At 47.5% G+C, this 57,671-nt stretch carries 55 protein-coding genes, 2 pseudogenes, 2 riboswitches and 1 other annotated feature (2 of these 60 cut by a window edge); of the genes and pseudogenes, 40 read left to right on the top strand and 17 right to left on the bottom strand.

The features are described 5' to 3' along the window. Both sdhA and sdhB read left to right on the top strand, forming a co-directional pair. Positions 1-1,399, top strand: the 3' portion of a protein-coding gene (gene sdhA / locus AC3WU2_RS25245; RefSeq protein ID WP_379345190.1) for a succinate dehydrogenase flavoprotein subunit. It extends 359 nt beyond the left edge of the window; only the last 1,399 of its 1,758 coding nucleotides appear in the window; the start codon falls outside the window, past its left edge; the stop codon is at positions 1,397-1,399. Between the two features lie 2 nt (positions 1,400-1,401). Next, a complete protein-coding gene (gene sdhB / locus AC3WU2_RS25240) occupies positions 1,402-2,166 on the top strand; it encodes a succinate dehydrogenase iron-sulfur subunit (protein WP_018758844.1) in 765 nt (254 codons plus the stop codon). Positions 2,167-2,375: 209 nt separating this feature from the next. Here the strand turns inward: sdhB and AC3WU2_RS25235 are convergent, their stop codons facing one another. Further along, a complete protein-coding gene (locus AC3WU2_RS25235; protein ID WP_492457738.1) occupies positions 2,376-3,458 on the bottom strand; it encodes a bifunctional 3-deoxy-7-phosphoheptulonate synthase/chorismate mutase in 1,083 nt (360 codons plus the stop codon). A gap of 319 nt (positions 3,459-3,777) precedes the next feature. Continuing rightward, positions 3,778-4,026: a binding site (T-box leader), on the bottom strand. 270 nt (positions 4,027-4,296) lie between these two features. Here AC3WU2_RS25235 and AC3WU2_RS25230 point away from each other — a divergent pair. The 3 genes from AC3WU2_RS25230 to AC3WU2_RS25220 all read left to right on the top strand — a co-directional run bounded on the left by AC3WU2_RS25230 (position 4,297) and on the right by AC3WU2_RS25220 (position 7,012). After that, positions 4,297-5,157, top strand: coding sequence for a metallophosphoesterase (locus tag AC3WU2_RS25230; RefSeq protein WP_492457737.1), 861 nt, complete (start codon positions 4,297-4,299; stop codon positions 5,155-5,157). Positions 5,158-5,186: 29 nt separating this feature from the next. After that, positions 5,187-5,930, top strand: coding sequence for a metallophosphoesterase family protein (locus AC3WU2_RS25225; RefSeq protein ID WP_492457736.1), 744 nt, complete (start codon positions 5,187-5,189; stop codon positions 5,928-5,930). A gap of 98 nt (positions 5,931-6,028) precedes the next feature. Continuing rightward, positions 6,029-7,012 (top strand): DMT family transporter, encoded by a 984-nt coding sequence (locus AC3WU2_RS25220; protein ID WP_492457735.1) that lies wholly within the window; start codon positions 6,029-6,031, stop codon positions 7,010-7,012. A gap of 176 nt (positions 7,013-7,188) precedes the next feature. On the opposite strand, the gene AC3WU2_RS25215 is transcribed toward AC3WU2_RS25220, so the two are convergent. Both AC3WU2_RS25215 and AC3WU2_RS25210 read right to left on the bottom strand, forming a co-directional pair. Further along, positions 7,189-8,004, bottom strand: a complete 816-nt coding sequence (locus AC3WU2_RS25215) for a histidinol-phosphatase (protein WP_018758839.1) — start codon at positions 8,002-8,004, stop codon at positions 7,189-7,191. Positions 8,005-8,017: 13 nt separating this feature from the next. Next, positions 8,018-8,920, bottom strand: coding sequence for a LysR family transcriptional regulator (locus AC3WU2_RS25210; RefSeq protein WP_018758838.1), 903 nt, complete (start codon positions 8,918-8,920; stop codon positions 8,018-8,020). Between the two features lie 200 nt (positions 8,921-9,120). On the opposite strand from AC3WU2_RS25210, the gene AC3WU2_RS25205 reads away from it, so the two are divergent. Further along, a complete protein-coding gene (locus tag AC3WU2_RS25205; protein ID WP_492457734.1) occupies positions 9,121-10,380 on the top strand; it encodes an MFS transporter in 1,260 nt (419 codons plus the stop codon). Positions 10,381-10,436: 56 nt separating this feature from the next. Here the strand turns inward: AC3WU2_RS25205 and AC3WU2_RS25200 are convergent, their stop codons facing one another. Next, positions 10,437-11,396, bottom strand: coding sequence for a zinc dependent phospholipase C family protein (locus AC3WU2_RS25200; protein WP_492457733.1), 960 nt, complete (start codon positions 11,394-11,396; stop codon positions 10,437-10,439). A 293-nt stretch (positions 11,397-11,689) separates the two neighbouring features. Here AC3WU2_RS25200 and AC3WU2_RS25195 point away from each other — a divergent pair, with 293 nt between their 5' ends. Together AC3WU2_RS25195 and AC3WU2_RS25190 are read left to right on the top strand one after the other, a co-directional pair. Further along, a complete protein-coding gene (locus tag AC3WU2_RS25195) occupies positions 11,690-12,145 on the top strand; it encodes a chemotaxis protein CheX (RefSeq protein ID WP_492457732.1) in 456 nt (151 codons plus the stop codon). Positions 12,146-12,287: 142 nt separating this feature from the next. Then, a complete protein-coding gene (locus AC3WU2_RS25190; protein ID WP_492457731.1) occupies positions 12,288-13,067 on the top strand; it encodes an SDR family NAD(P)-dependent oxidoreductase in 780 nt (259 codons plus the stop codon). A gap of 19 nt (positions 13,068-13,086) precedes the next feature. Here the strand turns inward: AC3WU2_RS25190 and AC3WU2_RS25185 are convergent, their stop codons facing one another. After that, positions 13,087-13,350 carry a YusU family protein gene (locus tag AC3WU2_RS25185; protein ID WP_492457730.1) on the bottom strand — a complete coding sequence of 88 codons (264 nt, stop codon included), beginning with the start codon at positions 13,348-13,350 and terminating at the stop codon, positions 13,087-13,089. 91 nt (positions 13,351-13,441) lie between these two features. Here AC3WU2_RS25185 and AC3WU2_RS25180 point away from each other — a divergent pair, with 91 nt between their 5' ends. The 21 genes and pseudogenes from AC3WU2_RS25180 (at position 13,442) to AC3WU2_RS25080 (ending at position 32,877) form a co-directional block, all read left to right on the top strand. Beyond that, positions 13,442-14,761 carry a DEAD/DEAH box helicase gene (locus tag AC3WU2_RS25180; RefSeq protein WP_492457729.1) on the top strand — a complete coding sequence of 440 codons (1,320 nt, stop codon included), beginning with the start codon at positions 13,442-13,444 and terminating at the stop codon, positions 14,759-14,761. Positions 14,762-14,839: 78 nt separating this feature from the next. After that, a complete protein-coding gene (locus AC3WU2_RS25175; RefSeq protein WP_492457728.1) occupies positions 14,840-15,706 on the top strand; it encodes a PRD domain-containing protein in 867 nt (288 codons plus the stop codon). Between the two features lie 320 nt (positions 15,707-16,026). Continuing rightward, positions 16,027-16,509 (top strand): PTS sugar transporter subunit IIA, encoded by a 483-nt coding sequence (locus tag AC3WU2_RS25170; RefSeq protein ID WP_492457727.1) that lies wholly within the window; start codon positions 16,027-16,029, stop codon positions 16,507-16,509. A gap of 43 nt (positions 16,510-16,552) precedes the next feature. Further along, positions 16,553-18,007 carry an N-acetylglucosamine-specific PTS transporter subunit IIBC gene (gene nagE, locus AC3WU2_RS25165; protein ID WP_492457726.1) on the top strand — a complete coding sequence of 485 codons (1,455 nt, stop codon included), beginning with the start codon at positions 16,553-16,555 and terminating at the stop codon, positions 18,005-18,007. Positions 18,008-18,154: 147 nt separating this feature from the next. Further along, positions 18,155-18,418, top strand: a complete 264-nt coding sequence (locus AC3WU2_RS25160; protein WP_152396886.1) for an HPr family phosphocarrier protein — start codon at positions 18,155-18,157, stop codon at positions 18,416-18,418. Positions 18,419-18,433: 15 nt separating this feature from the next. After that, entirely contained in the window at positions 18,434-20,176 is a 1,743-nt protein-coding gene (gene ptsP / locus AC3WU2_RS25155) for a phosphoenolpyruvate--protein phosphotransferase (protein ID WP_492457763.1), read from the top strand. Positions 20,177-20,343: 167 nt separating this feature from the next. Next, positions 20,344-21,054: a response regulator transcription factor gene (locus AC3WU2_RS25150; RefSeq protein WP_492457725.1), complete on the top strand. Its 711-nt coding sequence runs from the start codon at positions 20,344-20,346 to the stop codon at positions 21,052-21,054. Position 21,055: 1 nt separating this feature from the next. Beyond that, positions 21,056-21,991, top strand: coding sequence for a HAMP domain-containing histidine kinase (locus AC3WU2_RS25145; RefSeq protein ID WP_492457724.1), 936 nt, complete (start codon positions 21,056-21,058; stop codon positions 21,989-21,991). Positions 21,992-22,146: 155 nt separating this feature from the next. Further along, entirely contained in the window at positions 22,147-23,070 is a 924-nt protein-coding gene (locus tag AC3WU2_RS25140) for an ABC transporter ATP-binding protein (protein ID WP_492457723.1), read from the top strand. Beyond that, positions 23,063-23,755 carry an ABC transporter permease gene (locus AC3WU2_RS25135; protein ID WP_492457722.1) on the top strand — a complete coding sequence of 231 codons (693 nt, stop codon included), beginning with the start codon at positions 23,063-23,065 and terminating at the stop codon, positions 23,753-23,755. Before AC3WU2_RS25140 ends, AC3WU2_RS25135 begins: the two co-directional genes overlap by 8 nt. Before the next feature lie 22 nt (positions 23,756-23,777). Next, positions 23,778-24,395 (top strand): YkoP family protein, encoded by a 618-nt coding sequence (locus AC3WU2_RS25130; protein WP_492457721.1) that lies wholly within the window; start codon positions 23,778-23,780, stop codon positions 24,393-24,395. A gap of 32 nt (positions 24,396-24,427) precedes the next feature. Continuing rightward, positions 24,428-25,213 (top strand): polysaccharide deacetylase family protein, encoded by a 786-nt coding sequence (locus AC3WU2_RS25125; protein WP_492457720.1) that lies wholly within the window; start codon positions 24,428-24,430, stop codon positions 25,211-25,213. Positions 25,214-25,343: 130 nt separating this feature from the next. Beyond that, positions 25,344-25,886, top strand: coding sequence for an RNA polymerase sigma factor (locus AC3WU2_RS25120; RefSeq protein WP_492457762.1), 543 nt, complete (start codon positions 25,344-25,346; stop codon positions 25,884-25,886). Further along, complete coding sequence (locus AC3WU2_RS25115) at positions 25,883-26,320, top strand: hypothetical protein (protein WP_492457719.1); 438 nt, start codon at positions 25,883-25,885, stop codon at positions 26,318-26,320. Before AC3WU2_RS25120 ends, AC3WU2_RS25115 begins: the two co-directional genes overlap by 4 nt. A gap of 34 nt (positions 26,321-26,354) precedes the next feature. Beyond that, on the top strand, positions 26,355-27,515 hold the full coding sequence (locus tag AC3WU2_RS25110) for a hypothetical protein (RefSeq protein ID WP_492457718.1): 1,161 nt from the start codon (positions 26,355-26,357) through the stop codon (positions 27,513-27,515). Positions 27,516-27,588: 73 nt separating this feature from the next. Then, positions 27,589-27,703: riboswitch (TPP riboswitch) on the top strand. Positions 27,704-27,894: 191 nt separating this feature from the next. Continuing rightward, positions 27,895-28,269: pseudogene (locus AC3WU2_RS25105) on the top strand (ECF transporter S component); the annotation flags it as partial. Further along, positions 28,270-28,380 (top strand): annotated as a pseudogene (locus AC3WU2_RS25100) (ECF transporter S component); the annotation flags it as partial. It lies immediately after the preceding pseudogene. Between the two features lie 136 nt (positions 28,381-28,516). Then, complete coding sequence (locus tag AC3WU2_RS25095) at positions 28,517-30,022, top strand: ABC transporter ATP-binding protein (RefSeq protein WP_492457717.1); 1,506 nt, start codon at positions 28,517-28,519, stop codon at positions 30,020-30,022. Continuing rightward, a complete protein-coding gene (locus AC3WU2_RS25090; RefSeq protein WP_492457716.1) occupies positions 30,019-30,828 on the top strand; it encodes an energy-coupling factor transporter transmembrane component T family protein in 810 nt (269 codons plus the stop codon). The genes AC3WU2_RS25095 and AC3WU2_RS25090 overlap by 4 nt, the downstream gene beginning before the upstream one ends. A gap of 80 nt (positions 30,829-30,908) precedes the next feature. After that, the gene (locus AC3WU2_RS25085) at positions 30,909-31,652 is read left to right on the top strand and encodes an ABC transporter ATP-binding protein (protein WP_492457715.1); all 744 of its coding nucleotides are present in this window, start codon (positions 30,909-30,911) and stop codon (positions 31,650-31,652) included. 1 nt (position 31,653) lies between these two features. Then, positions 31,654-32,877 carry an ABC transporter permease gene (locus AC3WU2_RS25080; protein ID WP_492457714.1) on the top strand — a complete coding sequence of 408 codons (1,224 nt, stop codon included), beginning with the start codon at positions 31,654-31,656 and terminating at the stop codon, positions 32,875-32,877. Between the two features lie 90 nt (positions 32,878-32,967). Here AC3WU2_RS25080 and AC3WU2_RS25075 read toward each other — a convergent pair whose 3' ends face one another. From AC3WU2_RS25075 to AC3WU2_RS25060, 4 genes are all read right to left on the bottom strand, one after another. After that, a complete protein-coding gene (locus AC3WU2_RS25075) occupies positions 32,968-34,161 on the bottom strand; it encodes a macrolide family glycosyltransferase (RefSeq protein ID WP_492457713.1) in 1,194 nt (397 codons plus the stop codon). 790 nt (positions 34,162-34,951) lie between these two features. Further along, on the bottom strand, positions 34,952-35,359 hold the full coding sequence (locus AC3WU2_RS25070) for a hypothetical protein (protein ID WP_492457712.1): 408 nt from the start codon (positions 35,357-35,359) through the stop codon (positions 34,952-34,954). 127 nt (positions 35,360-35,486) lie between these two features. Next, a complete protein-coding gene (locus AC3WU2_RS25065; RefSeq protein ID WP_492457711.1) occupies positions 35,487-36,416 on the bottom strand; it encodes a poly(ethylene terephthalate) hydrolase family protein in 930 nt (309 codons plus the stop codon). 378 nt (positions 36,417-36,794) lie between these two features. Further along, entirely contained in the window at positions 36,795-37,427 is a 633-nt protein-coding gene (locus tag AC3WU2_RS25060; protein WP_492457710.1) for a DJ-1/PfpI family protein, read from the bottom strand. Between the two features lie 214 nt (positions 37,428-37,641). On the opposite strand from AC3WU2_RS25060, the gene AC3WU2_RS25055 reads away from it, so the two are divergent. The 7 genes from AC3WU2_RS25055 (at position 37,642) to AC3WU2_RS25025 (ending at position 47,771) form a co-directional block, all read left to right on the top strand. Then, positions 37,642-38,580, top strand: coding sequence for a carbohydrate ABC transporter permease (locus AC3WU2_RS25055; protein WP_018759230.1), 939 nt, complete (start codon positions 37,642-37,644; stop codon positions 38,578-38,580). Positions 38,581-38,601: 21 nt separating this feature from the next. Beyond that, positions 38,602-39,438, top strand: coding sequence for a carbohydrate ABC transporter permease (locus AC3WU2_RS25050; RefSeq protein WP_492457709.1), 837 nt, complete (start codon positions 38,602-38,604; stop codon positions 39,436-39,438). Between the two features lie 115 nt (positions 39,439-39,553). Next, positions 39,554-40,930, top strand: coding sequence for an ABC transporter substrate-binding protein (locus AC3WU2_RS25045; protein WP_492457708.1), 1,377 nt, complete (start codon positions 39,554-39,556; stop codon positions 40,928-40,930). A 146-nt stretch (positions 40,931-41,076) separates the two neighbouring features. Then, positions 41,077-42,810: a sensor histidine kinase gene (locus AC3WU2_RS25040; RefSeq protein ID WP_492457707.1), complete on the top strand. Its 1,734-nt coding sequence runs from the start codon at positions 41,077-41,079 to the stop codon at positions 42,808-42,810. A gap of 22 nt (positions 42,811-42,832) precedes the next feature. Next, positions 42,833-44,428 carry a response regulator transcription factor gene (locus AC3WU2_RS25035; protein ID WP_492457706.1) on the top strand — a complete coding sequence of 532 codons (1,596 nt, stop codon included), beginning with the start codon at positions 42,833-42,835 and terminating at the stop codon, positions 44,426-44,428. Positions 44,429-44,458: 30 nt separating this feature from the next. Then, on the top strand, positions 44,459-46,621 hold the full coding sequence (locus tag AC3WU2_RS25030; RefSeq protein ID WP_492457705.1) for an alginate lyase family protein: 2,163 nt from the start codon (positions 44,459-44,461) through the stop codon (positions 46,619-46,621). A gap of 34 nt (positions 46,622-46,655) precedes the next feature. Further along, positions 46,656-47,771 (top strand): glycoside hydrolase family 88 protein, encoded by a 1,116-nt coding sequence (locus AC3WU2_RS25025; RefSeq protein ID WP_492457704.1) that lies wholly within the window; start codon positions 46,656-46,658, stop codon positions 47,769-47,771. Positions 47,772-47,854: 83 nt separating this feature from the next. On the opposite strand, the gene rpiA is transcribed toward AC3WU2_RS25025, so the two are convergent. The 7 genes from rpiA to glpX all read right to left on the bottom strand — a co-directional run bounded on the left by rpiA (position 47,855) and on the right by glpX (position 53,647). Then, a complete protein-coding gene (gene rpiA / locus AC3WU2_RS25020) occupies positions 47,855-48,517 on the bottom strand; it encodes a ribose-5-phosphate isomerase RpiA (RefSeq protein WP_492457761.1) in 663 nt (220 codons plus the stop codon). 32 nt (positions 48,518-48,549) lie between these two features. Beyond that, on the bottom strand, positions 48,550-49,347 hold the full coding sequence (locus AC3WU2_RS25015) for a TatD family hydrolase (RefSeq protein ID WP_492457703.1): 798 nt from the start codon (positions 49,345-49,347) through the stop codon (positions 48,550-48,552). Continuing rightward, the gene (locus AC3WU2_RS25010) at positions 49,337-50,197 is read right to left on the bottom strand and encodes an ABC transporter ATP-binding protein (RefSeq protein WP_492457702.1); all 861 of its coding nucleotides are present in this window, start codon (positions 50,195-50,197) and stop codon (positions 49,337-49,339) included. The genes AC3WU2_RS25015 and AC3WU2_RS25010 overlap by 11 nt, the downstream gene beginning before the upstream one ends. Then, entirely contained in the window at positions 50,197-50,973 is a 777-nt protein-coding gene (locus AC3WU2_RS25005) for an ABC transporter permease (protein ID WP_314591676.1), read from the bottom strand. Before AC3WU2_RS25005 ends, AC3WU2_RS25010 begins: the two co-directional genes overlap by 1 nt. 56 nt (positions 50,974-51,029) lie before the next feature. After that, the gene (locus tag AC3WU2_RS25000; RefSeq protein WP_314591673.1) at positions 51,030-51,323 is read right to left on the bottom strand and encodes a thiamine-binding protein; all 294 of its coding nucleotides are present in this window, start codon (positions 51,321-51,323) and stop codon (positions 51,030-51,032) included. Positions 51,324-51,344: 21 nt separating this feature from the next. Continuing rightward, positions 51,345-52,379 (bottom strand): ABC transporter substrate-binding protein, encoded by a 1,035-nt coding sequence (locus AC3WU2_RS24995; protein WP_492457701.1) that lies wholly within the window; start codon positions 52,377-52,379, stop codon positions 51,345-51,347. Between the two features lie 91 nt (positions 52,380-52,470). Beyond that, a riboswitch (TPP riboswitch) is annotated at positions 52,471-52,580 on the bottom strand. An 83-nt stretch (positions 52,581-52,663) separates the two neighbouring features. Beyond that, positions 52,664-53,647: a class II fructose-bisphosphatase gene (gene glpX / locus AC3WU2_RS24990; protein WP_492457700.1), complete on the bottom strand. Its 984-nt coding sequence runs from the start codon at positions 53,645-53,647 to the stop codon at positions 52,664-52,666. Positions 53,648-53,899: 252 nt separating this feature from the next. Between glpX and AC3WU2_RS24985 the strand changes: the two genes are divergently transcribed. The 3 genes from AC3WU2_RS24985 to AC3WU2_RS24975 all read left to right on the top strand — a co-directional run bounded on the left by AC3WU2_RS24985 (position 53,900) and on the right by AC3WU2_RS24975 (position 55,680). Continuing rightward, positions 53,900-54,079, top strand: a complete 180-nt coding sequence (locus AC3WU2_RS24985) for a GapA-binding peptide SR1P (RefSeq protein WP_018759245.1) — start codon at positions 53,900-53,902, stop codon at positions 54,077-54,079. 87 nt (positions 54,080-54,166) lie between these two features. Further along, the gene (locus AC3WU2_RS24980; protein WP_492457760.1) at positions 54,167-54,793 is read left to right on the top strand and encodes a CBS domain-containing protein; all 627 of its coding nucleotides are present in this window, start codon (positions 54,167-54,169) and stop codon (positions 54,791-54,793) included. An 83-nt stretch (positions 54,794-54,876) separates the two neighbouring features. Next, the gene (locus AC3WU2_RS24975) at positions 54,877-55,680 is read left to right on the top strand and encodes a pyruvate, water dikinase regulatory protein (RefSeq protein WP_492457699.1); all 804 of its coding nucleotides are present in this window, start codon (positions 54,877-54,879) and stop codon (positions 55,678-55,680) included. 318 nt (positions 55,681-55,998) lie between these two features. Here AC3WU2_RS24975 and AC3WU2_RS24970 read toward each other — a convergent pair whose 3' ends face one another. Then, positions 55,999-56,946, bottom strand: a complete 948-nt coding sequence (locus AC3WU2_RS24970; RefSeq protein ID WP_492457698.1) for a LacI family DNA-binding transcriptional regulator — start codon at positions 56,944-56,946, stop codon at positions 55,999-56,001. Between the two features lie 157 nt (positions 56,947-57,103). Here AC3WU2_RS24970 and AC3WU2_RS24965 point away from each other — a divergent pair, with 157 nt between their 5' ends. Next, positions 57,104-57,671 carry the beginning of an MFS transporter gene (locus AC3WU2_RS24965; protein ID WP_492457697.1) on the top strand. 626 nt of this gene lie beyond the right edge of the window, so only the first 568 of its 1,194 coding nucleotides appear in the window; its start codon is at positions 57,104-57,106; its stop codon lies off the right edge, out of view.

Here is a 57,671-nt window from a genome sequence, read left to right as displayed (position 1 = left end):
ATACAGCCGTACAGCATTTGCGGGGGCGACGACAGGACAGCAGCTCTTGTACGCACTCGATGAGCAAGTTCGTCGTCATGAGGCAGCTGGGCTTGTAACAAAACGCGAGCATTGGGAGTTCTTATCGGCGGTCATCGATGATGAAGGCGTATGCCGCGGGATTACTGCGCAAGATCTTCGTACCATGGAAGTTGTTACATTCGCAGCGGATGCGGTTATTCTCGCAACAGGCGGTCCTGGTATTATTTTCGGTAAAACAACGAACTCGGTTATCAACACAGGAACAGCAGCGAGCGCAGTGTATCAACAAGGCGTTCATTACGCGAACGGGGAGTTCATTCAGATTCACCCGACTGCGATTCCTGGGGACGATAAGCTTCGCTTGATGTCGGAGTCTGCACGCGGTGAAGGCGGACGGATCTGGACATATAAAGACGGTAAACCTTGGTATTTCCTTGAAGAGAAATATCCGGCATACGGTAACCTTGTGCCGCGGGATATTGCAACACGTGAAATTTTCAGCGTCTGTGTGGATCAGAAACTGGGGATTAACGGCGAGAACATGGTATACCTTGACTTGTCGCACAAAGATCCGAAAGTACTAGATGTGAAGCTCGGCGGCATTATTGAGATTTATGAGAAATTCATGGGTGATGACCCTCGTAAAATTCCGATGAAAATCTTCCCGGCAGTCCATTATTCGATGGGCGGCATGTGGGTCGACTACAATCAAATGACGAACATTCCTGGATTATTCGCAGCTGGCGAATGTGAATACCAATATCACGGTGCGAACCGTCTGGGCGCGAACTCGCTCTTATCCGCCATCTACGGCGGGATGGTATCCGGACCGAAGGCAGTTGAATATATCCGCGGCTTGAAGAAATCAGCTGAAGATATCTCCTCCTCCGTATTCGATCGCGAGAGCAAGAAGCAGACGGACAAGTACGAGAGCTTGCTTAAGATGGAAGGCAAAGAGAATGCCTATGTATTGCATAAAGAACTTGGTGAGTGGATGACGAATAACATGACCGTGGTTCGTTATAACAAAAAGCTTGAAGAGACAATCGCCAAGATCAAAGAATTAAAGCAGCGTTACCAGAACATCAATATGACCGATACGGCGCGTTGGAACAACCAAGGAGTAGCCTTTACGCGTCAACTCTGGAACATGTTAGAGTTATCCGAAGCGATGACATTAGGTGCATTAATGCGTAATGAGAGCCGTGGTGCGCATTACAAACCGGAATTCCCGGATCGTAACGATGAAGATTTCATGAAGACGACGAAAGCAGCATGGACGCCAGACGGACCAACGATTTCGTATGAAGAGGTAGATGTATCGCTTATTAAACCGCGTAAACGCGATTATTCGACAGATAAGAAGAAAGGAGAATAACGATGGCGGAGACTACAGTATCATCCAAAACCGTTAAATTCATCGTCACGCGTCAGGATAAACCGGATGCGAAGTCTTATACAGAAGAATTCGAAGTGCCTTACCGTCCAGGGATGAACGTGATTAGTGCCTTAATGGAAATTCAGCGGAATCCGAAGAACGCGAATGGTCAATCGACATCGCCGGTATGCTGGGAATCCAACTGTTTGGAGGAAGTATGCGGGGCATGTTCGATGGTCATTAACGGCAAACCGCGTCAAGCTTGCTCGGCGCTCGTCGACAAACTTGAGCAGCCGGTACGTATTGCACCGATGAGCACCTTCCCAGTCGTTCGTGACCTTGTCATTGACCGCAGCCGGATGTTCAACGCATTGAAGAAAGTGAAGGCGTGGATTCCGATTGATGGGACGTATGACCTTGGTCCTGGACCACGGATGGCAGAATCCAAACGTCAATGGGCGTACGAATTGTCGAAGTGTATGACATGCGGTGTCTGCTTAGAAGCTTGTCCGAACGTGAACGAAAAAACCAGCTTTATCGGACCTGCGCCGATCTCACAAGTTCGCTTGTTCAACGCGCACCCAACAGGTGAGATGAACAAGGATGAGCGTCTAGATGCCTTGATGGAAGAGGGCGGAATCGAAGGCTGCGGTAACTCGCAGAACTGCGTGCGTTCTTGTCCGAAGGGCATTCCACTCACAACTTCGATCGCTGAGATGAACAAGGCGACAACGAAGCATATGTTCAAGAAATGGTTAGGCGTATAACACAACTTTAGCAAAAGTGAAATGAGTAAAAGCTGTGTTAGGTGAAGAGCAGCATCATAAAAAGGCATACCTTGAAGCACTGGATCGGTTGAATGAATCAACCGCCTGTAGCTTCGGGGTATGCCTTTTCTTGTTCGTATAGCATTTACCGGGGGCCTCACAAAGTACCTGAATCGCTTCGAGGTCAAAGCATCACTTTGTGGGGTATGTTATTCGTTGAACAATCCGGAAGATTTGACACGGTGCCAGAAATCATGGAATTGCTCGATATTGAGCTGCTGCTGCGCATCGGACAGAGCGGTTGCTGGGTCTGGATGTACCTCGACCATAATGCCATCCGCACCTGCGGCGAGTGCTGCCTTTGCACAAGGAACGAGAATATCCTTGCGTCCTGTCGAGTGCGTGACATCGACGAGCACGGGTAAATGTGTCTCTTGCTTCAAGATCGGAACAGCCGAGATGTCGAGCGTATTCCGTGTCCATTTCTCATAGGTACGAATGCCGCGTTCGATCATGATGACATTCGGATTGCCTCCAGCAACAATGTACTCAGCTGCGAGGATGAACTCTTCGATCGTTGCTGCAAGTCCGCGCTTGAGTACGATGGGAACGCCTACTTGGCCAGCGGCCTTAAGGAGCTCGAAGTTCTGCATATTCCGTGCGCCGATCTGAATGATATCGATATACTCTGCGGCCAGCTCGATATGTCCTGGGTGTACAATTTCGCTGATCGTCACCATATCGAGTTCTTCACCAACTTGCTTCAGCAACTTCAAGCCTTCAATGCCAAGACCTTGGAAGTCATACGGAGATGTCCGTGGTTTGAAGGCGCCGCCGCGAAGAACGCGGATACCGGATTCTTTCAGTGCCGTCGCAACGGTCTTGAGCTGGTCATAGGATTCCACCGAACATGGTCCGGCGATCATCACTTGCGCAGATCCGCCGATCGGTACGCCTTTCACATCAACAATTGTATTCTCTTGCTGCTTCTTCCGGCTGACGAGCAAAATTTTCTTGTGATCATCTTGCTGCAGATCAAGTGATGCTTTGAAGATTTGTTTGAATAAATGCTTGATTGTCGCATCCTCGAATGGACCATTGTTGCGTGCGACAAGCTCCTCGAGCATCTCACGCTCACGGACTGGATCATATTTGGGAATCCCTTGCTTCTGCTTCACGATGCCGATCTCTTGGGCAATAACCGCGCGCTCGCTTAATAGGGATAATAATTTTAGGTTAATTTCATCTAATTGATTACGTAACTGGTCTAAATCTTGTCTCTTCTCGCTCATCTCAAATCGCTCCTTTTTAGAGGCTATTCATAAAGTCATCTTTTGATCACGAAGTATTTCATGAAGCGAATTCAACATCGAATCTTGCGTTCACCCTCGAAGAGCATACGCTTACGATGTATGTTTCCTTCAGAAACATTTCAGGTACTCATTTAGGTTTTGCCTAAACTCCGTTTCCTCCTTCTTCGGATTCGCACAACCTTCTTGGTGCTGAAAAGCCGACTTTTTGAATTCTCATTTTATTTTCTCTACTCAGATTGTCGCTGAATTCCATGCTCATGCGTTCTAAGGGCCCTTAGAACGCAAAAAGACTGCCTAATCAAGGGACGGTGAAACTCCGTGGTACCACCCTTGTTAGACAGCCGTAAATTCAGCTTTCTCGCTCAATGCATGGTAACGTCATGCGGACGGACCTCCCTAGTGAAGGATGAATAACATTCTTCCTCGTTCAGGTATCAACTCTGGAGTGAACTTCAGCAAATCATTTCCTTCCGTGTGCTCTCAGTCGGTCGGCACACAGTCCCTGTAAGGCTGTCTTTCGCTTACTTTTCTCCGTCATCGTCTGTAATAAGTATCATATTCCTCAAATTCAAACCGGTTAATAGAGATTGTAATCCCATGATCTGAAATATGCAATAGGCTCGTGTGAAGCTTTAACAATTTATTTCTGTAAAGTAATACAGTGAGGACATCATGTTCCTGTATCACCACGAATACCAACGGTTGCAAGAAAGGTTGTGCTGCTAGGTATTGAGCTTCTTGCCCGATAGTTCAATTTTCCTTTGACTGGATGAAGATGGTATACTAAAAGGTAGCATATGGGTGTACGGGAGGACAAATGGGGAACAAGCGAAAGATGACACGACGATCATTCTTGAAGCGGAGTGCGTTAACGCTTCTGGGCATGGCAGTGGCTGGGGGGACATATACGCGGTTTATCGAACCGGGATGGATCGAGTGGAAGCGAATGATTCATTATAGCAGCCGGCTGCCGGAGGCGTTTCATAACCTGCGAATAATTCATTTTAGCGATCTTCATTTTGGATATCATATGAATGCGGAGCGGCTTCTTAGCATCGTAGAGCAGATGAATGAAGAACGGGCGGACCTCATCCTTTTCACGGGGGATCTGATCGATAATGGTCTTGCAAAAGTGGATCAGGTCATCCCAGCGTTGAAGAAGCTTCATGCACCGCTTGGGAAGTTCGCTGTACTCGGGAATCATGATTTCCGCCATGCGACGGAGTCCAAGTCGACGAATGCCTTAGAACAAGCTGGATTTCGGGTGCTCAAAAATCAACATGTAGATCTGGTGCGCAGCAGTGAAAAAATTGCGGTGGCGGGGCTCGAAGATTGGTTCGGCGGTTTTCCGAATGTTAGGGAGGCTGTGAAAGGGATCCCAGCGGATCGCTATACGCTGCTGTTAGCACATGAACCGGATCTGGCTGACGAGGCCATGAAATATGCGATAGATCTTCAGTTATCGGGGCATAGTCATGGGGGGCAAGTGCGCATTCCGGGCGTTCCTGTGAAGTGGAATCCAGAGATGGGGCAGAAATACCCGGACGGCCTCTATACATTTCCGAATACGGAATTTAAAGTGTATACCAACCGCGGGCTGGGAATGACCTTTCTTCCCGTCCGCTTCTTATGTCGACCGGAAATTACGGTCCATACGTTAAGGCGGCAAGTAACATAGCCGCAGGCAGTAATCAAGGAGGATTTATTGTGCAACGAATTGCTATCCTATCAGATATTCATGGCAACATGCCTGCACTGGAAGCCGTGCTCGCAGATATTAGTAAACGGGGAATTAAGCGGATTATTTGCCTAGGAGACTTGGCAGGTAAAGGGCCCAATCCCATCGAAGCTGTCGATCGGATTCGCGATTGCTGCGAGATCGTTATTCGAGGCAATTGGGATGAGCTCATCGGGCGTCAGCTGACAGATAAGGAGATATTTACATGGCATGAGGATCGGCTCGGAGCAGACAGGTTACATTACTTAGCGAATCTCCCGTTCAGCCATGACATGGAGATGAGTGGGAAACGGATACGGTTTGTCCATGCTTCGCCGCAGAGTGTCTACCATCGTGTACAGCCTTGGGACAGTGAGGAACGTAGACTCGGAATGTTCGACAATACGCCCGAGACAGGCAAATCGGAGGAAGATCCGAAGCCGGAGGTGGTTGGCTACGGCGATATTCATAATGTCTTTGTACAGCATATGGAGCGCCGGATGCTGTTCAACGTGGGAAGTGTCGGCAACGCACTGGATATGATCCAAGCGTCCTACGCGATCCTGGAAGGGGTTGAGGGCGGAAGTGCACTCGATCCGTTCTCTATCCAGCTTGTACGCGTACCCTATGACATTGAGCTTGCAGTGCAGCATGCGCTCGAAGCGGACGTGCCTGAAGTGGAAATGTACATACGCGAGCTAAGAACTGGCGTCTATCGTGGACTGCAGCAATAGATTGAAAATAATAGTTGATGATCATGTCGATTAGGAGCATAATGGGTAACGTGTGTCTAATGTCACACCAAGGAAATCAAAAAGGTGGCAAACATCCTGTGAAAGCAAAAAGTTGGTTTACGCATCCTATCGGTATTATCGTCAGCTCTGTTGCTGCAACCTTACTCTGGGGCAGTGCTGTTCCCTTTGTGAAATTAAGCTATGTGGAGCTTCAAATTTCGAAGCAAGATGTGTTCGAGCAGCTCATATTTGCGGGCTATCGATTCGCACTCGCAGGTTTGTTGTTATATTTGCTGCTAAAGCTCGCTTCCATCGGGAAATCAGCAGGCAGTCAGCAGGCGAATGAGTTTACGGGGAAGTTAAGTGTATGGCGTCTCTCTCGGCTTGCACTTGTACAGACCTTCTTACAATACCTATTCTTCTATATCGGTCTGATGCATTCGTCTGGGATTCAAGGGGCGATTATATCGGGTTCGGCTTCATTCTTCCAAATGTTATTCGCGCAAGCGATGTACCGGAATGAACCGTTCACATCAGCTAAGATTACGGGCTTGTTCCTTGGATTCGTGGGTGTATTTGCCGTCGGATTCACGCAGAGCGGATTGCATTTCCAATTCGGGTTCGGTGAGATTTGCTTACTCTTATCGGCTGCGTTTGGTGCGTTCGGGAATGTGCTCGCGCGGCATGAATCGGGCAGAGTATCTGTGCTTGAGCTTACCGCGAAGCAAATGCTGATCGGGGGGCTAGGCCTCGCGGCGATCGGTGTCGTTCGTAGAGGATTCATGCCGTTTCATTTCGATATGAAGACAGGGATCATCTTCATCTATCTTGCGTTCGTCTCGGCTGCGGCGTTCGGACTCTGGAATATGGTCATGAAATATAATAAAGTCGGGAAAGTCTCAATGTACCTGTTCCTGATTCCAGTATTCGGCGTGATCTTGTCTTCCATCATTCTTGGCGAGACGATACACATTTGGGTTGTTCTAGCACTAGCAAGCGTGGTCTCCGGTATTATTATCGTGAACCGCTCGCATGCAACGACGAAAGCCGTAAGAAAATCAGACCTAGAAATAGCGCAATAAACTGCTGCGGCTTGCCGCTTTGTTCATTTGTTACACAAATGAAATGGTTCTGTGATACGACCATAATGTTGAAGGGGTAAGATGTACTCAAGACCCCCTTTTAATAAATAAACTTGAGGACCTACCAACGTGGCAGGTCCTCCTTTTTTTGGTGTCATATGCGTTGGATTCATGTTCTAGAGTTGCACGATTTGCTTCTGCTTCTGTTTGTAATAGACCCAGGATGTGAATCCGATCTGCTTCAAACGGTCGCGAACTTGTTCCCATTCGTCGCCAACACGGCTTGGAACGTGCGCATCAGAGCCGAAGGTAACATCCACGTGATGGAACAGGGCGCGTTCAAGGATGTCATCCGAAGGATACCAACCGCCACTCAGCTTTGTTTTCCCTGATGTATTGATTTCGATTGCAATGCCGCATTCGCCGATTACGCGAAGTGTCTCGTCAATCGCCTCATATGCTTCAATCGTTGAGAATTCAGGATAATTGCCTTTCATTGCATCGATATGTCCAAGAATTTGGAACATCCCACTCGTTGCGGAATCCCGAATCATGCCGTAATAAATGTTCTTCGCCTCAATCATCCGAGCCGACGTTAGACCTTTCCAACGGGACTTATTGAAGATACTAACGCCCTCCGTCTGGTGAACGGAACCGATTACATAGTCAAAGGGGTACCCCGCATATATTTGTTGGTAGAGGGAAGCATGTTCCGGGAAAAAATCCGATTCAACGCCGAGCAGGACATCGATTTGCCCCTCGTATTTCGCCTGAAGACGTAGAACCTCTTGAATATAGTTCGCAAATTCGCTTTTGGCCATGGCAATGCGAGGCTGAGCTTGATCTTCGGGGCTGCCGAAGTAAGGCGAGTGATCCGAAATTCCAATGACTTGAAGCCCGGCTTGGATACCCGCTTGGATATAGTCTTCAATATTGCCATCCGCATGCCCGCAGCGAAAATGATGTGTATGCAAATCAAATTTCGTAGTCATCTGGTTACGCTCCTTACTCTGAACTGATAAATTGGGTTTCAGGCATGCCTTTTAAGTCGCTGAGAAATTGCTGCATAGCCGAATTTAAATATTTGCCGGATTTATAGACGACACCGACAGGATGTGCAGTCTCAAATTCACTGACTTTGATCATTTTCAAGGTACCGCGTCGCAGCTCGCTTCCGATCGATAGCTTCGAGATCACTGCGGCACCGAGATTGAGCTCTACCATCCGTTTGATCTCTTCACTACTGGATAATTCCATCACGATATGTGGTTGAATGTTGTAATTCTTAAAGACTTGATCTGCAAATCGGCGGCCGACCGTGTCAGGAGATAAGACGATGAACGGAACATCACGCAATGCTTCAACGGTCGTGTGCTTTAGTGTACCCAAGGGGTGGCTAGGTGAAACGACAAGTTCGAAGGTGTCATAGTACAATACGCTGGACTTCAGGTTCGGTGTACTCTCCGATAAGTAACCGATGCCGATATCAACGGTCCCATTCTCCACTTGCGCCATAATCTGCGCGGAAGACATCGTTAAGATTGAAGTTTTGATAAGCGGGTATTGGTTCTGAAAATAAGAGAGAACGCGCGGTAAAATTTGAATCGCGATGGAGGTTGTGGTGCCGATCGTAATATGACCTTGTGGAATATTACTCAGATCACTCAGACGCTGCTTCAATTCTGCGACAATCTTCAGAATACGCTCTGCATGATCAAGAAAGACGTGGCCTTGATCCGTGAGTGTGACGGGTTGGTTCCGATCGATTAACACGGTCTTGAATTCATCTTCTAAGCTTTTGATTTGTGCGGACACGGCGGGTTGCGTTAAATTCAGCAGCTCCCCTGCTTTTCGAAAGCTCGTCGTCTTGGAAATGGTAATGAGTGTCTCAAGTTGACTGATGTTCACAGAATCCCTCCTTGGCTGTAAAAATATATGTTCAACATTAGACGATCTAATTAAAGGTTTATTTCACATTATAGGTGAACTTTCAGCAATGATCAATATTGGGCAAGTCATCAAGGAGGAAAGCAGGGGGTGTTTGTCGAAAAAAATAGGTTTATGTTCCATGGCAGTGGAGTTACATATTTCAAAAGGAGGGTTCTTATTTGAATCGAAAAATTGTGCGCAGTTGGATGATGTATGATTGGGCCAACTCAGCATTTGCGACAACGATGATGGCCGCGGTGCTCCCGATCTATTATTTAACGGTCGCTGCTAGCAATCTGCCGGAACATCTTGCAACAAGCTACTGGGGCTTCACCCAGACGATTGCAATGATTATCGTAGCTGTGATCTCGCCAATTCTTGGTGCGATTGCGGATTCTTCTCGAAGTAAGGTTCGGTTTCTTCGCGTTTTCGCCTATATGGGCGTACTTGCATGTTTATTGATGGCTTTTACGGGAAATGGGACGTATCTATTCGTCTCGGTCTGCTATATTCTTGGGGTGATCGGATTCTCCGGCGGGAATACGTTCTATGATTCGATCTTGACTGATGTAGCCCCGCTGGATCAGCGAGATGAAATTTCTGCAAAAGGCTATATGTTCGGATATATTGGAGGCGGCGTACTGCTCGCGGTCAATATCGTGATGCTCGAGATGTGGGACAAAGTCGGCTTCCCCAATAAACTCGTGGCTACGCAAGCGGTGTTCGTGACGGTAGCACTCTGGTGGTTTCTCTTCTCGTTACCTATCTTCCGCCATGTGAAGGATAAGGGAGCAGAGCGCAAGCAGCCCGTGAGCTTCTATGCAAAAGAAGGGTTCCGCCGTGTCTTTACGACGTTCAGACACATTCGGCAATACCCGGAGCTGCTCAAATATTTAGTCGCATTTTGGTTCTTCAATGATGGGATCTCGACCATTATCAGTATGGCGACGATCTATGGGAAGACGATTGGAATTGGCACGAGTCATTTAATCATTGCGCTGCTGATTACGCAATTTGTAGGAATTCCATTTACGTTCCTATTCGGTAAAATGGCTTCGAAGATCGGTTCGAAGCGTGCACTCTATATGTCATTATGTATTTATGTATTGGTTGTTTTCTTAGGCTATTTCATGACGAATGCATTGCATTTCTATGTGCTCGCATTTGTCGTAGGGATGGTGCAGGGAGGAAGTCAGTCGATTGCTCGGTCCATTTACAGCAAGCTGGTTCCGGCGGGCCGTACATCGGAGTTCTTCGGCTTCCTGAGCCTCTCGGATAAAGTATCGGCATCGCTTGGTCCGGCGTTGTTCGGACTTGTCACACTGCTCACAGGCTCCGCGCGTCTCGCCATCCTGTCCTTGCTGGTCTTCTTCATCGTCGGCATCATCATGCTGACGCGGGTGAACCTGGCGAAGGGGCTTAACGAAGCCAAGGCATAAAGATGAGGGCTGCCCCGAATGGAGGCAGCCCTTGGTGTGTCGTGGACAGCCCCCCATCAGATGATGGGGTCTGCCACGATAATTTGCAAGCCGCTGTCACACGGCTCGCCATGTTCATAAGAGCGGTTGGCCACGACGATGGCCAATCGCTCTCGCGTTTGCGCCGCAGCTGCGCTCGCGGCGCCGTCTTCGCGCACAGCCGCCCAATAGGCGGCGGCAGCGCCAACCACAGCCGCCGCGTCTTCGCGGGCGGCGGCCCACATGTCCCAGACGCTCGTCGTATACGAGGCGTCTCGGCCTGTGGGGTCGCGCCAAGGCTTGCGCGACTCGTTCAAGATATCAAGCGGCTTGCTTGGCCGCTTGAAGACGAACGGCTCAATCTGACCGAAGGTCAGCAGCCGTTTGAGCCCTGTTGGATCATGGAAGAGCCGCTGCGCTGACGTCATATGCCGATTGGCTTCTTCCCACGCTTCACGGCGAACACGCTTCGCAATCTCGGGGTAATAACGCGCCGTGACTTGCTCGAACAAATCGACAATGCCATCCGGGAACTTCCCGCCAGTCTCGAACTCCTTCCATACCGGCGTCCGCCATGTCTCAAGCCCTAGCTTGTTCTGTACGACCAGTGTATCCATCCAGATCTCGAACCGCTGATGGTCCCATTTCTTGAATCCCGAACGATAGAACACATAAGGGTGCATATTCCGATCGAGTACATGGTGCAGGACAAAGCCAAGAACATAAATAACGGCGGGGTCTTGCAGCGCCCGATGGGCGACACCTTCGATCAGATCCATAATCACCGGACCGCAATGCTCGTTATGCATCACTGAACCGACATCATTCATCGTCTTATCTTTTTGCCACGGCAAAAAGTGATGATAGAACAGAAAATCCGGGCCCTGACAGCCCATACGGAACATTCGAAGATCCTCAGGATGTGTGATCATCGCTGTAAGATCAGCATCTTTCAATACTTCTTCACCAAAAATAAAATGAGTCCAAATGTTAGGCAAGATTTCGCACATCCTTCTGCACAAATGTTCGCTATGAAACTTTCTTCCTAAGTATAAAATTATTGTACCGAATACCGATATAATCGTATAGAACTAGTTGAATTTGTACGTGTATCGGCCCAAATGACTAGGGGATGAAGGAGGTATCGTTCGGAAATACCAAAAAAAGTATATTTTTGAGGTGATTTTTTAAGACGCATGACGTATAATGTAGTCAATCATTTATCGTAGAAATAGAATGAATAATGTCGAATAAAAGAAATATATGTCGAACTATAGAGGAGAATCTATTCATGAAAGCGGAATATATTAATCCGTTTTTGGATGCAGCTCGTAATGTAATTGAACAATTGATACAGATTCGCCCCACGACTGGACAACTTCAAATAAAAGAAGTTCAGTTCTTCGATCAATATATATGGATTGAAATCGGGATGACAGGACAGATGAATGGGAATATTGTCTTTGGTCTACATGAGTCTGTAGCCCTGAAGATTGTCTCAGCGATGATGGGCGGCTTCGTCATGACGGAGCTGGGTGAGATGGGACATAGTGCGATCTCGGAACTCGGGAATATGATTAGCGGTAATGCAAGCACGATATTATTTAACCAAGGCGTAAAAGTTGATATTACCCCGCCGAAAGTGGTACAATCAGCAGCAGGACATTTCAAAGCTAAACAGGCCTTAACGGTTCCGCTCATGATGGAAGGGATCGGGCATTTAGATATTCAGGTACTTGTTGGATAACAGAAGTAGCAACGATGCAGCTTCGTGAATACATAATGAATTTCGAATCGATATAGCTCCGCTTACGGGGCTATTCTTTTTTCGTAAAGAAAGTTTTGTGGGGATTTTCCTAATCATCGCAACATAGAAGGAGAGTGTTACGGTGTATACGTACCAAGGCAAAATCGTGCTGATTACAGGAGCCTCCAGTGGGATTGGTGCATTAACCGCACAGAAGCTTGCGGATCTCGGAGCCATTCCGATCTTAACTGCACGCTCTACAGAACGCCTTATGGCGCTGCGGTCGCAAATCTCAGGACGATGTCATGTGATCCCGATGGATGTAACGGATGAGCAACAAGTGAATGACGCGGTGGAATCGATCATCTCTGAATTTGGACGCATCGATATCTTGATTAATAATGCTGGATACGGTGTGTTTCAATCATTCCTGGATACGGATACAGCGGAGTTCAATGCGATGATGGATGTCAATTATATGGGGATCGTCCGTTGTACCAAAGCCGTGCTCCCGCATATGTTGACCGCAGGGCAAGGTCATATCGTGAATATTGCATCGCTCGCAGGCAAGATTGGTACTGCCAAATCAAGCGCCTATAACGCGACAAAGCACGCCGTACTAGGCTTAACGAATGCGCTGCGGCAAGAAATGGTCGGTAAGAACATAGGTGTAACGGCGATTAATCCGGGACCTATTGATACCCCGTTTTTTGAGAAGGCAGACCCGAGCGGGACCTACATTAATAATGTTAAAATGTTCTTGTTAAAACCAGAGCAAGTCGTGAACACAATAATAACAGCTATCGCGAAGCGAAAAGCGGAAGTGAATTTACCGTTCGCTGCAGCTATCGGGATTAAGCTGTATCAACTGTTCCCAAGGCTTGCGGATAAGTTGGCTTATCGGCTAATCAACAAGAAATAACGGTAACGAAGCAGAAGCCCTAAGGTTCCTGCTTCGGCTTTGCCTTAGCTCGGTGCGCCTCATTCAACTGCTTTACTTCTTCGAAAAGAGCGCGAACAGCCGTTTTAGCCTCAGGATGGCTCGCTGTCCAGTGTTGTGTAAGGTTCGGCATCGTCTTATGCATATGGCTGTAGAGGGCCCAAATTTTAATCTTCTCCACTAGTTCTGGTGAGTTATCACCTAATAGCAGTTCTGCATATTTTTCGAGCAGGCCATCGAATTGTTCCATAAAGGCTTGATCCATCGATAGAACCCCCTTTCCAATAAATGATAATAACTGCATCTCAGTGTACCATACAAATGCCCAATGGGCCAAAGAAAGGAAATGCTAGACCATGACAACTTCATTTACAGATTTACATATTGACGCTAGGCTCGTCGAGCGATTGCTCGCAGAACGAATCGAGACGCCTTCACCTATCCAACAAGAGGCAATTCCAGTTGCACTCGAAGGGAAAGACTTGATCGCGCAGTCCCAGACAGGGACGGGTAAGACCCTTGCTTATTTGCTGCCTATGCTGCAGCGGATTGATCCAGCGCTCAAACAGGTACAAGCCCTTGTTCTTGCACCAACACAAGAGCTCGCAATGCAAATTTTCCGCGAAGCCGAGATGTACGGAGAGTCGCTTGGTATTACGGTACAATCTCTAATCGGCGGGGCAGCAAGTAAAAGACAGATCGAGAAATTAAGACTCCATCCGCAATTTATTGTCGGAACGCCAGGGCGCGTGCTTGAACTCATTGGGATGCGCAAGCTCAAAATGCACGAAGTCCGTACAATTACCGTCGATGAAGTGGATCAAATGTTCAAGCTAGGTGCAGCGGGCGATACGGAAGCCATATTCAAGTCGGCTCTTCGTGATCGTCAATTACTGTTCTTCTCAGCAACGATGCCGGAAGAAGTACGGAATATTGCGGACGCATGGATGAATGAACCTGTGGAAATCGGGATTAAGCCGGAGCAGAAGACTTCGTCGACTTTGTCCCACTTCTATTTTGAGACGGAAGAACGGAATAAGATTGACACGCTTCGCCGGATTGTTAGATCATACAAGCCCAAATCCGCGATTGTATTCGTGAACGAAATCGAATCGATTGCGGAGTGGATTGCGAAGCTGCAATTTGTGGGATTATCAGTTGAGCCGTTATACGGGGAAGCGAACAAACAAGAGCGGATGAATGTGCTTCGTCGTTTCCGAGAAGGGCGGATTCAGTTACTGCTCGCAACGGATGTGGCTGCGCGTGGGCTGGATATTAAAGAGCTCCCGATGGTCATTAACTTTGATCTGCCAATTAGCAGTGAGCATTATGTGCATCGCGTTGGGCGTACTGGGCGTATGGGGCAAAAAGGGATCGCAATTTCAATTGTTACCCCTCGTGAAATGTTCATCATAGAGAAATTCATGCGTCAGCTGGATATTGTGATTGAGCCCCAATCAATGTATCAAGGGAAAGTATTCAATCCGGAAGCAGCAAGTTCAATGGAGGCACCGAATCGCCAATATCCGGTAACGAAAACGAAGGCACCTGTGAAAAAGTCAGCGGTGAAATCGCCTGCTAAGCCGCTCCCGTCTAAGCCTAAACAGGACCGTGATCGTGATCGTAAGAATGCGGGAGCACCGAAATGGCTGAAGGCCAAATCGGATCCGAAATAATATATCATTGACGCAGGTGTGGGATCGACCCTACAATGAGGACAAATAAATGATGATCGAAAAAGGGTGAAGGAAATAATGAGCGAATCAGCCGCATATCTCATTCAACGGGTGATTAGTAACAACGCCATATTGGTATCCATAGAGAAATCCGATAGTGAGCTCGTCCTCATGGGCAAAGGGCTCGGATTTGGTGCAAAAGCCGGCATGTTAGTGCTTCCTTCAGACCCTCGCATCGAGAAGAAATTTAATCTCGCCGGTTCCGATTCGCGCAATCAATTCAAAGCATTAACGGAACAAGTTGATCCCAAAGTGCTTGACGTCTCACAAGAAATCATCTCCATGGTCGGAGACGAATTCGACACCTCGCTGAATGAGCAAATTTTCATTGCGCTCCCGAGTCATATTCAATTTGCGCTGTATCGACTTGAGAATAACATCGATATTGCAAATCCATTTATTTATGAGATTCAAGCGCTGCATTCGCGAGAATTCGCCTTGGCGAAGAAAGCAGCAGTCTTGATCGAGAAGAAGTTCAATATCGAGATCCCTGAGACCGAAGTTGGATTTCTAGCCATGCACATTCAGTCCGCCGTATGTCATATATCGGTCGGCAATATTGTGAAATGGACCCATTTGATCCAAGAAGCTGTTGCTATGATTGAAGCGGAACGTGGATTTAAGGTGCCTCGTGATAGTCTCGATTACATTAGACTGATTACTCATCTACGCTTTGCGATTGAACGGCTAACCGTAGGGCAGAAGTCACCGAATCCATTTGCGAACCAACTTCGTGAAACACTGAAGGATGAGTATACCTTAGGGAAGAAAATTGCGCTTATGATGGAAGCGAATCTTGGTGTAACCGTATCAGAGGATGAAATCGGATACTTGGTAATGCATTTGTACCGTTTATTTCAGCACTATGGAAATCCGATTCAATGACAAACTCTATGAATATTGTTGTTTAATGACGATTTATGACGAATTGTAAGATAATGGATCGTGTTTTGTCGTTGACGGTTTCAGAATCCTGTCCTATAATACAGACTATAACGAGAAGTAAGCGGAATCATTTGAATTCGTAGCATTCTTACTTCCCAAGTCCATAATATTGTGTTATTTAGCGTGCGACTAGTGATAGGCATGAGCTAAGTGAGACAAGAGTGTTCTAATACCCTCTTTCTCCTTAACTCATGCTTTTTTTGTGCTCTTTTTTGGGCATGCTACACAAGGACCTAAAATTATTTTAAGAGGTGGATTTTATGTTTTTCAAAAAGAAAAAAACAATTGTATCTTTGGTTGCTCCATTAACAGGAACATCGGTGTCACTAAGTGAAGTGCCGGATCCGGCATTTGCTGAAGCGCTTCTAGGTGACGGCGTTGCTATAAAGCCAACAAATGGTGTTCTCGTGTCACCATGTGACGGTATCGTTGCACATTTGATTGATACGCATCATGCATGCATTGTCGGTCATGATTCAGGTGTAGAGGTGCTTATGCACATCGGTGTTAATACGGTGCAATTGAAAGGCGAAGGATTCAAGCCATTGATCAAGACAGGGGATGTTGTCAAGCAAGGACAGCCTTTGATCGAGTTCGATATGGCGTTTATTGAATCCAAAGGGTATCCCGTGATTACGCCTGTGATTATGGCGAACGGTGAAGTAGTCGAGCAATTGACGAAGCATACGGGGGAAGTAAAAGCAGGGGACAACACGGTTCTAGATGTTGAAGTGAAGAAGTAACAAAGCACAACCTTAAAATTTAATTTTCAGGAGGTTACGTTTCATGCTTGCATTCTTGCAAAGAATCGGTAAGTCCTTGATGCTACCGGTGGCAACGCTTCCAGCTGCAGCCATTTTACTCCGGTTCGGTAATGTCGATTACATTAAAGATTTCCATATGGGAGACTCGGTTGGGGGATTCATTAACCAATACATTGCTCCTTTCCTCGCGGCCGGCGGCTCAGCGATTTTTGATAACTTGCCGCTCATCTTCGCGATCGGGGTAGCGATCGGCTTTGCAGGCGACGCAGTTGCTGCGCTCGCTGCGGTTATTTCGCACCTTGTACTTACGAACGTTCTAACCAAAATGCCAGGAGCATTCACGTTCATCGGTAAAGATACGAAGCTCGATATGGGTGTTATCGGCGGTATTATCGCCGGGGGTATCGCAGCGTACTTCTATAACAAATACCACAACATTAAACTACCGGACTGGTTAGGATTCTTCAGCGGTAAGCGGTTCGTTCCAATTATTACATCGCTTACGATGGTTATAGTGGGTATTGTATTTGGTCTTATCTGGGGACCTGTTCAACTCGCACTTGATGATTTCGGGCGTTGGATCGTTAGCCTTGGAGCCGTAGGCGCAGGCGTATATGGTCTAGCGAACCGGTTGCTTGTACCATTCGGATTACACCATATTATCAACTCCATCGTATGGTTCCAGATAGGTGACTTTACGAACGCAGCGGGCGAAGTTGTTCGTGGTGACTTGCACCGCTTCTTCGCTGGAGACAAAACAGCAGGGATGTTCATGACAGGCTTCTTCCCAATCATGATGTTCGCACTTCCTGGTGCTGCCCTAGCGTTTATTCACACAGCAAAACCGGAGAAAAGAAAACTCGTTGCTTCTACATTCGTTGGTCTTGCTTTTGCTTCATTCTTGACAGGGATTACAGAGCCGATTGAGTTCGCATTTATGTTCATTGCGCCAGTTCTATATGTTGTGCATGCCATTCTGTCTGGTGTAGCCGGTGTCGTGATGTACATGCTTGATGTGAAGCTTGGATTCGGTTTCTCAGCCGGATTGATCGACTATTTGGTTAACTACCAGTTGTCCACGAATCCATTGCGTTTAATTCCAGTCGGTATCGTATTCTTCCTGGTGTACTACTTCTTGTTCCGTATCTTGATTGTGAAGCTGAACTTGAAGACACCTGGCCGCGAAGATGACGATGGTACAGAAACAGGAGATGCGGATGCGCCAGTAAGCGGCAAGACGCCATTGTCTGACAAGGCTGTAAAAGTTCTTAGCAATCTTGGCGGTAAAGAGAACATTGTCAGCACGGATGCATGTATCACACGCTTACGTCTTGTCGTAAAAGATGATAAGCAAGTGAACGATGCTGAACTTAAGAAATTAGGTGCAGCCGGTGTTATGCGCCTTGGCGGCGGTGCCGTTCAGGTTGTATTCGGGACCCAGTCCGAAATGTTGAAAGATGAAATCAATAAACTGTAGAATAGTGAACAAGCCACATCAGAGAAACCATACAATAGGATAAATCATGGGTGATTCCGTTAGCCTTTAGGCTTGCTGATCACCCTCGGCTTGTAAATAAAAAGAGAAAACAACATGTGGACTTAAACATAAAAGGAGTGGAACAATATGCAACAACAAACATTTACAATCAAAAACCCTACAGGTGTTCACGCAAGACCCGCTGGCGCGATCTTGAAGAAAGCAAGCCAATTTGCTTGCAAAGTTGAGATTGAGAAAGCTGACGGCACACGCGTAAGTGCTAAAGGGATGGTAGGACTTCTGAAATTGGGACTTAAACAAAACGATCAAGTGACAGTGATTACCGATGGAGACGGCGAAGTTGAAGCATTGCAAGCTGTAGGCGAAGTGCTCGAGACTGTTTTTGAATAAGCCTGAAAAGGGGAAATAGCAATGAATTTAAAAGGTATTGCTGCAGCACCTGGCTACGCAATCGGGCCTGCGTTCGTTATGAAAGACACCGGTGTCAAAATCGAGCGTAGAACATTATCGGCAGCAGAAGCAAAGGCAGAGGTCGTACGTTTCTCGGAAATTGTCAAACAAGCGATCGAACAAGTCAAAGAAATTCAAGAGCAAGCACGTATCAAGATGGGCGATGAGCAAGCTGAGATTTTCGAATCGCACATTCTTGTCCTGCATGATGATGAATTTGTAGGTCGTACCAAAGAATTGATCGAAGAGAAATCGATCAATGCGGAAGCATCCCTTGCTGAAGTGACAGAAGAGCTCGTAACCTTCTTCGAAAGTATGGATAATGAGTATATGAATGAGCGCGCAGCCGATTTCCGCGATCTCAGCAGACGACTGCTCCACCTGTTAACCGGTGTGAAGCAGACATCGTTATCGGATTTCGAAGAGCCGGTTGTCCTCATTACGGATGACTTGACGCCTTCCGATTCCGCACAATTGGACCGCGATCGTGTTGCAGGATTCGCAACGAACATCGGAGGAAGAACATCACACTCCGCGATTATGGCGAGATCGATGGAAATTCCTGCGGTTGTTGGCTTGAAGGATGTTACGGAACGTCTTCAAGACGGAGATATGGTCATTCTTGACGGTACGACAGGTGATATGATTGTGAAGCCGACGGCGGAGCAAATCGCAGAATACGAAGCGAAGAAAGTGAACTTCGAGAAGCGCAAATCCGAATTCAAGAATTATCTGAATGCAGCTTCAGTAACATCTGATGGTCATCAAGTTGAGCTTGTTGCGAACATTGGGAACCCTGGGGATGCACACAATGCGCATAAGAATGGTGCAGAAGGCATCGGTTTGTTCCGTACCGAATTTTTGTACATGGGCCGCCCGAACTTCCCGACGGAAGAAGAGCAATTCGCAGCCTATAAAGAAGTCGCTGAGACATTCGGCAAGGATCATCCCATTGTGATTCGTACGCTTGATATCGGTGGAGATAAAGAGCTTGATTATCTTGAACTGCCGAAGGAAATGAATCCATTCTTAGGTTACCGTGCGATTCGCTTGTGCTTGGATGAGCAAGAAATGTTCAAGACTCAGCTGCGTGCTATTCTTCGTGCGAGTGCTTACGGTAATGTGAAGATCATGTATCCGATGATTGCGACGATCGTTGAACTTCGTGCAGCAAATGCGATTTTGGCTGAAGTGAAGGCAGAACTCGATGCAGCAGGTGTTGCTTATAATAAAGAGCTTGAAGTTGGTATTATGATCGAAATTCCAGCAGCTGTACTCGTATCGGATCAACTCGCGAAAGAAGCGGATTTCTTCAGTATCGGTACGAATGACCTCGTGCAATATACGATGGCGGCTGACCGGATGAATGAGAAGGTATCGCATTTGACGCAACCGATGAATCCTTCGGTGCTTCGCCTAATCCGTATGGTCATCGAGAATGCACATCGAGAAGGCAAATGGGTTGGCATGTGCGGCGAGATGGCAGGGAATCCGGTCGCGGTTCCGCTCTTGCTCGGACTTGGGCTTGATGAGTTCTCAATGAGTGCAAGCTCCATATTGCCTGCACGGGTATTGATGAGCAAGATTTCCTTGGCTGATGCGAAGGAAGTAGCAGCAAAAGCTCTTGATATGCAGACGGCTGAAGAGATTGAGCGTTTTGTACAAGAATCATTCCCACAAATCGCAGAAGTATTATAAGATTTCATGATAAATAGCAGGGACATGTTGATTATGACATGTCCCTGTTTTTTTGTTAGATAAGACTTTATATATTTTCGTTCCGAAGCCAAAGCTCACTTTTTTTGGTTATTTTGCTATACTAAATGAATGGATAAGAATAGCAAGGGTAGAGAGGGGCGTTCACGATGAAGCATTCTGTATTTATTATTGAAGATGACCAAGCGATTGTGGAGATGGTCGAGAATTATTTGATCAAGGAAGGTTATACCGTTACTGTTGCTGGGGATGGGGAAGAAGGGTTAGCGAAATTCGAGCAAGCACAGGGAGAATTTGATCTAGTACTGGTGGATCTCATGATGCCTAAGGTGGATGGTATGGAAGTGATCAGGCGGATTCGGGTTCATAGTCTCGTTCCCATTCTCATTATGTCCGCGAAGGATGGCGATATTGATAAGGCGTTAGGATTAGGGTTCGGTGCTGACGATTATATTGCGAAGCCTTTCTCGATGATTGAATTGTCTGCGAGAATCAAGGCGATTATTCGGCGTGCGACCCAGTATGCGAGCATCGAGCCCAAGGCGGAGCCTGAGCAGCAGATGCTTATGATGGGCGATTTGCGGATCGATCTGAATAATTTTGCCGTCTTTAAGAATCATGAGCCGATCAAGCTGACTTCCAAAGAATTTGAAATTCTCAAGCTGTTCGCAGCGCACCCGAATCGTGTCTATACGAAGGCGCATATCTACAGCCAGGTATGGAATGACGACTACTACGGAGATGAGAATGTCATTAATGTACATATGAGCAGATTACGAGACAAAATTGAAGATAACCCGTCTGAACCGCGATATATTAAGACGTTGTGGGGCATCGGCTACAAGTGGGAAGGCGGTTAATATGATTCTAGTCCTTTCGGTTGTTATCGTCATTTTAGTCGGGATCATTTACTTTCAGTTTCACTCCCGAAGGAGCCATAGCAAGCAACTGCGGCACTTGCGTTCCGAGATCGAACGTATTTCTTCGCTTGCTACCAATGAGAAGCTACTGCTCATGACGGATGATCGCGAGCTTCAATCGTTACTCATGGAGATAAATCGGCTATTGGAGGCGCAGCACCAGATGTATTCGGACTATGCCAAAATGGAAATGTCGATGAAGAAAATGGTATCGAATATTTCACATGATCTGAAGACACCGTTAACCGTCGTACTCGGTTATATAGAAATACTTCATCTTGATCCGAATATGCAAGCGGATGAACGTCAGCGTCTATTAGATAAGGTTCATGCCAAAACCAAAGAGACACTAGTGTTAATCCATGATTTCTTCGACTTGGCCAAGCTGGAATCAGGGGATAAAGAGATTCCGATGGCAAGGATCCTGATGAATGAACGGTGCAGTACCACGGTTCTAGACTATTACGATATCCTTACCGAGCAAGGCTATCAAGTTCATATTGAGATTCCGGAGCATCCGATCTATGGATTTGGGAATGATGAGGCGCTGCATCGTGTACTTAATAATCTGATCTCGAATAGCATTCAATATGGAAATCTTGGCAAGCAGCTCGGTTTGACCCTGCGGGAAGATGACTCATCCGTCTATGTGGACATATGGGATCGGGGGAAAGGCATTGATGCGATGCATATTGATCATGTATTCGAACGCATGTATACGCTGGAAGATTCGCGTAATAAATCGTATCAAGGCAGCGGGCTGGGGCTGACGATCACCAAGCGATTAGTTGAGAGTATGGGCGGATCGATTCATCTTCGCAGCAAGCCATATGAGCTTACGGTGTTTACCGTACAATTGAAAAAGGTGAAGTACTAACTCATGGAATGATGAACGCTCACATTTCATGAGTTTTTTCTTGAGCAAGCGGGTGCACGGAATTAGCTTAAGAATTTCGTAAGATTGAAGTAAGAAAAAAGAAAATGACGTCTTGTAAGATAGAGTTATAAGAGAGAGCGAGAGGGGAAGAAGACATGGAGCATATTGTACGAACGAATCGATTAACCAAAGCTTTTCAAGGACAAGAAGTCGTCTCAAATGTCAGCATGAATATTAGGAAAGGCGAAATTTATGGTTTTCTCGGACCCAATGGTGCAGGGAAAACGACGATGATGAAGATGATGACGAATCTCGTTAAGCCCACGAGTGGTGAAATCGAGATTTTCGGGGAGAAGTTAACGCCAGATTCCTATCATTTCTTAGGGCGGATGGGGACGATTATAGAATACCCCGTATTTTATGATAAGCTTACAGCCCGCGAGAACTTGGAACTTCATTGTGATTATATGGGCTATTACAATAAGAAATCGATTGATGAAGCGTTGGAGCTCGTGAATCTAATCGATACAGGGAAGAAGAAAGTAAAGAGTTTTTCCCTCGGGATGAAACAACGTTTGGGTATCGCCCGTGCGATTACGACGAAGCCGGAGCTACTTATTTTCGACGAACCGATTAATGGGTTAGATCCATTAGGGATTAAAGAATTACGAGATGTGTTCCGCATGCTGTGCAAGGAATATGGTACGACCTTATTGATATCCAGCCATATTCTGGGCGAAATTGAACAAATTGCGGATACGATTGGCGTCATTCAGAGCGGACGATTGCTGCGGGAAATTACGATGGCCGAAATTCATGAAGAGACGACGAATTACATTGAGATTATCACATCCGACTGTAGCAAAGCAGCTTACGTATTGACCGACAAACTTCAACTGAACAATATCAAGGTGATCGATAATCAGTATGTACGGATTTATGACCAGCATATTCCGCAAAGTGAAATCACCAAGACATTGGTCCTGAACGATGTTGTGATTGACTCGATTCATAAGCGGAGCAGCTCGTTAGAGGATTACTTCATGCAAGTGCTGAACGGAGGCGGAGTACGTGATTAAATTAATGAAGCTAGAGCTACGAAAATTCAAAATCATGGGATATATTCGAGGGGCCGCTATTGCCAATGTGATTATTTTTGGGTTCATGATGCTGATGAATTACACACCAGAGATAGATGGAACGACAGTTTTTCGAGACTATAGCACCGTGTTCTCAATGATCGATGTATTTACGAGAGGGACGTTTATTATATTCGCCGCTGTCGTGCTGGGACGATTCGTTATCGATGAATTCAATAGTAAGACCATTACCGTCTTGTTCATGTACCCGATTAAACGTCAAAAAATCATTGCTGCCAAGCTTATGGTCGTTATCATTTTCACATTCATATGTATCGTGATTTCCATGGCATTCTTGAGTACGGTGTATCTCACCGTCAATTCGTTTACGCACTTTGTACCTGGGGAACTAACCATGACGCTGGTGATGCAGCAGGTCGTTAAACTTGGTTTCAATGCCCTATCTGCATGCTTTATGGCACTTATTCCGCTTTACTTCGGGATGCGTAAATATTCGCTTCCGACAACCATTGTGTCTTCTATCATCATCGTCATGTTGACCTGCTCGAATAATGGTGGTTTCAACTTGAATGACATTATTATCATTCCTATTCTACTAGCATTTGCTGGTGCGGCGATTGGATACATGGCCATTCGAAAAATCGATCAGATCGATATCAATTAAGCAAGCGAGAGGTGGGATAGATATGGGAACTTCGTATGCGAAGATCGTTGCACAATCCATGTGGATGGTGTGGGAGAATATCTTTGATGTATTTACGCGATTTCGTAGTGAATCCATCTGGCGATTTGGGATATGTAAATTAGTGATCCGAAGACATTATGGTAAAGCCATTGCATGCCACGACGGTCACCAGATCGCGAATGGGGATTGGATCGGAGAGCTTCATCTAGATAATCAACAAGTGATAGAACTTTCACGTGCCGTCGGAGCGGACCGAGCGGGCATCATGACAGCACGTATGTTGCGCCGTGGGATGAAGCAGATTAGCCATGCCATGCAGACATCACCAGAGCTTGCTAAAGTTCAAGCCATCACGGGGATTACGCTTCTCCATCGCGGGATTATTCATGGATTAGGATTCGAACAGCATCCGCTTCCATCGAAATGGGCAAAGGGATTTGCGAAGATCTATCTCAGCTACTTGCTTCGTATATTGCATCCTGAAGGGAAGCAGCGCGTGAAGCAAGCGGGGGAGAAGCTGGAGCCCAGGATGCTCGTTATTTCGAAGCAAGCGCTATTCGACCGTTGGTCTGCCAATGATAAAGATAAGGATAAGGATCTAAGAACGATTTACATTTAAACGTCATTTGTGGTTGAGGAGGGGCGCACATCATGTTAATGATAGCCTTGCAACTTGTCATACTATTTATTGTAATCTATATGCTAGCACCGTTTGTGATCACTAGAATATGCGGACTCGTCGTTGTGCGCAGAGGAAAGGCGACTCGCCAGGTGGCTTTTACCTTTGATGACGGGCCTAACCCGACGTATACACCTAGATTGCTGGATTTGCTGCAAGCACATGGGGTGAAAGCAACCTTCTTCGTACTCGGTAGCGAGGCTGAGAAATATCCGGACATCATTCAGCGAATGCACCAGGAAGGTCATCAAATCGGCATTCATAATTATACGCATACCACGAACTGGGTCATGACACCGGGCGAAGTGAAGCGGGAGCAGGTTGACATGTCGGCAGACATTGTAGAACGGATTATTGGCGAACGGCCTACGTGCTATCGGCCGCCATGGGGGATTCTGAATTTAGGCGATCTCTTCAGCTTCCGCTCGCGCAGCGGCTATCGCATCGTGCTGTGGTCGGTCATGGTCGGGGATTGGAAGCGATCCACGACGGCAGAAAGGCTGAGAAGCAAGCTGATGCGACGAATCACGCCAGGCGCTATCGTTGTATTGCATGATTCAGGCGAGACATTTGGCGCTGACGCGGATGCACCGCTGCAGATGATAGCAGGTCTGGATGCCGTACTGAAGGAAGTAAGGCTGCAGGGGTATGCCTGTGTCAGAGTAGATGAGATGCTGGATCCATACTGGCGTACGAGGTATCAGATCGGAGCCGGAGCGCCGATAATGAAGAAGTCTTATAAATCTACCATACATTAGCAGAGACATATGACAGTGTCTCTGTTTTTTTATTGAAAAAAGTAGGTTAGAATGTGCAGGGGGTAATGATCATACATGCGTCTATATAGGCAGGAGGGGGGAGAGTCACATCGAAGATGAAGAACTCGTGATGCGAATTCGGCGAGGCGATTCAGCTGCATTCCGTCAGCTGATCGACCGATATCACGGACATATATTTCAAATCGCGTATTCCGTCGTTCGTGATCGCACGGATGCAGAAGATATCGCGCAGAATGTATTCATTCAGATCCACCGGTCTCTCCCCCAATATGAGTCCAAAGGATTGAAGACATGGATATCCCGAATTGCGATGAATAAGGCAATTGATTATAAACGGAAGTTGAATCGAAGACGGGAAGACGTTGTGGAAGATGTCGAGGTAGTAGAAGGTAACCGCCCGTTCGTGGCCAGCAGTATGGAGAGCGATGTCTTATCGGAAGTTATTCACCGGGATCGCCAGGTACGAATTCGGGAACAACTCGAGCACATTCCCGAGCTGCACCGTCAAATGATCGAATCGTTTTATTTGGAGGAAAAAAGCTACGACCAAATTGCGTTGGAATGTGACATTTCGCTAAAGACGGTTGAATCTCGCTTATACCGTGCTAGACAATGGCTTCGAACCCACTGGAAGGAGGAAGATTGGCGATGAAGAAGTACAACCTGGAAGATTGGGTGGCATACATTCAAGGAACGCTGGGTGAAGAGGAACAACTTGAAATGGAAGAGCTGTTGTTGCAATCCGAAGAAGCGATGGAGCAGTATTTGCTCGCGATGGATGGGCTTGAAGGGGAGCTCCCTGAACCCAAAGATCACGATGCTTTTACAGATCGAATGATGCAGCAATTGTACGGGAAGCCAGTTCAGCATTCTCCGAAGGATAGGGTTAAGCCGCGTAGCAAGTATTGGTATGAGCATCCGATGTTCCACTATTCGATTGCGGCATCCATCACCTATATCCTATTGATAAGTGGTGTATTCCAGAACTTGTCGGGCGGATCCCATGCGCTGCTCGATCAGCCGAGCGGATCATTTACGGATTCCATTATTCAGAAAGCTTTTAGTTGGCTCGATGCCTTGAAATGATAAATCGGAAAAATTGTAAAGGAGTGGATATGCATTGCAACCATATCGTAGTAAAGGGATCGCGTTCTTCGCTAGCTTTATCCCTGGATTAGGTCATTATTATGTGGGCAAAAAGGTCAGAGCGGTCTTGTACGCGATGTTATTCTTCGGCGCGCTCGGGCTTGGCGTATTGGGGTCTATCGCGACCAGCAATGATGGACCGTTCGCAATTGGCGTGTTATCTGCATTTATTGTCGGCTGCATTAACATGCTGGAAATGATCTTTTATTTAGTGCGCACGCCGTACATTCCGAACACATACGGTGAACAATTCCTTCAGGATGCAGGTCTCGGAGGGTATGGCCCTTTTGGACCTTATGGTCCTGCGTCACCAAACCCAAGACAGGAATCAGAGCGGTTCTTCACGATTCTATTGTCCTTCGTTCCCGGGCTGGGCCATTTCTATCTTGGACTGATGCATCGCGGGTTGTCATTCCTAATTGCTTTCTTCGGATTAGGGACGATGCTGATCTTCGTGACGGCCGTTACGAACCAAGGCGGATTCGCGGTGTTCTTAGGATTATTGCCGATTATTTGGCTCTATTGTATGTTTGACGCGGTGCAAGCGGCTCACCGCAAGCAGCAAGGCGATTTGCTGCAGGATCGTACATTATTCGATGATTTTGATTCGTTCCGCGAAGACGGCAGACGCAGCAAGATGCTGGCCATGGTCTTATCGCTCCTGCCAGGAGCCGGGCATATGTACCTTGGGTTACAAAAACGCGGGCTACAGTTGATGGTGGGGTTCCTCGGCTCCATTTATATCCTTGATTTTATGCGACTGTCGTTGTTCTTCTTCTTCATCCCACTCATCTGGTGCTTCAGCTTCTTCGATACGCTGCAGCAATTGAACCGGTATAGCCGTGGAGACTTGTTACGCGATACGCCGATTGTCAGATGGCTGCCAACACATAACCGTTGGATGGGATTCGGATTAATTGTCATCGGAGCCTACTATATGTTCGATCAGATTGCACTTCCGATGCTTGAGAACTACTTCCCGAATTGGATTGTTCGCTATCAAGTGCAGCAATACTTCCAGACGCTTGTCATTGCGGTACTCTTCATTGGCGGCGGCGTGAAGCTGCTATTCGGAGGGAAAAAGCAACGGGGGATTGAGGAAATGTTCGAAGAGGATCTCGATCCTAGACCTTGATGGTTGAACGAGAAATCTCTTGAAACAATTGGCCGTGTATTGTATTGTGAAGATATTGTAAATGAAAGAACCGAATATGGGATACGGGGGCTTGAGGAGTCAGGCTGAGATTGTAGTCGTTCACCACCACTACTGACCGTTAATCTGATCTGGATAATGCCAGCGGAGAGAATCTAATCGATGAATAGGGACCTTTTCTGACCACAATAGATGGAGTTTATGTTTCAATGTAGCGAAACAGACTAATCTATTTGGCGATCAAATACCCTAGCTTATGACGTATATCATCGAATCAACTACGATCGAGACTTTTCTCACCGTCTGTGCATGCTGCCAGGCGGTTTTTTTGTTGATCTAGATCATTTAGGATGGGGAGTTGATGGTTGTGCAGGGCAAGTTGAGATTGAAGTTTTCAGACATTCTCATCACGATTTTACTCGCGTTAGTATTTGGGGTCATCTATAAGTTGTGGGGCAGCGTATACGATGTATTCAAACCTCTGTTCTTTCAAGCGGATGAGTTGGTGTACGGGATGTGGTTCATTGCGGCTACAGTTGCGTTCCTGCTAATTCGTAAACCTGGGGTAGCCTTATTGGCAGAGCTTGCGGCGGCGCATGTTTCATTATTGTTCGGTGCAGAATGGGGTATTCAGCTATTTTTATATGGACTTATTCAAGGACTATGCGCTGAAATTATTTTTGCTTTATTCCGCTATCGCAGCTATTCTGCCGGAACGGCGGCATTGGCGGGGCTCGTTGTTGCGCTTGGTTCCATGGGTGTCGATTATGTATATGGCTATATTGCGGATTACGAGCCTTGGATGTTCTTTGTGAAATATGGTCTGCGCTGCGTCAGCGGGATCGTGATTACAGGCTTATTCGCATATTACTTGGTCAGAGCGCTTGAAGCGACAGGCGTGACGAATCTAGTAAGACCTGTATCGAAATCCGAATATGATGCATTGAACAAATAGAATGAGCAGTGAAAAAGGAGAGAGACCGATGATAGACAAGGCGGAAGCAGAAGAAGTGCTTGGGGTGACAGGACTCCGACTGAAATTCCCTGGAGAGCCGAATCTACAGTTCAAGGATCTCTCCTTTTCTGTGAAAAAGGGGCAAAAGGTGCTGCTGCTCGGTCCGAGCGGATGCGGGAAATCAACGCTGCTCCAAGTGCTGTGCGGGATCATTCCTATGTCGATTGAAGTTCCGATGCAATCCGAAACCTTGCGATTGCCATCGTCTTGGGGCATGGTATTTCAAGATCCGGATACGCAGTTCGGGATGCCTTTTGTCGACGAAGAGTTAGCTTTTGTCATGGAGAATCAATGTGTGCCACGAGAGGAAATGGAGGCGCGGATGAAGCGGGTGTTGGCGGAAGTAGGGCTTCGTCTCTATGATCTCCATACGCCGATTAACAGCATGTCTCAAGGGATGAAGCAGCGTCTAGCGCTTGCGGCGGTGCTGCTCCTTGAGCCGGATGTGCTGCTGCTCGACGAACCTTCCGCGCTGCTCGATCCGGAAGGCACGGTACAAATATGGGATGCAATCCATCAGATCGCGGAGAATCGGACGCTCCTGATTGTAGAGCATAAGCTAGATCATGTGCTGGAACTTGTTGATCGGGTTGTCATGTTCGATGATCAGGGGCAGATTATCGCCGATGGCGCGCCTGAGATGTTGTTCCGTGAAGAGAAGCCTCGGTTGATCGAATATGGCATCTGGTATCCGGGCGTATGGGATGAATATGTTGTCTCATCTCGGTATCGGAATCTTATGGATAGGGTTGAATCACGCGTATTGTCCGATGCAGCACCCTTAGTTGAATTACGGAATTTTCAGGGCAAACGGGGAAAAGAAAGTCGAATATTGATTCAGCATGCAGAGATCCGATCGGGTGAGTGGATTGCATTACTTGGCGAGAACGGTGCAGGGAAAAGTACCTTACTGCTCTCCCTGATGCAATTGCTGAAGACGGAGGGCATCTATCGCTTACAAGGAAAGGATGTACAACTTCGGCGAGGGGAAGTGCTCTCGGATCAAATGGCATTCGTATTTCAGAATCCGGAGCTGCAATTCGTGACGAATTCGGTCCAGGAAGAGCTGGGCCTATCGATCGGACTGAATAAGTCAGATGCGGCCACAGCGGCAGAGGATCCTCGGGTATGTGAGATGCTGCGTCACATTCATCTGGAATCAGAACGCAATCGTCACCCGTATCAACTGTCGATGGGGCAGAAACGCAGGTTAAGCGTTGCGACGGCGCTGATTCATCAGCGTCCATTACTGCTGCTTGATGAGCCAACGTTCGGGCTCGATGCACGCAGCACATTTGCGATGCTCGAGATGATTGAAGCGTGGCGGCAGCGTGGGATGGCGATTGTGATGGTCACCCATGATCGATGGATTGCGGAGCATTTTGCTACGAGAATCTGGCGTATTACAGAAGGACTTGGCGTTGCTACGTCTGCAACGACCCGGATGAGGAGAGAGCTGGTGGGGAGCGTATGAACAACTGGTTCTCGCCGAAAAGGGTGACATGGATGCATCGCGTGAATCCGGCGATCAAGTTCCTTGTCTTTATTGGCCTGTTCATCATCATTTTATTTACGCATCGGTTGGATTTTATTCTCTATCAGTTCCTCGGGTATGCCGCCTTGTTGTTCCTAAGCAGTGGGTATACCTTGCGTAAATTAATGTTAATGACACTGCCGTTCATCTTTATTTTCGTATCGTCTTCCATGACCATGATTCTATTCGGCAAAGGGGATACCTTATGGTGGTCTTGGGGACTCTTCCGCATCACGGAGGAGAGCTTCTTCCGAGGTATTCACATCGGGTTCAAAACATTAAGTTGTGCGGCAACGGGATTGTTATTTGCGTTAACGACGCGTCCCACCCTACTGTTCTACGCGATGATGCAGCAGCTGCGCCTGCCGCCCAAATACGCCTACGCATTTATGGCTTCCTTCCGAATGCTTCCCATGCTGTGGGAAGAGCTCCAGAGTCGGCAGCAGGCCCTAGCCGTACGTGGTGTGCGCTCGGCACATTCCATTCGAGGATGGAAGGAACGGCTGCTGAATTATGCGGTTCCGCTGCTTGCGCAGAGTATTCGCCGTGCGCAGCGGGTCGCCGTCGCGATGGAATCCAAGCGGTTCGCTGCTCAGTCCAGTACAGCCACACGGACCTATTATTATAGGACATCGGTTACGAGCCGTGATGGCTTCTTCTTGGTCATCATTTTATTCATGGTGGCGGTTGCTTTTGTCGCGTCGCACGAAATTCCTTTGTTCAACGTGGGTGATGTTCGGGGGTGAACGGATCCAGTGATCGTCATATATCCCATTCGCAACTTCCTCATCGCTTCGCTATAATAAGGGTAGAGGTGAGACAGGCCATGAAGACGATATTGCTGGTCAATCAATTAACGGGCGGCTATAGCACTGGAAAGCCAGTGCTTCATGATGTGAATTTTGATGTTAAGGCAGGCGAGATGGTGGGCCTGATCGGATTGAACGGCGCGGGCAAGAGTACGACGATGAAGCATATCCTCGGCCTGATGCAGCCGCATAAGGGCGATGTTACGCTGCAAGGGAAGACATTAGCGGAAGCACCCGAAGTGTACCGCGGGTCGTTAGCATTCGTTCCTGAGACACCGATGCTCTATGAGGAACTGACCGTGAAGGAGCATCTTGAGCTGGCGGCGATGGCGTATGGCGTCGAGAAGAAGGACTATGAGGAACGCGTAGAGCATTTGTTGACACTGTTCCAGATGAACGACAAATACAATACCTTCTCCATGCATCTGTCCAAAGGGATGAAGCAGAAGGTCATGATCATGAGCGCATTTCTCGTTCATCCGCCGCTCTATATGATCGATGAGCCTTTTCTAGGACTTGATCCGCTTGGGATCAGGAACTTACTGGATTTCATGGTGGAACTGAAATCACGCGGCGCTTCGATTCTACTAAGCTCCCATATTCTATCGACGATCGAGAACTATTGTGATCGATTCATCGTGCTTCATCATGGGCGTGTGATTGCACAAGGGACGCTGGAGGAACTAAGGCAGCAGCACCGCTATCTTGGCGATACATCGCTGGAGAATATTTTCTATCAGCTCGTTAAAGGCGGGGCGTAGGATGGATCTTCAATCATTATGGCGACGGCGAAAAAGCGCCTTCTGGCAGGAAGTCTTCCCGTACTTCCGCTATGTGGGGCAGAGCGGATTTCTATTGTTTCTTGGATTTATCTTCATCGGTGGTGCTGCGGGGTATGTCGGATTTCTAGGGCGGATTCCGGCGGATTTCCCGATTCGAACGGTGAGCCTTATCGTACTGCTACCGTTTGTCCTGTGGAGCAGCTTTCGGACGTTCCTTCAGCCTGCGGACCTAGTCTATTTGCTTCGGGTAGAACCGAGGATGAAGGAGTATTTTCGAAAAAGTATCGGGTATAGCGTCAAACCGAAGCTTATCCTTTTAAGTATAGTATACGGCATTCTATGGTTGCTCTATGTTCGAGCAGACCAAGATCCGAAGCCGTTCTTGCTCTTATGGGGCGTGTTGTTGGCGCTTAATATCATGAACAGCTACGGCAGCTGGCAGGAGCGCCGCATGAGTCGGCCCGGAGCACGGTGGAGTTATCGTCTGACACGTTGGCTGATATCGATATTGTTGCTCGCCGTATGGCTGTGGCAGCCGACTTGGAAAGCAGTGATCTTCTGCTTGATTGTTATTATTACATATGTGGTTGCTCTCCGTGTGCCGCGTAAGCATGACGTACCGTGGGAATTGCTTATTGCAACAGAGCGAGATCAGCGCGGACGGTTCATGATCTTCTTGAACTGGTTCGTCGATGTGCCGTCCATGCCGCAGAAGGTGTATAAGCGTACATGGCTGAACGGACTTGGCAAGCGGATTCGTTTTCAGCAGGATTCTGCTTACGAATATTTATATCTGAAAACATTGCTGCGCAGTGATGTTCTCGGCATGGTCCTGCGTCTGACCGCGCTCGGCGTGTTGATCTTATATTGGGTGCGAAGCTCGAACTGGACACTGCCACTCTATGGCTTCATGCTGTTGATCATAGGGACACAGCTAACAGCCATTAGACGGTTCCATCGATACTCGTTCTGGGCGTCGATCTACCCAATCCCTTATCATTTCCGTAAAAAGGCGGTTGTGAGGGTCGCACGGCGGACGCATCTTGTCCTCGCGGTCATCTTATGGTTGCCATTGCTGCTAATGAGTGGGGCGTGGCCTATGGTCTTTGCTGCCCTTGTTGGTGGCATCGCGTTCGTGTATTTCTTCCAGTGGGCTTGGTCCCAGAAGAAGTGGATGGAGCATGAGGATGATGAGGATTTGTAAGAGGTACATCTTTTGAGAAAAATCGCTTTTCTTTCCCGATTGTAAGGGCAGGAAAAGCGATTTTTTTCATGAGATACATTGGGCAGTTGTTCATTGATAATAAAATTCGAATATCTCATCAACAGCTTGATGATACCCTCCTGATTTTCGAAAGGATTCCCCAATTTTTACTGCAGCTTTCTTGAAAGATGAGAGGCTTAACACATGATCTACGGCTTCACGTAGTTGATTTGCAGTCAAGCTTTGCATTTGTAATTGAATGCCTGCTCCGATATTGGCGACTTGCCCCGCAACGATCGGCTGATCCGCGCTTTGTGGGATGACAATTAGCGGGACCCCGTAATAGAGACCTTCATGGGTACTGTTCATTCCACCATGTGTAATAAATAATTTCGTGTATTGCAGTACATCCGTTTGTGGAACATAATTTTTTACGATGAAGTTTGTAGGAATTTCCCCTAAATCAGATATTTGGGCTCTATACCCAACAGACATAACAATCGTATGATCCGTGTTCCCAAATGCCTCAAAACAAAGCTTATAGAAATCCATTGCTTGGTTAAAGACTGTACCCAGTGAAATGTAAATGGGGTTACTCCCCTTGATTGCAGTAAAGTCGAAGTTTTCTTGCGTTAATCGTGAAGAGATGGATGGACCTACAAATTTATAAGTTTGGTCGAATGCTTCCCCATCAGGTTGAAATTCTTTTGTTGTATATACGATTGTAAGTGGTGCTGGATTACAAAACACTTCGTAAGGAGATTGGATCTCCACATCATATTTTTCCTTCACCATTGCCGTCAGGCTTTGAAATTTATCGTTGATGGGTTTAACGATTTCTGTAGGGACTTCAGTAGAAAATTGTTCTAACATTTTATCGAATGAATCTTTTGACTGCGCAAAAGAAGTACATGAGTTGATTGCAGGAAGCTTAAGAATATGAGCAAGTAATCGTCCACAACCAAACATAGAATCATGGAAGATGTAATCAAAATGCTCTCCTTTGATCTGTTCAAGAACGCTTGGTATGACGATATCTGACGTAAGTAAAAGACCGTTAACTCTTTCGAGTAAATAATCTCTTCCACCTGAGATAAAGGCTTTTATAAATTTTTGATCATCAAATGTCCGAACTGTTGCTCCCGTCTTCTCAATACGCTCCCGAAAAGCTTCTATACAAAAGTACACGACCTCTTCTCCACGGGAAATAAGCTCTTGTACCACTCCAATCGTTGGATTGATATGACCCTCTGATCCGCCATTAATAAATAACACACGTGCCAATTCTACCACTCCTTAGGAATACTGTTATCTAAATTGTGTAAGCGTAAGGGACACTGTCCCATACCATCGCTCGAATCAAATAATCGCATCAAGTTTATCATAGAACAATACTTGAAAATCTCAAAACTTTAATCACCATATTTTTTCGCTATAACGTTGGTTGGATTCAAGTTTTTGTTTTTGCAATTCTTCAAAGGAAAATAGACTTTGTTGGAGAATATCATAGTGACTTCACTTCCTATCGGAGTTCTAGAAAGAAATAGGAGAGCCCACGGTAGCACCAATCACACCTACTAATAACTGGTGAATATACCAAATCGGGAATTTACAGGGACTGTACTAAAGGGTAAAAGAGCCGGCGATATAAGTCTCGTCTATACTCCCCACGCAGCTGGGCTATATTTGAGTGGTCGATGCTTTCTCGTGGCCCAATCGGCCTGTTTGTTTTGCCAGGTATTCCTTCAACAGTTGTAATGTGACTTCTCTAATATCTAGGTCACCTAGTTCACCGACCAGCATACTTACTTGCAAAGCATAAGCTTTCAATGTAAGTAGACTAAACCCCTGGATTCGTTTATCTGCTTCATAAAGTCTCCATAACTCAAATTCATAATAAAACCTCCCATAAGACCTATTAATTCTAGGTTTTCATCAAATGGGAGGTTTTAATCGATTGTATTGATCTATTGGATTGAGAAATAAAGTCTTACACTGCCGCTGCTTTTATTATGCTATCGTATCCGTTCATGTAACAAAAGATTATTACAGCAGTGATAGTTCAAAATTTGATTTACATGCCGATAAACATATTTCTGCTGAAGGGACCCCAGTTCTCACCCCTATAACCTGTCATTCCCTCCAAATTAACAAAACAAGGGAGTACTGTATACATGACACCTGACATAGCATTAACCCTAAATGTTATGTTGAATCTCATATTCGAATCGTCGGCAGGTGTAATCATTCCCACATCAGGACGTATTGCGTTTGATGCCATAAGTGCGTCGCTCATTCCCACGGTTGCAATACCAGTGGGACGTTCCATGTTACTCCTAATCCAGTAATTAGAAACATTCGTTGCTGATGCTAAATCAGTCCGCTGGTCATATATAATAGAAATTTGATTTGGAGCAATTTGATTAGCCTCCAGAAGAATGGGATGAGGTATCATCTGGCGGTCGTTTTGATAAGTAATCATTATTTACCTCCACTATACAATGAAATAGTTAAATGACTATATATTGTATAGTATTTGACTTGTTTATGTTCCAATTTAAACAGTTCAGCGTTTGTGTGACTAATCTGCCCGTACATGCCGTTTTTTGTTATTGATGCACGAATTTATTATCATCCATATTTGCTTGTATAACGTCCACCCAATTTGCATTATCCATCATCTCGGAAGAATCCCCATGAAATGCCTTCATGGCTTCCTGATCATCAAGCAGCCAATATCTCATCCAAGCCGTCAAGTAACCCCTATGATTGCCACCATTACCTTCAATCGCAGTATGAGCTGCACCTTTTGCCATCCCCATCATAACAGGCGTGCTTGCGTTAGTACGATGCAAGGCTAATTGATTCGTTGATACCGGTGAGATTAGAAAATCTCGTGTACCGCCCATAATGAGAAAAGGAACGGTAATACGTGATGTATCGTACACATCTTCTGGATCACAATGCTTTAAATCCGGGAGAGCGATGGATACAACCGTCTTAATTAATGATCCACTTTTATAGTTGGTATGAGCATTAATGACCCCCGTAGATCCTTGAGAATGTCCAGCTACACCAATCTGTTCCATTTGTATTTTTTGATAAAACAAGCTGTTTGCTCGTTGGTTTTCATTTCTCAAATAATCAATAGCCTCCACAATTTCTTTGCCTGTTCCTGTTGTCTTGCTATAGGAATCGATTACAATGAATCCCCAGCTAGCAAGATGAGTTAAGAGCCCATCGTAACGATCAGGCGTGGCATCTGTTCCATTCCCCCAAAAAATAACAGGATAGGATTCGTCTCTTTGAAATGCTGGGTAGTAAATCCTAAATAAAGCCTCTCCGCTCGTACGCTTAACTTCTTCTACCTTCACAGGATAGATTCCTTGCTGTGCATACCGCTGCTCAATGCTTCCTTCTGCAAGTTCTGGTACATTAGAATGAATGATGATTTGCAAGAAAATTGTAATTGGAACTGCAACGATAAGGACTAAAGCTGACAACCATACAATCCGCTTTCGTTTTTTCAAAACCAACATGCACGTGTCCTCTAAGATAGACTATAGGTTTCTCTATCGTTTTCTCTGTTAAAATATGAAACTAAAGGGGAATACGTGAAAGATGTAGTTATGTTTCATTAAACAAGATACTAGATTGAAAAATAGATACGGAGGACCGAGAATAGCTTAGAAAATACGATTTGCTGTAAGTACAATAGACTCGAAGTTGGTCACCAAAGAGATGTAATGCTTGATACTCCGATGAAATGAGAAACGTATGCAAATATGGAATGTTACAATTTTTAGGCATAAGGAAACCGTCTTTCTGAGAAGACGGTCAATTAACATATTCACGCATAAGTGCATTCATTTATATATTTATGCATCGAAAATATAATTTACGACTGACAACTTTATTTAATGTTGAGGCGAAAGAGCATCCATTAACGCGTAAAAGTGATTGGCATCGCCTGTACGGTAGTATTCGTACCATGCGCTCAACGCCTCCTTGGACATGACGTCTAAACGCTCCATGACCTGACGCGCCAAATGCAGTCCGCCTGCCGATCCTGTCGTGATGAGTTGGCCGTCATCCACGATTTCCTCCTCTTTATAATAGAAGGCACCTTTGTAATTCGGACAGAACATGGATAAATATTCAGGGCTGTTACTCGTGTGTGGGCGCTGATCCAGAATTCCAGCTTCTGCAAGCGCGGCGGTCGCCCCGCAGATTGCAGCGACGAGACAACCACAGTCCAGCAACTGCTTGGTCTTTTCGATGACCAGTACGTTCTTCGGATCTTTCCATGAATCAGCTCCTGGCAGCAACAAAATTGCTGATGTCTCCGGCATGATACTGTCGACCGTCATATCGGGGATAATGGTCATCCCGCCCTTGGTAGTCACCGGATCTTTTGTTGCTCCAACGGTCTTGACCGGAATTCGCTCCCCCTGATGTTTAAAATATTGGCCTGAGTTCAGCTCTGCAATGACATAGCTGAGTTCCCAGTCTGCTAGTGTATCGAGCACATAGACATATGCGTTTTTCATAGTTTCTTCCCTTTCCTAATAGACTTGACGTTTCAGATAACTTTCCTATAGCTATTATAAATTTCTAATACTGACAACTGTATGTCATTGTTCCTCATTCGAAATAGAAAAGTCAAAATATTGCACAACCTTGTCAGAATCATCAACTACAGTGCAGGCCAAATTTCACTAAAGTTAGAGTATCGGATAACTGAATTCTAAATGAGGTGAAGACATGAATGAGAGTAGTAAAGGAGCAGCACGTCTGACGCGGGCTGGCGAGCGATCATTCTGGAATAATGAACGCAAAGAAGCGCTGGCGGGCTGGTTGTTTCTCGCACCGGAGTTCCTCGGCATGTTGTTTCTATACGTGTTCCCGGTTGGTTTCTCGCTCTACTTAAGCTTCTGTGATTGGAATCTTGTCGGGGGACTGGCATCAATCAAGTTCATCGGACTCGATAATTTCGTCGCCATGTTTGAGGACAAGAAGGTCCTCCTGTCGCTGAAGAACAACTTGATATACACCGTATTTACCGTTCCGATCGGGATGGCGTTATCGCTTCTGCTGGCGGTTGTGATTCATACGCGCGTATTTTTTCAGAGCTACTTCAAAGTCGCTTTCTTCATTCCCTATATTTCTTCCATTATTGCCGTTGGGGCAGTCTGGAGCGCACTCTATCATCCATCACAAGGGCCGATCAATCAGTTCCTGATGCGCCTAGGAATTAGTGATCCGCCGAAATGGCTGGCAGACACCACGTATTCGCTCCCGTCGATCATCATTATTGCGATTTGGGCGGGCATTGGGTACCAGATCATTATCTACTTGGCTGGACTGACGAACATTCCGGATGATGTGTACGAGGCGGCGAGTATTGATGGCGCTTCATCGACGCAGCAGTTCTTCAAGATTACGATGCCGCTTCTGACACCGACGACTTCGTTCCTATTTATTACCCTGTTGATCGGTTCCTTCAAAGTGTTCGACTTGGTCGCGTTCTTGACGGCAGGCGGACCCAACGACTCTTCCACGGTGCTCGTATACCGTATTTTCGAGGAAGGCTTCCGAAATTACAAAATGGGTTACGCATCTGCTCTATCGTGGCTGTTATTCGCGATTGTCGGTCTCGTGACCTTGATTACATGGAAATTCCAAAATAAAAAAGAAATCTAACCACCGTAGAGGAGGGAAACGATGCGACTCCGTAAATTCGACTGGTCCAAATGGACGATCACTATTGTTCTAGCAATCTTCTCAATCATTTTCTTAATCCCCCTCGTGTGGATGACCTCATCGGCCGGGAAGCTGGAGAAGGATGTGATGGAGTTTCCGATTCGTTGGATTCCGAAGGTGTGGAACTACGAAGGGAATTTCAAGGAAGTGTGGTCCGGCCGCGTTCCATTCTATATGTTCTACCTGAACTCGATCAAGCTGGCAAGTATCATGACGATCGTGACGATCTTTTTCTCATCGATGGCGGCGTATGCTTTCACGAAGCTGCGGTTCCGTGGGCGGAACTTAGCATTCGGCATGCTGATGATGTTCATGATCATCCCGGAGCAAGCGACGCTCGTGCCGAGATTTCTGCTTATGCGTTGGTTCCATCTGTTCAACACCCACGCCGGGCTTATTATCATGGGGATGTTCTCCATCTATTTCACATTCCTATTGCGACAGTTCATGCTAGGGGTTCATAATGATTATTTGGAAGCTGCGAAGATAGACGGTGCAGGGTATTTCATGACTTACTGGCGTATTATGCTGCCACTCTGTAAGCCGATTCTCGCAACGGTCGGGATTATTAAATTCATCTGGTCCTGGAACGATTACCAGAACCCGCTCATTTTCCTCGTGAACAAGAATCTATTCCCGATAACACTCGGGATGCAGATGTTCAAAGATGATTATGCAGACAATTTCGCAGTCATCATGATGGCGTCGCTGTCGGCGATTTTACCGCTGCTGATTGTGTTCATTATCCTTCAGAAGCAGGTCATTAAAGGCATCGCGCTAGGCGGAGTGAAGGGATAGCTTATAGTAAAAAATCTGCACAGATTAAACAAAATTGTACACAACGATGCAGCAGCATCCTGCGTATAATCGGATTTATAAATGAGATATGCATTCGAATAGAGGGGGTATTTCCTTGAAGAAGAGATCTTGGCTCAAACTTGGAAGTCTATTAATGGCCGTAGCGATGTTCACGGGTTGCGGCAGTACAGCATCGAATGAATCTGCACCTCAAACCGATACACCGAAGACAGAGACACAGACAGAACCGGCAAAATCCGATGAGCAAGTGACATTGAAGTATTATAACTGGGATAACGAGACGATGGGTGCTACGACATCTTCCTTGATTCAGCAGTTCGAAGCGGAGAATCCGAACATCAAGGTTGAATCGATTCCACTTGTACCGGGGAACTCGACCGAGACGATGAAGAAGCTCGACATTATGATCTCTTCCGGCGATCAAGTGGACTTGATGTTATTCCCGAACCTTGAAGAGACGATGGCTCGTGCATCGCAAGGGGTTCTTGCATCGCTGGATGATTTCTATGCGAAAGATAACATAAACCCGGATGAAGAGTATTATGTCAATCCGAAATACCAAGGCAAGAGCTATGCAGCGATGAATCAACGTGGTTTGTGGTTCATTATGCTGAATAAAGACATGCTCGACGCTGCCGGGTTACCCGTTCCGACAATGGGTTGGACATGGGATGACTTTCGGGAATATGCGAAGAAGTTGACGAAGGGCGAAGGCAATGACAAGGTGTACGGTACGTACTTCCATGGCTGGGGTGATTATGCGAATCCGATTTTGTTCAATGAACGCAAAAATCCATTCCAAAAAGAAGATCTAACACCGCAATTCGATGATCCGTCCATGAAATACTTCTTCGAACTTCGCCGTACGATGGAGAAGGATGACAAATCCGTGAAGCCTTATGCAGACGTCATCGGTGCAAAGCTAGCTTACCGCACGGAATTCTTCAATGAGAAAGCGGCGATGCTGACAACAGGTACATGGATGGTCGCAGATACGGCGAACATCGAACAATATCCGCACAAGTTCAAGACGGCATTTGCGCCGGTTCCGCGTTCATCTAAGGATGCCGAAGAAGGACTCACAAGCATCGGTGGTCAATACATCTCGATTAGTGAGAATTCGAAATATAAAGATGCAGCTTACAAATTCATTCGTTTCGTAACAACGAATACATCGGATGCGAAGAAGGAATTATCCGGATGGAAGAAGGCCGATGATAAGAAAATTATTGAAGGTACGATTGCAGCTCATCCAGAGTTGTTCGATAAAGAATCCTTATTCAATGCCTTGTTCGATCCGAAAATCAAATCGCCAGGCGCTTCCGAAGTGGCCGTAGCCTACGGTTCTCAGCTTAAGAAGGTCCTCGAAGACGGCTTCAGTCAATTCATCCTAGACAACACTACGGCTGAAGATGCGATGAAGATAATGATGGAGCAAGCGAATAAAATTATTAAAGATAACACGAAGTAATAGATCGTACTGTATAGTTCTAGTACAAGGGAGAAGGGGCGCATCGAGCCGCCCTTTTTCCACATGATTTGCCCTTTCTATGTTTATATTTTTCGTAGAAATAATAGAAAAAATATGCCATAATATCCCCGAGAAGGGGGACTGCGATGTTCCAACTAACTTACTACCAACGCATTCAAGTTTCCTTTGTTATCTTTATTCTCCTGCCGATTATCGTCGTATCTTATCTAACGTATACCGTGATTGAGAAGACGATGACGGAGAAGATTCAATTATCGAATCAAGCAGTCACGAATATTATTGCCAAGGATATATCGAAGATGGTCGAGGACTTGACGTTCACGACGGACTTTTTCCTCCAAGATTCGAATGCTAGAAAAGATATGCGAGGCTTCGGATCGACCAAGCGAATCAGCAATTATCAAGAATATCAGAATTACACGGAAATCAGCGATTTATTCGAGGTCTTAACGAACAAGAATAAGTCGTTCAATACGAGCTTTCGCATGTTCTATGTGAATAATGTCGGGTTCATTATCCCATCAACGAATCTATTAGATCTCGGTACGGGACTGGGCGAATTACAAGCGCAGTGGAGTGATCAGCTGCGGACCCGCGTCAATAAATCGCTTATTAATAAAGTGCAATGGATCGGTCTCGCAACGCCGCCTGCTGGTACAGCTGGGGACAATTATTATTACATGGCACGTGCACTGTACGATATTCGGGATGGAGCACAGCTAGGAACCTTGTATATTGGAATTTCAGAACGTTACTTCAATAAATTGTTCGAAAGCGCTCGCATTGGCGGCATATCGCTGTATGATACCGAGGGGAAATTAATTGCGGGCAAGGCGGAAATCCCTTATACCCTGAAGCCGAGAAGCTCTGAAATTCGCAGTGAAGTCATCATTGAAAAGGTTGGTTGGAAGCTGGTTTACGATATGCCCAAAGAGGAGCTAGTCGGACAGATCACTGGAACCTTCTATACGATGATTATGGCAATTCTCGCATTCTCGGTAGTGTTCCTCATCGTCTCGGTGATCGTCGCGAAGAAGCTGTATCTGCCAATTCGCAAGCTGCAGCGGGTTGCTCGGCAATTTGGTGAAGGCAATCATGCGATACAATTTCCGGCAGAAGGCAAAGATGAGATCGCACTGCTCGGTCTTACGCTGAATCAGATGCTGGAGCAGATCAAGCAGCTCATCGTAGATATTGAACAAGAACAAGAACAGAAGCGGAGACTCGAGCTGCAAGCGCTATTCGCTCAGATTCGTCCGCATTTTCTGCTCAATACCCTGAATTCTATTAAATGTAATCTCATGCTGGTTGATGACCCATTCCATAGTCAGAAAATCAGTTCATTAATGCGGTTACTCCGGGCATATATGAAGATTGATCAGCCTTCAACCTTGCAAAGCGAAGGTGATTTATTATCGGCCTATGTCGATATTATGACGATGCGACGTGAAATTCCTTTATCCATATCCGTGGATATTCCAATGGCACTCAGTTCTTTTGAAATGCCCAAATTACTGCTGCAGCCGCTTGTAGAGAATGCCATTCTACACGGTTCGTGGGACAGTGATGTGCAAGCACATATTGAAGTCAACGCACGACAGCAGGACGGGATGGTAGAGATCCAGATCCGGGATAATGGGAACGGCATGGGACAGGATCGATACGATGCCATACACCACATGCTGGAAGAAGGAAGTCTGGCGCAGCCCATATCGAGCAGCGGTGTAGGACTAGTGAACGTAAGAGAACGTATACGATTAACCTATGGGCCGAATGCTTCGATCCGTTTGATCCCGAACACACCTAGCGGGGTCATTGTCATTATGCAATTGCCTATAAGCACGATAAATCCATCATAAATCGTTCGGGGGGAATGGCTATATGTTCAAAATCATGCTCATTGACGATGATGTACCGATGTTAAAGGTTCTTCAGCAGATGATGGATTGGGAGCAGCTGTCGCTCTCCATAATCGGAAGCGCTTACTCGAGTGTGAAGGCGCTGCAGATGTTCAAGGAACTGCTGCCGGATATCGTCATTACGGATATCGGTATGCCACAAATGGACGGTCTGCAATTAAGCGCCGAATTCAAGAAAATTAAGCCAAGTGTCCGCATTATTTTCCTGACTTGCCATGAAGACTTCCATTATGCGAAGAAGGCGCTTGCGATGAATGCGGACGACTATTTGATCAAAGATGAGCTCACGGCGATGCAGCTCGAGAAGAGCCTCATGAATTCGATTCAATCCATCCAGTCAACCGTTACGATGTCGGAGCAAATCTCCTATCGGGAGCAGTTCGAACGCAATATTGACTTGTTCAAGCAATCGTTCTATCAGCGGCTGCTTGCAGGTAACCCAGCACATTTACTCTTGCAATATGCGAAGCAACTAGAGATTCGCTGGGAATATCCGATGTTCATGATCGCATCAGGTACGATTTCCTTGGCGGGGACATTGCAGAAATATTCGTATCATGACATCTCGACGCTTCGTTACGGGATCTATAATATCGCGCAGGAGTTATCCAGGGCCTATGATGGCATCACGGTTTTTGCTGATCAAGGCGAATGGGCGATTGTCCTCAATTATCGGCAAAGTCTGGCGTTTAATGCACAGCAATACCTACATCGCTATTTGCAGATGCTGGAGGAGAATTGTGAGCAATATTTGAAGGTAAAGCTGCGCTTTGTGCTGTTCACGAACAAGCTGGAGATCGAGCAATTAGGCGGGACGCTTCGTCAGATGCAGAAAGAGAAGTATTATGCGTATTATGCGGATGAGCCAATCATGACGCGGGAAGCCGCGAAGCTGAAGCCGAAGTACGGCGATTCGAAGATTCTGCTGCAGCAAGAGCGGAATGAATTGATCCACACGGTTCAAGCACAGCAGACGGAGCAGACGATTGCCTCCCTGGATAAGCTGTTCCAGAAGGCAAGAGCAGACCAGCTTGATCCGATTGAATTGATTCAGGATTGCTCTCGCACCATGCGATTGATCGAGATGCAATCGTCGAAGTCGACCATTGATGAACGCTATTATGCCTGTCTGGATGCCACCATGCATGTCGAGGATACGAAGATGCTAATGGCTATGAAGCTGTATACGCTGCTCGGGAATACGAGAGCACAGACCAGCTCCAAAGCCAAAGATATGAAGCTGCAAGAGATTGATCAATATTTGCTGGCCCATCTTTCCGAAAACGTGACCTCCGTGGATGTAGCACAGTATTTATATTTGAATCCGAGCTATTTCTCCAGATATTTCAAACGTCTGACCGATGAGAATTTCACGGATTATGTCCATCGTTTTAAGATGAAAGCAGCCATGCGAATGTTGGAATATCCGGATGAGACGATCGAAATGATCTCGCTTAAGCTGGGATATTCGGACCGAACTTATTTTACCAAAGTGTTCAAGAAATATATTGAGATGACACCAGGGGAGTACAAATCTAAAATGAGCAGCGGCCTATAGCGTCGTGCAGTTCAGGAAAGAGGCGACAAGATGAGTGCAGGGGAAACGGTTCATCTGAATCGAATGCAAGCAGAAGTTGAAGGGCTAGAGGTGGTTCGAGCGTCCTTGGCAGCGGGAGACGAAGCAGCCGCCTATGCGGCGCTGCATCGCCATTATCTCGACCGCAGCGAACCGAAGCTGTATTGGGAAGAGTCCGATCTGGCGCAGCTGAAGCAATACGTGCTAGAGCAGTGTCCACACGAGCTACAGCTTATTAAGAAGACAGCCGACGAGGTGGCTGCGAATACGTTCGTCTTTCAATTCCCGTGGGATATGGAACGGACAAACATCCCGGTTACCTTCGATGGGGCGATCGATTGGAATCATATTCCGGCGGAAGATCCGGAATGGACCTATATGCTGAACCGGCATCGGTATTGGATTGCGCTTGGCCAAGCGTATGTCTTGACGGGGGATGAGACTTATGCGAAGACGTTCTGCCAGCAATTAGAGGATTGGATTGATCGGAATCCTGTTCCTGCGAAGGGAGCGCCGTCGGGGCTCACTTGGCGTTCGATAGAAGCCGGCCTACGCTGCGAGAATTGGATCAAGACGTTTGCTTATATGAAGCGGAGTCCGCATTTTACACCAGCATTGCTCGCCAAGATGTTAACTTCTCTGTACGAACATGCGGAGTACATCGTAGCCACGCCTTGCGAAGGGGCGAAACGGATTAGTAATTGGAGTGTGCTCGAGAACCACGGGTTGTTCGAAGTGTCGCTCTTTATGAGGGAGTGGAAATCAGCTGGGGTCTGGCAGGAGATCAGCGAGAAACGTCTGAAGGAGACTACGAGGCTGCAAGTGCTGAAGGATGGTCTGCATTGGGAGCAATCGCCGATGTATCATAATGAAGTGCTGCATTGTTACCTCGATTATTGCCTTCTCTCGCGAAATAACGGCCTGACGCCAGAATCTGTCATCGAAGATACGGTACGGAAGATGGCCTATGCGGATCTCTATATCGCGAAGCCGAATCATCATCAGCCGCTCCAAGGCGATAGCGACGATAATGATCTGCGAGATTTTATCTCGGCAGGGGCGTTGTATTTTGAAGACGAGACGTTAAAATATGGCGGGTTTGCGCGGCTTGATTTCGAGAATGCATGGACTTTCGGCTGGGATGGCGTTCTGAAATATGATCAATTAGGAACGGCTGCTCCTGATGTGACCTCGGTTGCTTTTCGGAATACTGGGAACTATGTGATGCGTTCGGGTTGGGGAGAGCAGGATAGGTATGGTTACTTCCACTGCGGATTTATGGGCGGCGGTCACGGCCATGCGGATATGCTCCATTTTGATATTCACGCCTATGGCAGAGATTTATTGACCGATGCAGGGCGTTATAATTACGGGGATCATACGGCGTTGCGGCGAATCTTGAAGCAATGCGATTCGCATAACACGACGACGGTGGACGGCATTGATTTCTCGGAATACCACAGTTCCTGGTCGTATGGACGAATCGCGGAGCCTGTGGGCGTACAATGGATCACGGAGCCGACATTCGATTATGTGGAAGGCAGTCATACAGGCTATCGCTATCTGGCAGACCCAGTCTACCCATTGCGCCGAATTGTGTTCGTGAAGCCGGGGTATTGGGTGCTCGCAGATAGCTTCGATTGCAAGGAAGAGCATACGTTCGAACAGCATTTTCATTTCTTGCCGGGTGAAGTGGTCTTTGATGATTCGAATAAGGTCTGCTGCACGGTATCGCCTGATGAGGCGAATCTTCGCATTATTCCCGTTCATCCGGAGCGTCTAACAGGCAGTGTGCGTGATAGTGTAATCTCAAGAGAATACAACGTCGTCGAGGACAATCTGGCCGTTACGTATCAGAGCCGCGCGACAGGGTTCACTTCGATGATTCACGTCTTGTTCCCGCAGCCGGCTGGCTCACTGGATGCACCTGAAGTTGAAGCGGTGCATGTCTACAATTATTTAGGTCATATTGTTGCGGAGCGAGAAGCCGAAGCGGTTCGGCTGACGTTTGGAGAACATTCGGTGTTCGCGGGCGAGGAGCATATTCTCCTAATCTGCCATAAGGTGCCGGGCTATCATATCGATTCGTACGTGGTTGAAGGGACGCAAGTGTTCGGCGAAGTGGTGTTGATCAGACGGAAACAGGGGCAAGAAGAAGTCATTGTTATCAAATAAAAGGTACATACCAACGCGACGGGGTGATGAGAAAATGTGGCAAACGGCGATTGAAGCAGCGATGAAGACAATTCGGCAAAATATTGAGCAGCATCCAGGATTATTTCCCCATATTACAGAGAATCAGCGGTACGATTGGGGCGGAAATGGCGATTGGATCGAAGGATTCTATACAGGCCTGATGTGGCTTGCTTATGAATATAGCGGGGATGCGTTTTTCAAGAAATCGGCTTCGGATTTGTTAAGCAATTTCGAGGATCGACTCGTTCGTCATCATGGGCTGGATCATCATGATATCGGATTCTTGTATTCGTTGTCAGCCGTGGCAGAGTGGCAGATTACCGGGAACCCACAGGCGAAGGAGCTCGCACTGCAAGCGGCGGATAAGCTGCTAGCGCGTTATCGTCCTAATTTCGGTGCAATTCAAGCTTGGGGACTCGAAGGCGATCCGGAGAACGGCGGACGCATTATTATTGATTGCTTGCTGAACCTACCGCTACTCTATTGGGCGTATGAACAGACGGAGGATCGTCGCTATTACGAGATCGCTGTGAAGCATGCGAATAAGAGTCTGCGATTCCTCGTGCGGGGGGATGGCTCGTCGTATCATACGTTCTATTTCGACCAAGAGAACGGTAATGCGCTTCGCGGCGGTACGCATCAAGGATATCAGGACGGATCGACATGGACGCGCGGGCAATCATGGGGCGTGTACGGGTTCGCACTCAGCTATCGGTATACGAAAGATCCGATGTATCTCGATGCTTCTAAACGGCTGGCAAAATACTTTATCGCGCATCTGCCAGAAGATCATGTGGCGTATTGGGATTTCGATGTACAGGTGGAAGCAGGTACCCCGCGTGACAGCTCAGCATCGGCGATAACGGCGTGCGGCATTCTGGAGCTGCTCGAATGGATGGAGCCGAATGATCCAGACCGTGATTTGTTCCAGACGGCGCTCGATAACATGATGCGATCGCTTGTCGCGAATTATTCAACCAAGGATCTGCCTGGAGCCGAAGGATTAATTCAGCATGGTTCTTATCATGTTCGGGGCAATCGCGGCCCGGATGATTATATGATCTGGGGCGACTATTATTATCTCGAGGCGCTCGTGCGGATGGAGAAAGGGATTAAAGCGTACTGGTAGAAGCATAATAATCGCATAGACCGAAATGAAGAGCGCCCTAGGGAGTAATAGACTCCTTAGGGCGCTCTATTCATGTTCCGCGATTAGCGAATGGTTAGACGGCCATCCGAATGACCCACGATCAACTGGCTCGTCAAGCCGACGAACAATCCGTTCTCGACGACACCTGGAATGAGATTTAATTGCGTGTGGAGTGTTACAGGATCCGTGATGGAACCGAATCGGCAATCTGCAATCAGGTTGCCGTTGTCCGTGATGAAATTCACTCCGTCCTTCTGGCGGATCGTAAGCTCGCAGCCTAGGGATTGCAGCTTGCGAACGGTTAATTCATGCGCGAAGGGCACGATCTCGACAGGGAGCGGGAAGGCGCCGAGCGTGTCGACAACCTTGGACTCATCCACGATGACGATGAAGCGTCGGCTGTTCGCGGCGAGCAGCTTCTCACGGAGGAGCGCGCCGCCGCCGCCTTTGGTCAGCTGCAGGTTCGCATCCACCTCATCGGCCCCATCAATAGTAAGGTCGATCGTCTCCACATCGGCAAAAGGGATAACAGGGATGCCCAGCTCGTTCGCTAAATTTTCGGAAATCGTTGAGCTGGCGACAGCTTGAATGTTCAGTCCATCGCGCACACGCTCGCCGATTTTTTGAATAGCCCAGTACGCTGTGGAGCCAGTACCTAGACCAACAATCATGCCGTCCTCAATGGACTCGACAGCTTTTTCTGCTGCAATTTGTTTAGGGTTTATGCTCATGTAGGATCACCTCGGTATGTAATCCTCTAAGTATACAACGTCACGGTGTTATTATACAAAATCGATGCGGCTTCTGCGGTAGATATCGACTTCAAGTCCGCAATCGCCTGGATTACATCAAGCACCATCTTCGGGTGTGTCTGCTGCCCCTCGAAGGGACCTTCGAACGGCCAAGGACCATCGGTCTCGACCATCAGTTGTTCGATGGGGTATGCGCGCACCAAATCTTGAATTTCGGATTCGTAGAGCACATCCGGCGTAATTGAGATGAAGTAACCATTTCGAATCATTCGCTCAACCGTATGCGGCGCTCCCTTGAACCAATGGAAATGCGCACGTGTCACGCGATGCTTCTCTAGCAAATCGCAAGCGAGGTCCGCATCTTCATAGACGGCATGCAGCACGATCGGACGGTCCAGTTCGCGCGCCAATTCCACGAATCGATCAAGAAGTGCAATATAACCTTCCAGCGCAAATGGTTGTCCCGTTGCTTCCGCTTCTTGACGGTTGTAGTAAGGCAGGCCGACTTCGCCGATGGCGAATCGCTCGTCCGTATGCGCCCGAATCCATTGGAAGAGCAGCGCCTCATCTTCTGCCGAAGGGAGCGACTGCTCGGGATGGAACCCATAGGCTGGAATGACTTGATCCGGGTATGCCTGCGCTAGTGCATGCGTTGCTTGGCAGGAGTCATATCGCATGGATACAGCCACAACTTGCCCCACACCTGCTGCAGCCGCTTCGGACAACAGCTTCTGTTGATCCTCCGGTGTATATTGATCGAGATGAATATGCGCATCGATCGCTCGAATCGAATTATCGTGCATGCTGACCACTTCCCGTCTGCAATAATTGATAGATATCCCGCTTCATGCGGATGAAGGGTTCGCAATTGATGATCGCTTCGTCTCTCGGGCGTTCGAAGGGCACTTGGAACTCCGCGATCGTCTGCGCCGGCGCAGCGGACAATACATAGATGCGATCGGATAAGAAGATCGCTTCTTCAATGCTGTGCGTGACGAGCAGCACGGAGCGGCGATGCTCTTCCCAGATGCTGAGCAGCCATTGCTGCATCTGCAGGCGGGTGAGTGCGTCCAGTGCGCCGAACGGCTCATCGAGGCAGATCAGCTCCTGTGGGCTCAGCATGGCGCGCACGAAGGAGGCGCGCTGCTGCATGCCGCCGGAGAGCACCTGAGGATACTGGTCCTCGTATCCTCCAAGCCCTGCGCGCGCGAGCCACGTCCGGGCGAGCTCGCGCCGCTCTTCACGCGAAGCGGCAGAGCGGGTGCCCCCCGCACCGCCGCCGCGCCCCTTGGCGTTCGATTCTGCGATATCGAGCGCCATGAGCACATTCTGTTCCAGCGTGTACCAAGGGAACAGCGCAGGCTGCTGCGGCATATAGCTGATGAGGCCTTTGCTGCCGGTAACATTGCGGCCGTCCATCCGAATCTCGCCGCTGTCCGGCTGGAGCAGTCCGCCAATGAGCTGGAGCAGGGTGCTCTTGCCGCTGCCGGAAGGGCCAATAATCGAGACGAATTCGCCCGGATGCACGGCGAGGGACAAGTTCTTCAACACGGTATGCCGCTGCCGATCTCGCTCGAACGATTTATCGATTTGAGACACTTCAAGCTTAGGGCTTTCTTGCGTTCTATCCAATGCTGTCGTGTTCATCACCATCACCGACCTCCATTCTTGATATTCCAGCGAACCGCCCACTTCGCGAGCAATGCGAAGATGCCGAATAATCCTAAGCTCACGGCAACGATGACGACGATCGTTGCGAATACTTGCGCCGTCATGAAGCCATTCGCCGATAATTTGATATACGTACCGAGCCCTTCCTTGGCCCCGAGCCATTCCGCCGCGACGGCGGTAATGACGCTATAGGATGCTGCGAGCTTCATCCCGGAGAAGAGATACGGCAGCGCATTCGGCAGCTCGAGCTTCCATAGCATTTGCCGCTTCGTCGCGCCGATCATTTGCATATAATTCAAGTATTGCGGATCCGGCTGCGAGAGTCCGGTTAAGGTCGAGACCACGACAGGAAAGAAGCAAACAAGCATAATGAGAACGACCTTCGGCGCAATCCCATAACCCAGCCAGATGATGAGCAGCGGGCCGGTAGCGACGATCGGAACATTTTGCGTCAAGATAAGCAGGGGGTAAATCCCTGATCTGAGGAACGGAATGACATGCAGCAGCACAGCCAGCACGATCCCAAGCCCAATGCCACTTCCCAATCCGAGCAGCGTAATGCGAATGGTCGATGCCGCATGCATCCATAGCCGCGCGCGCACATCCGCTTGGGTGAATACTTCCAAGATCCTTAGCGGGCTCGGGAGAAGAAATTCTTCAATATGTCCCCAAGTCACCGCGAGCTGCCAGATCACAAGAAAAGAGAAGAGGACGGCCACAGGCGGCCATCCTACTTGGAACCAACGTTTTTTCATCATTTTCTACAACATCCTTAATCGAGGATGTTCAAAAAGCCGACTTTTTGAACTCTCACTTAATCGTATTTTTCCGTTAACTTATCCATGGAAGCGCCATGGGTTGGATTATAGAAAATTTTGACCTGCGAGATCACGGCTGGACAACCATCGTCGATCATCGCTTCGTTCATGACTTTCACAATATCGAGCAGCTCGCTGAGCTCGCCTTCCATCGTCGTCTCAAGCGGTGCGACGCGGTATTTCACGCCGGAATTATTGATGACTGCAATAGCGCGATCCACATAAGGGATGACATCCTCGTAGTTTAATGTTTTCGGGATAATTTGAATACTCAGTAGTGCGTTCGCCATGCTCCATTCCTCACTCTCTTCTTATTGTTTCGGTAAAAAATCATTCGTAAACGCTTTGTCCGGATCAAATGTGCCTGTCAACAATTTGTGTTCTGTCATCCAATCCGCATAGTTGACCCACACGTCACGCTTCTGTACGCCCCAAGCCGGTGCATCGTCTTGATAACGCGGGCTGAGCCATTTTTGACTTGCTTTTACAAGATCGGCGTTCAAATCTGGCTCTGCCTTAATGAGAATATCTGCTGCCTCATCCGGTTTCTGTATCGCAAATTCATATCCTTCTGCTGCACCCTTCACGAAGGCGCGAACGAGGTCAGGCTTTTCGGCAATCATTTTCTCGCTCGTAGCAAGAACCGGTGTATAGTAATCCAATTTCGAGCTGTAGTCCTTCAAATAAATCATGTTCATCGGCTCTTTGCGCAGTTCGGCTTCCACACCCGTCCACGCATAGTAGATCCATGCAAAGTCGATGTTGCTCTTCGTCGCTGTGAAATAATCCGCGCTGCCGATACTCACATTGTTGACCTTCTTCACATCCGCTTTCTCGGTCTCCATCAAGGATTGCAGCATGGCTTCTTCATTCGGGGATCCCCAGCCGCCGTAGGTTTTGCCTTCAAAATCTTTTGGCGACTTAATGTTCTTGTCTACAGGGGATGCGAATCCTGAAGTATTGTGCTGAATGATCGCCGCTAGCGAGACGATCGGCACGTTCTGCGTACGTCCGAGTGTAATGTTTTCCTGGTAGCTAACCCCGAATTCGGCGTTTCCCGCTGCGACCATCATATCTGCGCCGCCTTCACCTGGTTGAACGATTTCGACATCCAAGCCTTGTTCTTTGAAAAATCCTTTATCTCTCGCGACATATAGCCCGGTATGATTCGTGTTCGGCGTCCAGTCGAGCACGACTTTGACCTTCGTTAGTTCTTTCGGTGCTTCCTGCTGCTGAGCTGCCTCACCGCTCTGTTCTGCAGTTTTGGTTGGTTCTTCTGTTTTGCCGCCGCATCCTGCGATGACGATGAATAGTGTGAGACAGATGAGCCATAGTGATTTTTTCATGGTGACAGTTCTCCCCTTTTTTCATTTTCTGTAATTCGACTGACAAATAAAAAAACGCCCCCAACCGGAGGCGTTAGCATAAGCGAATATCACAGAAAATAAGCTTCGTTCCTACGCTGGCATTATCCAGATCAGGTATAAGGGTCAGTGTCATATGGGACACAATCTCAGCCGGCCATTCCAGCACCCCTGGGGGTATTCAATTCATCAGGCGTCCTCATTATATCAAAAATATAAGAGAATGCATAACAAAATTTAAGTATTAACCTAAGTAGTCAAAAAGTTTAAATCACTTGTCCCAAGTAGGCGTCTAGTTGTGGTTTGCTCGGCATGTAGTGAATGGAGCGTAAGTATCGAATCGTACGCGTCTCGGCACGCATCACAATAGAATGTGTCTCGGCTTGATCGCCTGCGAGGAACTTCACACCGCCGACGAAATCACCTTGCGTGATTCCTGTTGCCGCGAAGATGACATCGCCTTTACCTACCATTCGTTCCATCGTCAGCACTTCGTGCGGATTCATAATATTCATCGCGTAGCAGCGATTTAGTTCTTCTTCGTTCATCGGCATCAATCTGCCTTGAATCTCACCTCGAAGGCAAGTCAGGGCTGCTGCTGCCAGTACGCCTTCCGGCGCACCTCCAGATCCGATATAGAGATCGACCCCTGACTCTGGAAAAGAAGGTGCCATTGCACCTGCGACATCGCCTGCATTGAGCAATCGAATGCGAACGCCAGCGTCGCGTAGAATACGAAGCTGCTTGGCATGACGCTCGCGGTCCAGAATAGAGACCGTCAGCTCCGAACGTTTCTTGCCAAGGCCAAAAGCGGCTTTCTGCAGCGTCAGTTCGAGCGGATCGTCAAGGCTCAATAAGCCGGCAAGCGCAGGCCCGCAGGCCAGCTTCTCCATATACATATCCGGCGCATGAAGGAGCTGTCCGCGTTCGGCGATCGCCATGACAGCCAACGCTCCGTTCAAGCCTTTCGCGACGAGCTCCGTACCTTCAACGGGATCCACCGCGATGTCGATCGCTTCGCCTTCGCCATTACCGACCTCTTCTCCAATATATAGCATCGGCGCTTCATCCATCTCGCCTTCGCCGATGACGACTTTCCCGTGAATCGGTACATTTTTGAACATGCTCCGCATGGCTGTTGTCGCCGCATCGTCTGCTTCATTTTTCATGCCTCTACCGGTCCATTGTGCAGCCGCGATGGCTGCCGCTTCCGTTACTCGCACCATTTCCAGTGATAATAGTCTTTGCATTATAGGGCCTCCATCTCTATTTATGATGTATTATTGGGCTTTACATTCTCTATTTATTATGACACAATAAATCATATGATGTACACCTTATTTTTGCAACAACTATTATCTATCCACATAAAAAGAGCGTAATAAGTACAATATAAGCCACATACACTTTTCAGTAGCAGATGAACTATACGTTCTGATTCCTTAAGATTGTTACATCATATATACCGGACTTATTTCATAATGAAGAGGGGATGAAACAACATGAATGAAGCGATGAATGAGTTAAGATGGGGCGTTGTGCTCTGCTCGCGTTGTAACAGCATTATTGATATGGTAGAGACGGAGAAACCGTCCGTTTATTATAGTCAGTGTAGAAGCGGTCAATGTTCTGCTGAATCTGGCGTCGTGAGGGAAGATTCCTCCGATCCTTATAGTGGCTAAGGACATGGACGAATAGGTGCAGATACGATATGATGAGGATAATTGTAAGATGAACCGATATCAGTAAGAATTAAGGAGTGAAGGGTCATACAGCTATCGTCGCGGCAATATGAAATTCTACAACTAGTACAAGATCATGCTCCGATTACCGGGGAACAGATTGCTGAACAGCTTGGAGTCAGTCGGCCAACCATTCGTTCGGATTTATCGATTCTCGTCATGCTCGGTCATTTGGATGCGAAGCCGAAGGTCGGATATTTCCTCGGCAAGCAGAATCGTCAAGAAAACCTAGTCTCGCCAGATGTCCTGGTGAGAGATGTGCAGATGCCGCCGATTATCGTGCGTGAGAACGCCACGGTAAGCGATGCGGCTGTTGCGCTGTTCCTAGGCAATACCGGCGTACTCATCGTGACGGACGAAGAAGGGGTGCTGCTCGGTGTTATCTCCAGTAAGGATCTGCTCAAGGTGACGATCGGCAATCCAAGTGCGGCAACCCTGCCTGTTGGCGTCGTCATGACGCGGATGCCGAATATCGTGACGGCCTCCCCAGAGGATCATTTACTGGATGTTGCCCGGAAAATGGATGATCATCATATCAGCACCTTACCTGTCGTTATTCCGTATGGAGAGAGCAAATCGCCAGAGAGATGGGAAGTCGTCGGACGCATTTCGAAGACGACCGTGAATAAAGTTATATTAAAACTTGCAAAATGAATGGGTTTCATCAAGTTACCTTATGATCACGAACCGAAAGTCGTATTGACTTGAGCCATATTGGAAAAAGGGGAGAAGGATGAATGGGGCAGGAGTCACAGCAGATGATCACCATATGCTCGGACTCCGTCGGTGAGACGGCGGAGAGTGTCGTTCGAGCGACAATGAAGCAATTTGCCGGACAAGACGTACAGTTGCGTCGAATCGGGCAAATTAAGTATGAAGATGATATACGCGCCATTATGGAAGAAGTCAGTCGGATCGGCGGTTTTGTTGCGTACACGCTCGTTCAGCCTGAACTGAGGGAAATGATGCGATCCGAAGCCATCCGACTCGGGATTCGCGCTGTCGATATTATGGGTCCGATGATGCAAGCCTATATTGATACATTCCATGATGCGCCGAGCCGTAAGCCGGGATTGTTGCATCAGCTGGATGAACATTATTTCCGCCGCATGGAAGCGATTGAATATTCGGTGCAATATGATCATAGTCAGGATGTGAAGACGCTGCCTGAAGCGGACATCGTACTGCTCGGCGTATCGCGTACCTCCAAGACACCGCTCAGCATTTTCCTCGGCCATAAAGGCTACAAGACAGCGAATGTGCTCGTCGTACCGGAGATGAAGCCGCCGAAGGAACTGTTCCAGCTCACGAATCAACGCGTTGTCCTGCTCACGATGGACCCGGAGCAGATGCTCAAAATTCGGACCGAACGATTGAAGACACTCGGTCTCCCTGCAGGCGCAAGCTATACGACACGGGAACGCATTCAAGAGGAGCTTGATTGTGCGTATGCGCTCGCCGAGCAGCTGCAGTGTCAGGTCATCGATGTGACGGATAAAGCGATTGAGGAGACGGCGGGACTTATACTAGGGAATATATAAAAGATGCCAGACCTGTGAGGGTCTGGTTTTTTTGATGTTCGAATGTGGGGGATGATGAAATAAAAGGAGTTTACAGGTGGGTCTTATTCCGATCGCCTCTTGTTCGCCCATTGCTTTGATTGGATTGGAAGGGGGCAATGGGCTGCCAAATGCCGAACGTAAACTTCTCCATAAGCTCCCACCTTCCAACTCTAATATTTCATCCGTTTGGCGAACGAACAAAACAAAAGAAGCCAGTCCCTCAAGGCTCTGGCTTCTTTTTGTGGAGGGGCGGCAGAGAGGATGGAGCTGGCGCTAGGGCGGCGCACTTGCTCCTGCTTAAGCTCTGAAGACGAGAGAATGCCGAACTGGGATTCGCGCATTCTCTTCACTCAATAAGAGCGAGACGGCCTGTTCGCCAATGCTCGTCATATGATAATTCACGCTCGGGAAGCCTAGGATTTCACTTAATGGCGTATTCTCCTCGCCAATGATCTCGAAATCTCGAGGATAGCTGTAGCCGTGTGATTGCGCTGCAGCAATAATGCCAGCGGCGACCTCATCGCCATTGGTGAAGATCGCGTCTGGGATGATCGGCTTCTGGAACATGACCTCGCCAGCGCGTTTCCCTTCTTGATAGTTGAAGCATTGGTCGAAGAATTGATTTTCATAATCCGCGGAGATGATTTCTTGATACGCCTGAATGCGTAATCGGGTGCTTGGACTCGATTGAACATCTCTCCCCGAAGTGAAATGGATATGCTCATAGCCTTTGTTCTTCAAATGGTTGAACACTTCAATATACGCAGCATATCGATCTGGGTACACAGACGGAATATGCGGGACAGGACAAGCCTCGCAGCATACGATTTTGCCCCATTCGGACAAGGTTTGAATTTGTTCATGATGTAGGGTATGCGACGTGAGCAGAATGCCATCGATCGTCTTCTTTTTCAATAGTGTAAGATAGCTGCTCTCAATGACGTTCTCATAATACGAAGGCAGCAAGAGGACTTGGTAATGTAGTTCATGGGCTTTTCTCAGTATGCCGTTAATGAGTTCATCGAAGCAAGAGTTATTGTTATTCGGCACAATGACGCCAATGGTATTCGTCTTTCCGCGGCTGAGCTTTACCGCATTGCCATTCACCGAATAATTCAGTTCCTTCATGACGGCCATAACCTTTTCTTGCTTGTCCTTAGCAACATAAGGATGATCATTGAGAACGCGGGATACGGTTGCAATGGAGACACCCGCCATCCTAGCGACATCTTTAATATTCGCCATAAAGGCTCTCCCCCTTTTCTGCACATTCGGACTCATTGTAACATGTCGAATTCTTTTTTAGAAATAAGGATATGTATGCTTGACTTGAAACGCATTTCATTCTTTACAATGAACAACATCAGCAGGAATATTCCTAATTCTAGAAGGAGGCTAAGGCATGAGAACCTTTGCGATTGCATCGTATTCATTGTATTTTCTAGCAGGACTGGTCATAACAACGATCGGTTCCGTGATGCCGCAATTGCTTGCTCACTATGAACAATCTTATACGGTCGGGGGGCAAATGGTCTTCGTGAGTGCAGTCGGATTTATTGCAGGCGTGCCGATTTCCGCATGGCTTATGCGAGGATTGAAGAAAGAGAAGTACGTCCTCGCGCTCTCTGCGGTTATCATTGCGATCGCACAGCTCAGTATCTGGTCGCTTCCGTCGTTCGGCTGGGTTGTGGCGCTCAATTTCATGAATAGTGTTGGCGCCGCTGCTATCGAGTGTGTCGTAGCAACGCTCATGATGGAAGTGTTCGTGGGACGCCGTGCGGTGGTTATGAGTTATCTTGAAGTATCATTTGGTATCGGTGCGCTCTGTATGCCGCTGATCGCCAGCGTGTTGATTGCGAACCAGGTCTGGCAGTATTCCTTTTTCGTAACGGCTTGTCTTGGATTGATCATGGCCGTGGTATGGTGCTTCATATCCTTTGCGAAGGAGCGGTCAGATGAGGCAGAGCCGT

The sequence above is a fragment of the Paenibacillus sp. EB106-05-06-XG162 genome, from assembly GCF_058791655.1.
This window is presented reverse-complemented; position numbering and strand designations above follow the sequence as displayed.

Bases quoted from the DNA above. Each gene is read 5' to 3' on its own strand.
- AC3WU2_RS25050 (WP_492457709.1), top strand. From the start codon at position 38,602: ATGCGACTCCGTAAATTCGACTGGTCCAAATGGACGATCACTATTGTT.
- AC3WU2_RS25215 (WP_018758839.1), bottom strand. From the start codon at position 8,004: ATGACTACGAAATTTGATTTGCATACACATCATTTTCGCTGCGGGCAT.
- AC3WU2_RS25010 (WP_492457702.1), bottom strand. From the start codon at position 50,197: ATGGTGATGAACACGACAGCATTGGATAGAACGCAAGAAAGCCCTAAG.
- AC3WU2_RS24995 (WP_492457701.1), bottom strand. From the start codon at position 52,379: ATGAAAAAATCACTATGGCTCATCTGTCTCACACTATTCATCGTCATC.
- AC3WU2_RS25095 (WP_492457717.1), top strand. From the start codon at position 28,517: ATGATAGACAAGGCGGAAGCAGAAGAAGTGCTTGGGGTGACAGGACTC.
- AC3WU2_RS25230 (WP_492457737.1), top strand. From the start codon at position 4,297: ATGGGGAACAAGCGAAAGATGACACGACGATCATTCTTGAAGCGGAGT.
- AC3WU2_RS25005 (WP_314591676.1), bottom strand. From the start codon at position 50,973: ATGATGAAAAAACGTTGGTTCCAAGTAGGATGGCCGCCTGTGGCCGTC.
- AC3WU2_RS25030 (WP_492457705.1), top strand. From the start codon at position 44,459: ATGAGTGCAGGGGAAACGGTTCATCTGAATCGAATGCAAGCAGAAGTT.
- AC3WU2_RS25140 (WP_492457723.1), top strand. From the start codon at position 22,147: ATGGAGCATATTGTACGAACGAATCGATTAACCAAAGCTTTTCAAGGA.
- AC3WU2_RS25065 (WP_492457711.1), bottom strand. From the start codon at position 36,416: ATGTTGGTTTTGAAAAAACGAAAGCGGATTGTATGGTTGTCAGCTTTA.
- AC3WU2_RS25115 (WP_492457719.1), top strand. From the start codon at position 25,883: ATGAAGAAGTACAACCTGGAAGATTGGGTGGCATACATTCAAGGAACG.
- AC3WU2_RS25130 (WP_492457721.1), top strand. From the start codon at position 23,778: ATGGGAACTTCGTATGCGAAGATCGTTGCACAATCCATGTGGATGGTG.
- AC3WU2_RS25090 (WP_492457716.1), top strand. From the start codon at position 30,019: ATGAACAACTGGTTCTCGCCGAAAAGGGTGACATGGATGCATCGCGTG.
- AC3WU2_RS25055 (WP_018759230.1), top strand. From the start codon at position 37,642: ATGAATGAGAGTAGTAAAGGAGCAGCACGTCTGACGCGGGCTGGCGAG.
- AC3WU2_RS25185 (WP_492457730.1), bottom strand. From the start codon at position 13,350: ATGGATCAAGCCTTTATGGAACAATTCGATGGCCTGCTCGAAAAATAT.
- AC3WU2_RS25180 (WP_492457729.1), top strand. From the start codon at position 13,442: ATGACAACTTCATTTACAGATTTACATATTGACGCTAGGCTCGTCGAG.
- sdhB (WP_018758844.1), top strand. From the start codon at position 1,402: ATGGCGGAGACTACAGTATCATCCAAAACCGTTAAATTCATCGTCACG.
- AC3WU2_RS25145 (WP_492457724.1), top strand. From the start codon at position 21,056: ATGATTCTAGTCCTTTCGGTTGTTATCGTCATTTTAGTCGGGATCATT.
- AC3WU2_RS25060 (WP_492457710.1), bottom strand. From the start codon at position 37,427: ATGAAAAACGCATATGTCTATGTGCTCGATACACTAGCAGACTGGGAA.
- nagE (WP_492457726.1), top strand. From the start codon at position 16,553: ATGCTTGCATTCTTGCAAAGAATCGGTAAGTCCTTGATGCTACCGGTG.
- AC3WU2_RS25125 (WP_492457720.1), top strand. From the start codon at position 24,428: ATGTTAATGATAGCCTTGCAACTTGTCATACTATTTATTGTAATCTAT.
- AC3WU2_RS25085 (WP_492457715.1), top strand. From the start codon at position 30,909: ATGAAGACGATATTGCTGGTCAATCAATTAACGGGCGGCTATAGCACT.
- AC3WU2_RS25175 (WP_492457728.1), top strand. From the start codon at position 14,840: ATGAGCGAATCAGCCGCATATCTCATTCAACGGGTGATTAGTAACAAC.
- AC3WU2_RS25160 (WP_152396886.1), top strand. From the start codon at position 18,155: ATGCAACAACAAACATTTACAATCAAAAACCCTACAGGTGTTCACGCA.
- AC3WU2_RS24985 (WP_018759245.1), top strand. From the start codon at position 53,900: ATGAATGAAGCGATGAATGAGTTAAGATGGGGCGTTGTGCTCTGCTCG.
- AC3WU2_RS25195 (WP_492457732.1), top strand. From the start codon at position 11,690: ATGAAAGCGGAATATATTAATCCGTTTTTGGATGCAGCTCGTAATGTA.
- AC3WU2_RS25235 (WP_492457738.1), bottom strand. From the start codon at position 3,458: ATGAGCGAGAAGAGACAAGATTTAGACCAGTTACGTAATCAATTAGAT.
- AC3WU2_RS25120 (WP_492457762.1), top strand. From the start codon at position 25,344: ATGCGAATTCGGCGAGGCGATTCAGCTGCATTCCGTCAGCTGATCGAC.
- AC3WU2_RS25070 (WP_492457712.1), bottom strand. From the start codon at position 35,359: ATGATTACTTATCAAAACGACCGCCAGATGATACCTCATCCCATTCTT.
- AC3WU2_RS25170 (WP_492457727.1), top strand. From the start codon at position 16,027: ATGTTTTTCAAAAAGAAAAAAACAATTGTATCTTTGGTTGCTCCATTA.
- AC3WU2_RS25080 (WP_492457714.1), top strand. From the start codon at position 31,654: ATGGATCTTCAATCATTATGGCGACGGCGAAAAAGCGCCTTCTGGCAG.
- AC3WU2_RS24970 (WP_492457698.1), bottom strand. From the start codon at position 56,946: ATGGCGAATATTAAAGATGTCGCTAGGATGGCGGGTGTCTCCATTGCA.
- AC3WU2_RS25150 (WP_492457725.1), top strand. From the start codon at position 20,344: ATGAAGCATTCTGTATTTATTATTGAAGATGACCAAGCGATTGTGGAG.
- AC3WU2_RS24975 (WP_492457699.1), top strand. From the start codon at position 54,877: ATGGGGCAGGAGTCACAGCAGATGATCACCATATGCTCGGACTCCGTC.
- AC3WU2_RS25000 (WP_314591673.1), bottom strand. From the start codon at position 51,323: ATGGCGAACGCACTACTGAGTATTCAAATTATCCCGAAAACATTAAAC.
- AC3WU2_RS25015 (WP_492457703.1), bottom strand. From the start codon at position 49,347: ATGCACGATAATTCGATTCGAGCGATCGATGCGCATATTCATCTCGAT.
- AC3WU2_RS25035 (WP_492457706.1), top strand. From the start codon at position 42,833: ATGTTCAAAATCATGCTCATTGACGATGATGTACCGATGTTAAAGGTT.
- glpX (WP_492457700.1), bottom strand. From the start codon at position 53,647: ATGCAAAGACTATTATCACTGGAAATGGTGCGAGTAACGGAAGCGGCA.
- AC3WU2_RS25025 (WP_492457704.1), top strand. From the start codon at position 46,656: ATGTGGCAAACGGCGATTGAAGCAGCGATGAAGACAATTCGGCAAAAT.
- AC3WU2_RS25040 (WP_492457707.1), top strand. From the start codon at position 41,077: ATGTTCCAACTAACTTACTACCAACGCATTCAAGTTTCCTTTGTTATC.